The sequence below is a fragment of the Haemophilus sp. SZY H36 genome (assembly GCF_018829625.1).
Taxonomy (GTDB): domain Bacteria; phylum Pseudomonadota; class Gammaproteobacteria; order Enterobacterales; family Pasteurellaceae; genus Haemophilus; species Haemophilus haemolyticus_K.
On the sequence record NZ_JAHKKA010000001.1, the window covers coordinates 346029 to 403368 of the forward strand.

At 36.5% G+C, this 57340-nt stretch carries 59 protein-coding genes, 1 pseudogene and 1 riboswitch (1 of these 61 running past the window's edge); of the genes and pseudogenes, 20 read left to right on the plus strand and 40 right to left on the minus strand.

Going from position 1 to position 57340, the window contains the following annotated elements; genetic code table 11:
• The 3 genes in view from KP713_RS01450 to KP713_RS01460 are tightly spaced (at most 3 nt apart) and all read right to left on the minus strand, a layout consistent with a single transcriptional unit that may run on beyond the window.
• On the minus strand, positions 1–884 hold the 5' portion of the coding sequence (locus tag KP713_RS01450) for a hypothetical protein (protein WP_215769638.1). 19 nt of this gene lie to the left of the window's left edge; the window shows 884 of its 903 coding nt (coding positions 1–884); its start codon is at positions 882–884; its stop codon lies beyond the left edge, outside the window.
• Positions 881–1198, minus strand: a complete 318-nt coding sequence (gene yqfB, locus KP713_RS01455; protein WP_215769639.1) for a N(4)-acetylcytidine aminohydrolase — start codon at positions 1196–1198, stop codon at positions 881–883. Before yqfB ends, KP713_RS01450 begins: the two co-directional genes overlap by 4 nt.
• A gap of 3 nt (positions 1199–1201) precedes the next feature.
• The gene (locus KP713_RS01460; protein ID WP_215769640.1) at positions 1202–1636 is read right to left on the minus strand and encodes a DNA polymerase III subunit chi; all 435 of its coding nucleotides are present in this window, start codon (positions 1634–1636) and stop codon (positions 1202–1204) included.
• Positions 1637–1870: 234 nt separating this feature from the next.
• Here KP713_RS01460 and fumC point away from each other — a divergent pair, with 234 nt between their 5' ends.
• The gene (gene fumC, locus KP713_RS01465; protein ID WP_215769641.1) at positions 1871–3265 is read left to right on the plus strand and encodes a class II fumarate hydratase; all 1395 of its coding nucleotides are present in this window, start codon (positions 1871–1873) and stop codon (positions 3263–3265) included.
• Positions 3266–3392: 127 nt separating this feature from the next.
• The gene (locus KP713_RS01470; RefSeq protein WP_215769642.1) at positions 3393–4001 is read left to right on the plus strand and encodes a chalcone isomerase family protein; all 609 of its coding nucleotides are present in this window, start codon (positions 3393–3395) and stop codon (positions 3999–4001) included.
• Between the two features lie 48 nt (positions 4002–4049).
• On the opposite strand, the gene folE is transcribed toward KP713_RS01470, so the two are convergent.
• Positions 4050–4706 carry a GTP cyclohydrolase I FolE gene (gene folE / locus KP713_RS01475; RefSeq protein WP_215769643.1) on the minus strand — a complete coding sequence of 219 codons (657 nt, stop codon included), beginning with the start codon at positions 4704–4706 and terminating at the stop codon, positions 4050–4052.
• Positions 4707–4855: 149 nt separating this feature from the next.
• Between folE and moeA the strand changes: the two genes are divergently transcribed.
• Genes moeA through KP713_RS01490 form a run of 3 tightly spaced genes read left to right on the plus strand, consistent with a single transcriptional unit; the run spans position 4856 to position 7146 of the window.
• Positions 4856–6070 (plus strand): molybdopterin molybdotransferase MoeA, encoded by a 1215-nt coding sequence (moeA, locus tag KP713_RS01480; RefSeq protein WP_215769644.1) that lies wholly within the window; start codon positions 4856–4858, stop codon positions 6068–6070.
• A gap of 3 nt (positions 6071–6073) precedes the next feature.
• Positions 6074–6805 (plus strand): molybdopterin-synthase adenylyltransferase MoeB, encoded by a 732-nt coding sequence (gene moeB, locus KP713_RS01485; RefSeq protein ID WP_215769645.1) that lies wholly within the window; start codon positions 6074–6076, stop codon positions 6803–6805.
• A gap of 20 nt (positions 6806–6825) precedes the next feature.
• Positions 6826–7146: an HI1450 family dsDNA-mimic protein gene (locus KP713_RS01490; RefSeq protein WP_179222760.1), complete on the plus strand. Its 321-nt coding sequence runs from the start codon at positions 6826–6828 to the stop codon at positions 7144–7146.
• 68 nt (positions 7147–7214) lie between these two features.
• Here KP713_RS01490 and KP713_RS01495 read toward each other — a convergent pair whose 3' ends face one another.
• From KP713_RS01495 to rlmE, 6 genes are all read right to left on the minus strand, one after another.
• Positions 7215–7640, minus strand: coding sequence for a hypothetical protein (locus tag KP713_RS01495; protein WP_215769646.1), 426 nt, complete (start codon positions 7638–7640; stop codon positions 7215–7217).
• A gap of 235 nt (positions 7641–7875) precedes the next feature.
• Positions 7876–8355: a phosphohistidine phosphatase SixA gene (sixA, locus tag KP713_RS01500; protein WP_048952572.1), complete on the minus strand. Its 480-nt coding sequence runs from the start codon at positions 8353–8355 to the stop codon at positions 7876–7878.
• A gap of 59 nt (positions 8356–8414) precedes the next feature.
• Entirely contained in the window at positions 8415–9749 is a 1335-nt protein-coding gene (glmM, locus tag KP713_RS01505) for a phosphoglucosamine mutase (RefSeq protein WP_215769647.1), read from the minus strand.
• 37 nt (positions 9750–9786) lie between these two features.
• Positions 9787–10614, minus strand: coding sequence for a dihydropteroate synthase (gene folP, locus KP713_RS01510; RefSeq protein WP_215769648.1), 828 nt, complete (start codon positions 10612–10614; stop codon positions 9787–9789).
• A gap of 123 nt (positions 10615–10737) precedes the next feature.
• Complete coding sequence (ftsH, locus tag KP713_RS01515) at positions 10738–12630, minus strand: ATP-dependent zinc metalloprotease FtsH (protein WP_215769894.1); 1893 nt, start codon at positions 12628–12630, stop codon at positions 10738–10740.
• Between the two features lie 89 nt (positions 12631–12719).
• Positions 12720–13349 (minus strand): 23S rRNA (uridine(2552)-2'-O)-methyltransferase RlmE, encoded by a 630-nt coding sequence (gene rlmE / locus KP713_RS01520; RefSeq protein WP_005637911.1) that lies wholly within the window; start codon positions 13347–13349, stop codon positions 12720–12722.
• A 126-nt stretch (positions 13350–13475) separates the two neighbouring features.
• Between rlmE and yhbY the strand changes: the two genes are divergently transcribed.
• Positions 13476–13775 carry a ribosome assembly RNA-binding protein YhbY gene (yhbY, locus tag KP713_RS01525; RefSeq protein ID WP_005628915.1) on the plus strand — a complete coding sequence of 100 codons (300 nt, stop codon included), beginning with the start codon at positions 13476–13478 and terminating at the stop codon, positions 13773–13775.
• A gap of 39 nt (positions 13776–13814) precedes the next feature.
• Here the strand turns inward: yhbY and greA are convergent, their stop codons facing one another.
• Complete coding sequence (gene greA / locus KP713_RS01530) at positions 13815–14291, minus strand: transcription elongation factor GreA (RefSeq protein ID WP_005637913.1); 477 nt, start codon at positions 14289–14291, stop codon at positions 13815–13817.
• A 163-nt stretch (positions 14292–14454) separates the two neighbouring features.
• On the opposite strand from greA, the gene dacB reads away from it, so the two are divergent.
• On the plus strand, positions 14455–15894 hold the full coding sequence (gene dacB / locus KP713_RS01535; RefSeq protein WP_215769649.1) for a serine-type D-Ala-D-Ala carboxypeptidase: 1440 nt from the start codon (positions 14455–14457) through the stop codon (positions 15892–15894).
• A gap of 57 nt (positions 15895–15951) precedes the next feature.
• On the opposite strand, the gene truA is transcribed toward dacB, so the two are convergent.
• Complete coding sequence (gene truA, locus KP713_RS01540; RefSeq protein ID WP_215769650.1) at positions 15952–16749, minus strand: tRNA pseudouridine(38-40) synthase TruA; 798 nt, start codon at positions 16747–16749, stop codon at positions 15952–15954.
• A gap of 181 nt (positions 16750–16930) precedes the next feature.
• Between truA and KP713_RS01545 the strand changes: the two genes are divergently transcribed.
• Together KP713_RS01545 and KP713_RS01550 are read left to right on the plus strand one after the other, a co-directional pair.
• Entirely contained in the window at positions 16931–19168 is a 2238-nt protein-coding gene (locus KP713_RS01545) for a TonB-dependent siderophore receptor (protein WP_215769651.1), read from the plus strand.
• 59 nt (positions 19169–19227) lie between these two features.
• Positions 19228–20994 carry an ABC transporter ATP-binding protein/permease gene (locus tag KP713_RS01550; RefSeq protein ID WP_215769652.1) on the plus strand — a complete coding sequence of 589 codons (1767 nt, stop codon included), beginning with the start codon at positions 19228–19230 and terminating at the stop codon, positions 20992–20994.
• 69 nt (positions 20995–21063) lie between these two features.
• On the opposite strand, the gene KP713_RS01555 is transcribed toward KP713_RS01550, so the two are convergent.
• The 3 genes from KP713_RS01555 to KP713_RS01565 are packed head-to-tail and all read right to left on the minus strand — an operon-like array spanning position 21064 to position 22437.
• Complete coding sequence (locus KP713_RS01555; RefSeq protein WP_048952581.1) at positions 21064–21528, minus strand: outer membrane lipoprotein; 465 nt, start codon at positions 21526–21528, stop codon at positions 21064–21066.
• Between the two features lie 33 nt (positions 21529–21561).
• Positions 21562–21864 (minus strand): hypothetical protein, encoded by a 303-nt coding sequence (locus KP713_RS01560; RefSeq protein ID WP_048952582.1) that lies wholly within the window; start codon positions 21862–21864, stop codon positions 21562–21564.
• 3 nt (positions 21865–21867) lie between these two features.
• On the minus strand, positions 21868–22437 hold the full coding sequence (locus tag KP713_RS01565) for a VOC family protein (RefSeq protein ID WP_048952583.1): 570 nt from the start codon (positions 22435–22437) through the stop codon (positions 21868–21870).
• Positions 22438–22516: 79 nt separating this feature from the next.
• On the opposite strand from KP713_RS01565, the gene argS reads away from it, so the two are divergent.
• Positions 22517–24250 (plus strand): arginine--tRNA ligase, encoded by a 1734-nt coding sequence (argS, locus tag KP713_RS01570; RefSeq protein WP_140527629.1) that lies wholly within the window; start codon positions 22517–22519, stop codon positions 24248–24250.
• Between the two features lie 237 nt (positions 24251–24487).
• Here argS and KP713_RS01575 read toward each other — a convergent pair whose 3' ends face one another.
• The 4 genes from KP713_RS01575 to msrAB all read right to left on the minus strand — a co-directional run bounded on the left by KP713_RS01575 (position 24488) and on the right by msrAB (position 27817).
• Positions 24488–25405, minus strand: a complete 918-nt coding sequence (locus tag KP713_RS01575; protein ID WP_181154036.1) for a LysO family transporter — start codon at positions 25403–25405, stop codon at positions 24488–24490.
• A 187-nt stretch (positions 25406–25592) separates the two neighbouring features.
• Complete coding sequence (locus KP713_RS01580; RefSeq protein WP_046949857.1) at positions 25593–26063, minus strand: redoxin family protein; 471 nt, start codon at positions 26061–26063, stop codon at positions 25593–25595.
• A gap of 42 nt (positions 26064–26105) precedes the next feature.
• A complete protein-coding gene (locus tag KP713_RS01585) occupies positions 26106–26747 on the minus strand; it encodes a cytochrome c biogenesis protein CcdA (RefSeq protein WP_140527628.1) in 642 nt (213 codons plus the stop codon).
• A gap of 11 nt (positions 26748–26758) precedes the next feature.
• Positions 26759–27817, minus strand: coding sequence for a bifunctional peptide-methionine (S)-S-oxide reductase MsrA/peptide-methionine (R)-S-oxide reductase MsrB (gene msrAB, locus KP713_RS01590; RefSeq protein WP_215769653.1), 1059 nt, complete (start codon positions 27815–27817; stop codon positions 26759–26761).
• A 178-nt stretch (positions 27818–27995) separates the two neighbouring features.
• Here msrAB and KP713_RS01595 point away from each other — a divergent pair, with 178 nt between their 5' ends.
• Positions 27996–28859, plus strand: coding sequence for a DMT family transporter (locus tag KP713_RS01595; RefSeq protein WP_215769654.1), 864 nt, complete (start codon positions 27996–27998; stop codon positions 28857–28859).
• A 101-nt stretch (positions 28860–28960) separates the two neighbouring features.
• Here the strand turns inward: KP713_RS01595 and KP713_RS01600 are convergent, their stop codons facing one another.
• Complete coding sequence (locus KP713_RS01600; protein ID WP_005636028.1) at positions 28961–29134, minus strand: zf-HC2 domain-containing protein; 174 nt, start codon at positions 29132–29134, stop codon at positions 28961–28963.
• Positions 29135–29143: 9 nt separating this feature from the next.
• Entirely contained in the window at positions 29144–29689 is a 546-nt protein-coding gene (locus KP713_RS01605; protein WP_215769655.1) for a sigma-70 family RNA polymerase sigma factor, read from the minus strand.
• Positions 29690–29800: 111 nt separating this feature from the next.
• Between KP713_RS01605 and KP713_RS01610 the strand changes: the two genes are divergently transcribed.
• The gene (locus KP713_RS01610; RefSeq protein WP_215769656.1) at positions 29801–30082 is read left to right on the plus strand and encodes a hypothetical protein; all 282 of its coding nucleotides are present in this window, start codon (positions 29801–29803) and stop codon (positions 30080–30082) included.
• A gap of 66 nt (positions 30083–30148) precedes the next feature.
• On the opposite strand, the gene rng is transcribed toward KP713_RS01610, so the two are convergent.
• The gene (rng, locus tag KP713_RS01615; protein WP_215769657.1) at positions 30149–31624 is read right to left on the minus strand and encodes a ribonuclease G; all 1476 of its coding nucleotides are present in this window, start codon (positions 31622–31624) and stop codon (positions 30149–30151) included.
• A gap of 115 nt (positions 31625–31739) precedes the next feature.
• Here rng and putP point away from each other — a divergent pair, with 115 nt between their 5' ends.
• Both putP and cmoB read left to right on the plus strand, forming a co-directional pair.
• Positions 31740–33254 carry a sodium/proline symporter PutP gene (gene putP, locus KP713_RS01620; protein ID WP_140527621.1) on the plus strand — a complete coding sequence of 505 codons (1515 nt, stop codon included), beginning with the start codon at positions 31740–31742 and terminating at the stop codon, positions 33252–33254.
• Positions 33251–34216 (plus strand): tRNA 5-methoxyuridine(34)/uridine 5-oxyacetic acid(34) synthase CmoB, encoded by a 966-nt coding sequence (gene cmoB / locus KP713_RS01625; RefSeq protein ID WP_215769658.1) that lies wholly within the window; start codon positions 33251–33253, stop codon positions 34214–34216. The genes putP and cmoB overlap by 4 nt, the downstream gene beginning before the upstream one ends.
• A 50-nt stretch (positions 34217–34266) precedes the next feature.
• Here cmoB and ilvN read toward each other — a convergent pair whose 3' ends face one another.
• The 3 genes from ilvN to KP713_RS01640 all read right to left on the minus strand — a co-directional run bounded on the left by ilvN (position 34267) and on the right by KP713_RS01640 (position 38267).
• Positions 34267–34758 (minus strand): acetolactate synthase small subunit, encoded by a 492-nt coding sequence (gene ilvN, locus KP713_RS01630; RefSeq protein ID WP_048952595.1) that lies wholly within the window; start codon positions 34756–34758, stop codon positions 34267–34269.
• Positions 34758–36479, minus strand: coding sequence for an acetolactate synthase 3 large subunit (locus KP713_RS01635; RefSeq protein ID WP_215769659.1), 1722 nt, complete (start codon positions 36477–36479; stop codon positions 34758–34760). The genes ilvN and KP713_RS01635 overlap by 1 nt, the downstream gene beginning before the upstream one ends.
• 267 nt (positions 36480–36746) lie before the next feature.
• Complete coding sequence (locus tag KP713_RS01640; RefSeq protein ID WP_215769660.1) at positions 36747–38267, minus strand: Na+/H+ antiporter NhaC family protein; 1521 nt, start codon at positions 38265–38267, stop codon at positions 36747–36749.
• Positions 38268–38324: 57 nt separating this feature from the next.
• A riboswitch (Lysine riboswitch) is annotated at positions 38325–38501 on the minus strand.
• Between the two features lie 224 nt (positions 38502–38725).
• Here KP713_RS01640 and KP713_RS01645 point away from each other — a divergent pair.
• The 3 genes from KP713_RS01645 (at position 38726) to aroA (ending at position 41335) form a co-directional block, all read left to right on the plus strand.
• Complete coding sequence (locus tag KP713_RS01645) at positions 38726–39130, plus strand: H-NS family histone-like protein (protein WP_215769661.1); 405 nt, start codon at positions 38726–38728, stop codon at positions 39128–39130.
• Between the two features lie 70 nt (positions 39131–39200).
• Positions 39201–40037, plus strand: a complete 837-nt coding sequence (gene purU, locus KP713_RS01650) for a formyltetrahydrofolate deformylase (RefSeq protein WP_215769662.1) — start codon at positions 39201–39203, stop codon at positions 40035–40037.
• Positions 40037–41335: a 3-phosphoshikimate 1-carboxyvinyltransferase gene (gene aroA, locus KP713_RS01655; RefSeq protein WP_215769663.1), complete on the plus strand. Its 1299-nt coding sequence runs from the start codon at positions 40037–40039 to the stop codon at positions 41333–41335. The genes purU and aroA overlap by 1 nt, the downstream gene beginning before the upstream one ends.
• A gap of 40 nt (positions 41336–41375) precedes the next feature.
• Here aroA and KP713_RS01660 read toward each other — a convergent pair whose 3' ends face one another.
• From KP713_RS01660 to lsgA, 7 genes are read right to left on the minus strand one after another with little or no spacing between them, the layout of a single operon-like run.
• Positions 41376–42470, minus strand: a complete 1095-nt coding sequence (locus KP713_RS01660; RefSeq protein ID WP_140527615.1) for a lytic murein transglycosylase — start codon at positions 42468–42470, stop codon at positions 41376–41378.
• Between the two features lie 8 nt (positions 42471–42478).
• Positions 42479–43282, minus strand: coding sequence for a lipooligosaccharide biosynthesis galactosyltransferase LsgF (lsgF, locus tag KP713_RS01665; RefSeq protein WP_215769664.1), 804 nt, complete (start codon positions 43280–43282; stop codon positions 42479–42481).
• Between the two features lie 9 nt (positions 43283–43291).
• Positions 43292–44173 carry a lipooligosaccharide biosynthesis N-acetyl-glucosamine transferase LsgE gene (gene lsgE / locus KP713_RS01670; protein WP_215769665.1) on the minus strand — a complete coding sequence of 294 codons (882 nt, stop codon included), beginning with the start codon at positions 44171–44173 and terminating at the stop codon, positions 43292–43294.
• A gap of 11 nt (positions 44174–44184) precedes the next feature.
• Positions 44185–44958: a lipooligosaccharide biosynthesis galactosyltransferase LsgD gene (gene lsgD / locus KP713_RS01675; RefSeq protein ID WP_140527613.1), complete on the minus strand. Its 774-nt coding sequence runs from the start codon at positions 44956–44958 to the stop codon at positions 44185–44187.
• Between the two features lie 11 nt (positions 44959–44969).
• Positions 44970–46031: a lipooligosaccharide biosynthesis family 4 glycosyltransferase LsgC gene (lsgC, locus tag KP713_RS01680; protein ID WP_140527612.1), complete on the minus strand. Its 1062-nt coding sequence runs from the start codon at positions 46029–46031 to the stop codon at positions 44970–44972.
• A 1-nt stretch (position 46032) separates the two neighbouring features.
• Positions 46033–46947: a lipooligosaccharide biosynthesis sialyltransferase LsgB gene (gene lsgB / locus KP713_RS01685; RefSeq protein ID WP_215769666.1), complete on the minus strand. Its 915-nt coding sequence runs from the start codon at positions 46945–46947 to the stop codon at positions 46033–46035.
• Positions 46944–48149 (minus strand): lipooligosaccharide flippase LsgA, encoded by a 1206-nt coding sequence (lsgA, locus tag KP713_RS01690; protein WP_140527610.1) that lies wholly within the window; start codon positions 48147–48149, stop codon positions 46944–46946. The genes lsgB and lsgA overlap by 4 nt, the downstream gene beginning before the upstream one ends.
• Positions 48150–48282: 133 nt before the next feature.
• Here lsgA and KP713_RS01695 point away from each other — a divergent pair, with 133 nt between their 5' ends.
• Entirely contained in the window at positions 48283–49017 is a 735-nt protein-coding gene (locus KP713_RS01695) for a YdcF family protein (protein ID WP_140527609.1), read from the plus strand.
• A 37-nt stretch (positions 49018–49054) separates the two neighbouring features.
• On the opposite strand, the gene KP713_RS01700 is transcribed toward KP713_RS01695, so the two are convergent.
• Positions 49055–49729, minus strand: a complete 675-nt coding sequence (locus tag KP713_RS01700) for an acylneuraminate cytidylyltransferase family protein (RefSeq protein WP_140527608.1) — start codon at positions 49727–49729, stop codon at positions 49055–49057.
• 109 nt (positions 49730–49838) lie between these two features.
• Here KP713_RS01700 and KP713_RS01705 point away from each other — a divergent pair, with 109 nt between their 5' ends.
• Positions 49839–50501, plus strand: a complete 663-nt coding sequence (locus KP713_RS01705; protein WP_140527607.1) for an NAD(P)H-dependent oxidoreductase — start codon at positions 49839–49841, stop codon at positions 50499–50501.
• A gap of 55 nt (positions 50502–50556) precedes the next feature.
• Here the strand turns inward: KP713_RS01705 and rpsO are convergent, their stop codons facing one another.
• The 7 genes and pseudogenes from rpsO to hldE all read right to left on the minus strand — a co-directional run bounded on the left by rpsO (position 50557) and on the right by hldE (position 56259).
• A complete protein-coding gene (gene rpsO, locus KP713_RS01710; RefSeq protein ID WP_005628925.1) occupies positions 50557–50826 on the minus strand; it encodes a 30S ribosomal protein S15 in 270 nt (89 codons plus the stop codon).
• A 106-nt stretch (positions 50827–50932) separates the two neighbouring features.
• On the minus strand, positions 50933–51712 hold the full coding sequence (locus KP713_RS01715) for a substrate-binding domain-containing protein (protein WP_140527606.1): 780 nt from the start codon (positions 51710–51712) through the stop codon (positions 50933–50935).
• Positions 51713–51721: 9 nt separating this feature from the next.
• On the minus strand, positions 51722–52483 hold the full coding sequence (gene molC / locus KP713_RS01720; protein ID WP_215769667.1) for a molybdate ABC transporter ATP-binding protein MolC: 762 nt from the start codon (positions 52481–52483) through the stop codon (positions 51722–51724).
• Positions 52476–53489 carry a molybdate ABC transporter permease MolB gene (molB, locus tag KP713_RS01725; RefSeq protein ID WP_215769668.1) on the minus strand — a complete coding sequence of 338 codons (1014 nt, stop codon included), beginning with the start codon at positions 53487–53489 and terminating at the stop codon, positions 52476–52478. Before molB ends, molC begins: the two co-directional genes overlap by 8 nt.
• On the minus strand, positions 53476–54531 hold the full coding sequence (gene molA, locus KP713_RS01730; RefSeq protein ID WP_140527603.1) for a molybdate ABC transporter substrate-binding protein MolA: 1056 nt from the start codon (positions 54529–54531) through the stop codon (positions 53476–53478). The genes molB and molA overlap by 14 nt, the downstream gene beginning before the upstream one ends.
• A gap of 67 nt (positions 54532–54598) precedes the next feature.
• Positions 54599–54772: pseudogene (locus KP713_RS01735) on the minus strand (ModD protein); the annotation flags it as partial.
• Between the two features lie 56 nt (positions 54773–54828).
• Positions 54829–56259, minus strand: coding sequence for a bifunctional D-glycero-beta-D-manno-heptose-7-phosphate kinase/D-glycero-beta-D-manno-heptose 1-phosphate adenylyltransferase HldE (gene hldE / locus KP713_RS01740; RefSeq protein WP_215769669.1), 1431 nt, complete (start codon positions 56257–56259; stop codon positions 54829–54831).
• A gap of 96 nt (positions 56260–56355) precedes the next feature.
• On the opposite strand from hldE, the gene htrB reads away from it, so the two are divergent.
• Complete coding sequence (htrB, locus tag KP713_RS01745) at positions 56356–57291, plus strand: lipid A biosynthesis lauroyl acyltransferase HtrB (protein ID WP_048952619.1); 936 nt, start codon at positions 56356–56358, stop codon at positions 57289–57291.
• Positions 57292–57340: the final 49 nt, after the last annotated feature.

Below are 57340 nucleotides of genomic sequence, written 5' to 3' on the forward strand. Positions count from 1 at the left end.
CTCATAAAAAAATCTCTTGATTCTTCCTTTAATGGATAAAATGTCGCACCTCTAATAGCAATCAAATCGGAAGTAGAAGTTCTAAAGTAAGTATCATATTGGTAAAAAACTCCTATGATGTGGTCATCAAATTTAAATCCTTTATTTTTTCTATAAAACTCTTTTATCATATTTTGAAATAAAAATTCCAATTTACTATTAAATAGACTTTGTATAATCTTTCTAAAATTAAGATCATTTGTATAATTTCCTGAACTTTCTAATTCTTTATAATTAATTCTAAAATATTCAGAAACCTTATGTGATAATTCAAGCACATCATTTTTATTAAAAACATCAGTAAGCTCTAATGCAACAAATGCTGTTTGATCTAAATTTAATTTAACATTTCGAATCTGTTTGTTTGCTTTCTTAAGATTATCTTTAAATGAATTCTCCCCATGTATTTTTTTACACTCAACAAAAATTTTATTGTCAAATATAATGTCTGTATTAGAATTTAAGTCAACGAGTCCATCCCCCCTTCCTATGCTTTTAGTAATTCTATCTGCAATATCAATTTCAAAAAGATAGTTTTCCGATTTATCACTATCATCTAAAATAAGTTCTGAGCCAGATATTATTTCCTTTATCGTTGTTGGCTTTATATTAGAGCTATTTTTTATAATAAAATTTAACACTCCTCTATACTTATTTAGTTTAATAAGTCGCTTTATATCATCTTCAGAATTCTTGTTAAACTCATTTTCTAAGGAAGAAAGCCATTTATATACTTTTGTATTTTTAATCTTTTTTTCTAACCCTAGCTCTTCAATTTTATTTATAAGATTATTTATATCTTCCAGTATATCTTTTAAAGAGCCTTTGTTAACAATATCATTCATAAATTTAGACTAATTAAATTAAATTTTATTACATAGAAGTGATTTTCATTTGGATAAATCCCTAGAATCACATCTTTCAATTCCACCAAACTCATATTCTCCTGCTTCGCATGCTGTTCCGTCAGTTCATCAAGGGTAATCGGTGACACACTTAACACTTCAATGGTGCAGAAATATTGATTATTCTCAAACCGCCCAACACGCAAAATATCACCTGCTTTAAAATGGCTTTCGGATTTGTCCCGAATCGTAATGGTTTTACGCCCGGCGAGAATATCGGCTTCAAAGCGTTGATAAAAGGTAATGTCGTTCATTTATTAACCCACGTTTTCAGTAGAAAGATTCCAACCTTGCAGACGTAATTGTTTATAGCGTTCTCGAGCTTGTGTTTTTAAGGCATCATCTTTCGGTACAAAATCAATAACTTGGGTAAAACTATGGCTAAAATCTGGGATTTCTTGTTGCAAATTAATTAACACATCACGGCGTTGTAAATTTCGTTTCCCAAGCCATGAAATCTCAATCGGTGTGGGATATTGTGTGGCTTCACCCGATAAATTATGCGGAACAAATTCATTAGGATCTCGTTGCCACAAGCGCTCGTCAATCTCTAGCGCTTGAGTCTCACTTTCACAGCTAATCAATACTTTTTTCCCTGATCGCCATATTGAGGCAGCAAGATTACAGGCTATTTCTTCAACAGTTAACGTACAATCTTCCGTAAGAATGTAAAATTGTGCAGTTTTTGCCATTTTAGCCCCGTTATTTTCTCAATCTTGCCCTATAAAAAGGGTAAAATTCTAACGAAAAAACCCTAAAAAATAAATAATTAAATATACATTATTACAAATGCGTGAAAATCCACCGCACTTTTATGATCTATGTCACAAAACTGATTTTTAACGTTTTTGTTACGTTCCACTCATAACTCGGAAGTGTTAAAATCAATCCAGTTTTAATTTTCATTCAATTCATAGGAGTACAGAATGGCATTTCGTATTGAAAAAGACACAATGGGTGAAGTTCAAGTTCCAGCAGATAAATACTGGGCTGCACAAACTGAACGTTCACGCAATAACTTTAAAATTGGTCCTGCCGCCTCAATGCCACATGAAATTATCGAAGCTTTTGGCTATTTGAAAAAAGCAGCCGCATTTGCTAATCATGATTTAGGTGTATTACCTCTTGAAAAACGTGATTTAATTGCACAGGCTTGTGATGAAATTTTAGCAAATAAATTAGATGATCAATTCCCACTCGTTATTTGGCAAACCGGCTCTGGTACACAATCCAATATGAATGTGAACGAAGTAGTTGCAAATCGTGCACATGTGTTAAACGGTGGTAAATTAGGTGAAAAATCTATTATTCACCCAAATGATGATGTGAACAAATCACAATCTTCAAACGATACTTTCCCAACGGCAATGCACATTGCGGCATATAAAAAAGTAGTTGACCACACCATTCCTTGTGTTGAATGTTTACAAAAAACTTTTGCAGCAAAATCTGAAGCCTTCAAAAACGTGGTAAAAATTGGCCGCACTCACTTAATGGATGCAACGCCACTCACATTAGGTCAAGAATTTTCGGCTTATGCGGCTCAATTAGATTTCGGCTTAAAAGCATTAAAAAATACTCTTCCGCATTTAAGTCAATTAGCATTAGGTGGTACAGCTGTTGGCACAGGTTTGAACACGCCGAAAGGCTATGATGTGAAAGTGGCAGATTACATAGCAAAATTCACCGCACTTCCGTTTGTCACCGCAGATAATAAATTTGAAGCATTAGCCGCTCATGATGCGATTGTTGAAACTCACGGTGCATTACGTCAATTAGCAATGAGTTTATTTAAAATTGCGAACGATATTCGTCTATTAGCATCAGGCCCTCGTTCAGGGATTGGCGAAATTTTAATTCCTGAAAATGAACCGGGTTCTTCAATCATGCCAGGTAAAGTCAACCCTACTCAATGCGAAGCGATGACAATGGTCTGCGCACAAGTATTTGGTAACGACACCACTATCGCATTTGTGGGTTCACAAGGTCACTTCCAATTAAATGTGTTTAACCCTGTGATGATTGCAAACTTCTTACAATCTGCTCAATTATTGGGTGATGCTTGCGTATCTTTCGATGAACACTGTGCAGTGGGTATTGAACCAAACTATCCTCGAATTAAACAACAACTTGAAAATTCATTGATGTTGGTGACCGCACTTAATACGTATATTGGCTATGAAAACGCAGCTAAAATTGCAAAAACTGCACACAAAAATGGTACAACATTGCGTGAAGAAGCGATTAATTTAGGCTTAGTTTCTGCTGAAGATTTTGATAAATGGGTTCGCCCAGAAGATATGGTGGGTAGCCTAAAATAATTCACCGTACAAATTAACATCAGTAATATTAAAGGCGAGTAAAATTACTCGCCTTTTTACTCGTTTATCATTTGTTTTTTGATGCGGTTTGTTATAATCAACACAATTTTACTCACGGCAATTTATTATGAAAATGAAATCCCTATTTGTGGCAATAATCACGTTTTTTTCTGCCGCACCTTTTGCTCATTGGCAACCCATTGGAAATGCCGAATACACGTGGGGGCCGTTCCATGTTTATACCATTGGTTTATTTTCTGAAACGGGTACTTATCAAGAAAATGAACGCCCATTAATGCTCTCGTTCAAATATGAAAAACCCATTGAAGGGAAAAATTTTGCGATTACGCTTATTAAAGAAATCGAAACCTTAAAACTTAATGATGGCGATACTCAAAGCTGGCTTAAAGAAATGCAATCCACATTTCCAGATTTCTCACCAAACGATATCTTGAACTACATTGCCTTACCCGATAAAGGTTACTTCGTATTAAATGACACTGTTTTGGAACATGATTTTGATGCTAAATTTAATCAGGCATTTATCGGCATCTGGCTTGCACCGAATAGTACTTTTGTAAAACTTCAGCCACAATTATTAGGCAAAATGAAAAGCAATCATGAAGCGACAGAGTTTTATCTCAAACCTGAAATTGAATCCTTTGATGAACAAGATTCTACGCCTGAACTACCGCCAAACTATCTATTAAATCAAGAGAGAAAATCTTTTGGATAAATAAAAACGCCGCCTTTTGTCAAAAAGTGCGGCGATTTTCTTTCCATTTTACTTTTGAATAGTAGCAAGAAATTCTTTACGCGTATCACGATCTTTTAAAAATACGCCTCCATAAGCAGAGGTAATAGTATAACTATTTGTATCTTTAATTCCCCGCGCTTTCACACAAAAGTGTGTTGCCTTAATATAAACGGCGACATCATCTGTTTCTAAAATAGTTTGAAAAGCTGTGAGAAGTTGTTCTGTTAGCCTTTCTTGTACCTGTGGACGCTGTGCGAAAAACGACACAATACGATTAATCTTCGAAAGACCAATAACCCAATCTTTTGGATAGTATGCCACACAAACTTTACCATCAATCGTCACAAAGTGATGCTCACAAGTACTCGTCAATGTAATATCATTAACCTGCACCATTTCACTCACTTTCATTTGGTTTTTAATTTTTGTCATTTTAGGGAAATTTGCATAATCCATTCCACTAAAAATCTCATCAATAAACATTTTTGCCAAACGATTAGGTGTTTCTTCAAGACTATCATCTCGCAAATCCAATCCAATTAATTTCATCACTTCATGCATATGTTTTGCAATACCTAAGCGACGCACTTCTTTACATTGGTTTAGATCTATCATCGGCGTTTCAATGCCCTTAGCAATTAAAGCATTGCGCACACTTATTGCATCTTGTGAAATATCGGTCATAACAGTCTTTCCTAAAAAAATAATGCGTTATTCTAACAAAGGATAAAGCGAACGCAAAATGAGAAAAATCACTAAGTAAAATGAAATCTTTAGTTTTAAGATTTTTCAGACTACAATACTTTAAATTTTACTTTAATTAAGGAATCTCTATGCTCACGTTGGATCAAGCCCGTAATAATATGCTAGAACAGCTCTCCTTTCCCACACAAGTTGAAACACTTAATTTACAACAAGCCGCTAATAGAATTTGTGCAGAAGATGTTATTTCCCCTATTAATGTTCCTTCTTTCGATAATTCTGCGATGGATGGCTATGCTGTACGTTTAGCTGATTTAGAAAAATCACTGACCCTTTCTATTGCAGGTAAATCCTTTGCAGGAATACCATTTCAAGGCTCATGGCCTGCTCAGAGTACAATAAGAATCATGACAGGGGCAATGATTCCTGAAGGCGCTGATGCTGTCGTAATGCAAGAACAAGTCAACATAAATGAAGACGGAACAATCACCTTCTCTGAATTACCTAAAATCAATCAAAATATTCGTCGTATTGGAGAGGATGTTAAAAAAGGGGATATAGTATTAACACAAGGTGATGAATTAAATGCCGTTTCTTTACCATTATTAGCTTCTTTAGGTATCTCAGACGTAAAATGTTATCATCGATTAAAAGTAGCCATACTTTCCACTGGGGATGAACTTGTCGAGGTAGGTAAACCGTTACAAATTGGACAGATTTACGATACAAACCGATTCACCGTAAAATTACTGCTAGAAAAACTTCATTGTGAAGTTATTGATTTAGGATTATTACCAGACAATAAGGCTGAATTTGAAAAAGCCTTTATATCTGCACAAAAGCAGGCTGATTTAGTGATTACCAGTGGTGGAGTATCTGTTGGAGAAGCCGATTTCACTAAAACAGTATTAGAAAAAGTAGGTGAAATTAATTTCTGGAAACTTGCCATTAAACCTGGTAAACCTTTCGCTTTTGGTAAACTAGAAAATGCATGGTTTTGTGGCTTACCTGGTAACCCTGTCTCTGCACTTGTGACTTTTTATCAACTCGTTCAGCCCCTTATTGCAAAATTGCAAGGTCAAAAACAATGGAAAAATCCAGCACGTTTTTCAGCAATTGCTTCAACAAACTTAAAAAAAGCTCCTGGTCGCTTAGATTTCCAACGAGGTTTTTATCACATCAACTCACAAGGACAAATTGAGGTTAAGCCTGTTGGGTTTCAAGGATCTCACTTATTTAGTGCATTCATAAAAAGTAATTGTTTTATTGTATTAGAACAAGAGCGTGGCAATGTATCAGCAGGTGAACGTGTAACCATAGAACTCTTCAATCATTTATTGGGGTAACCTATGACTGAATTAAGTTACGAAGAAGAGTTACGATATAACCGGCAAATTATTCTTAAATCGATTGATTTTGAAGGACAAGAAAAACTAAAAGAGAGCAAAATGCTCATTATAGGTTTAGGTGGATTAGGCTGTGCGGCTAGTCAATATTTAGCCGCTTCAGGTATAGGACACCTAACCCTATTAGATTTTGATCATGTTTCACTTTCCAATCTACAACGTCAAGTGCTTCATTGTGATGCTAGACTGAATATGCCAAAAGTTGAATCTGCTAAAATAGCCCTAGAACAGCTTAACCCACATATTGAGATTCAAACAATAAATGAAAAACTAACCGAAGAAAAACTGGCCAAATTAATACCGCACTTTGATCTTGTCTTAGATTGCACTGATAACGTCGATATTCGCAATCAACTTGATCGCCAATGCGAGAAAGCGCATATTCCCTTAATCTCTGGTGCGGCAATCCGAATGGAAGGACAGATTTCAGTCTTTACCTATGAATCAAATACACCAACCTATCGTGAACTAAGTAAATTATTTGGGCAGAATATATTAAGTTGTGTAGAAGCAGGAGTAATAGCCCCAATTGTTGGGATTGTTGGTTCTATTCAAGCATTAGAAGCAATTAAAGTGCGTTTAAAAATTGGCAAAAATTTATGTGGTAGATTACTCATTATTGATGGCTTTTCAATGAACATTCGAGAAATAAAATTACCAATAAATACCCCTTAGTTTTATGAGAATATTTTATGATGACTGAAATTAAAAAACTTGATCCTGATACAGCAATTGATATTGCGTACGATATTTTTCTAGAAATGGCAAGTGAAAATCTTGATCCAGCCGATATCCTTCTCTTCAACCTACAATTTGAAGAACGAGGAGGTGTTGAGTTTGTAGAAACTGCCGATAACTGGGAAGACGAAATTGGCGTACTCATCGATCCGAATGAATATGCCGAGATTTGGGTTGGATTAGTAAACAATCAAGATGAAATGGACGATATATTTGCAAAATTTTTAATTTCTCACCGAGAAGAAAATCGTGAATTTCATGTTATCTGGAAAAAATAATATCAAATACTAAAACTAAAAAATCCCTATTGAATTCACAATAGGGATTTTTCTATTTAATCACAAAATTATTTAGTAGCTTCTTTCACCGCATCAATTGTTTGATTCGCTTTTTCACCTATAGATTGTTTCATTTCTTCCATTTTTGAAGACGCTGCATTTTTGGCTCGTTCAACTTTTTCCATTGCCACATTCTTCGCATCTTCAACTTTAGCCATAGCTGCATCTTTAGTTTCAGCCATTTTTTCTGCTGCAGCTGATTTTGCAGAATCTACAGCGTTGCTCGCCATATCCTTCACATCAGATACAGCTTGTTGTGCAGTAGTTTTTACATCTGCTGCAGCATTAGTTGCAGCTTCTTTCACATCCGTAACAGCTGAAGTTGCCGCTTGTTTTGCCTCTACAACTTTTTGTGCTGCCTCATCTTTATCAAAACAACCGGTTAAAGCGACCGTTGAACCCAACACTAATGCAGCTAATGCTAATTTTTTCATGATAAATCTCCATCTAGTATTCATTTTGCAAAGCCCTATTGCTTTGTGTGGCGTAGTTTACGCATATTTCTTAAAAAGGAAATAGGTAAAATAAAAATTTACATTTCTTTAAAAATCTTTACAAATAAAAATACAACTAACCAATTGATAAATAAAGCATATTTATAAAGTTCCATGGAAAATATTTATTTTTTGTAAAGATAAATAACCATTAATTTGATTATTAATAACACAATTAGATCAATGCATCTGCATTTTTATACATGAGAATTTTTGCATATTGTCCAGACCAATTTAAATATGCAATAGTCGCTGGGTAAAAACTGATTGGATTTCGCTTTCCATAGAGCTCCGCTACAATTTCACCGACTAAAGGTAAATGAGAAATAATAAATATAGATTTTATACCTTCATTACGCAATACAGAAAAATAATCCGTCACCATTTCTGCATGGCCATAAGGTGTAACACCGTCCCAAATTTCTATTTTTGATGATAGTTCACCATTAAAAGCCTGATTTACCTGCTCGAAAGTTTCTTGTGCTCGCACATAAGGACTAATAATAATACGATCTGGCGTGGCTAACTCTAACTGTTTTCTTAACCATTGCCCCTGAGTAAAGGCTTGTTTAATACCATAGGCAGTTAAGCGACGAGCTTTATCACTATTAGCCATTACTTCAGCCTCGCCATGACGCATAATAAAAATATTCATTTTGCTTTCCTAAGCATTTGATAAAAATAAACCGTACTAAATAAAGTGCGGTTAAAAAATTAATGAGATTTAACTACTTCTGCAATTTCTTCTGCACATTGTTGTGCAAGTTCAGCATCTTGACATTCCACCATAACGCGAATAAGTGGTTCCGTACCCGATTTACGCAATAAAATACGACCTTTGCCTTCTAAACGTTTTTCAACGTTTGCGGCAACAGATTTCACGGCATCACTTTCAAGTGGATTATCCCCGCCTGCAAAACGTACATTGATTAACACTTGTGGGAATAATTTAACCGCACTCGCTAATTCATTTAATGATAATTTATGCTGTGCCATTGCCGCCAATACAGCTAATGACGCAACAATGCCATCGCCAGTTGTATTTTTATCCGCAATGATAATATGTCCTGAATTCTCACCACCAAGCGTCCAATCGTTTTCAACCATTTTTTCCAATACGTAACGGTCACCTACATTTGCACGTAAGAAAGGAACACCAAGCATTTTCAACGCAATCTCTAAGCTCATATTACTCATTAATGTGCCAACGACACCGCCTTTTAATTGACCTGAGCGCAACGCTTCACGCGCAATAATAAAGAGAATTTGGTCACCATCAACTTTATTTCCTAAATGATCGACCATCATAATGCGGTCACCATCGCCATCATAAGCTAGACCAACATCAGCTTTAGTTTCAACAACTTTAGCTTGCAATGCTGTTACATCCGTTGCGCCACATTTTTCATTAATGTTCAAACCATTTGGATCCGTACCAATTTCAATAACTTCCGCTCCAAGCTCTCTCAACACGTTAGGCGCAATATGATAGGTTGCACCATTTGCACAATCGACCACGATCTTATAACCTTCCAAGCCTAAATGAGCGGGGAATGTGCCTTTACAAAACTCAATATAGCGTCCTGCTGCATCATTAATACGACTTGCTTTACCTAATTCAGCAGATTCCACACAATCCATCGGTTGCTCTAACATCGCTTCAATGGCTTCTTCAATTTCATCAGGTAATTTAGTCCCTTTTGCTGAAAAGAATTTAATGCCATTATCATAATAAGGATTATGAGAGGCTGAGATCACAATACCCGCTTCAGCACGGAAAGTTCTAGTTAGATAAGCAATAGCAGGTGTAGGCATAGGGCCGGTAAATGCCGCAGATAAGCCCGCTGCAGCTAAACCTGCTTCAAGGGCTGATTCCAACATGTATCCAGAAATTCGGGTATCTTTACCGATTAAAACCATTTTAGAACCTTGAGAAGCTAATACTTTTCCTGCAGCCCAGCCTAATTTTAATGCGAAATCTGGTGTAATTGGATAACTACCTACTTTTCCACGTACACCATCTGTTCCAAAATATTTACGATTTGCCATAATACAATTCCTTTAATTTTTTATCGTTATAAAACCATCAGGCATTTTCTGTTGCCTGCCAAACTTTGAGCATATCTGATGTTGCAGCAACATCATGTACGCGTAAAATTTTTGCGCCTTTTTGCGCTGCAATAAGCGCACCTGCCACACTACCTATCACTCGCTGATCGACTGGCTTATCAAGCACTGCGCCAATCATTGATTTGCGAGATAGCCCTGCTAATACAGGATAGCTATTCTGACAAAATTCATTCAGATTTTGTAATAATTGATAATTATGCTGTACAGATTTGCCAAAGCAAAATCCCATATCCCAAATTAAGTTTTCTTTTTTAATGCCAGCAGAAAGGCATTCATTAGTACGTTTCTGTAAAAAAGCTAATACATCTTGTACGACATTTTCATAATGAGGATTTACCTGCATCGTTCTAGGTTGCCCTTGCATATGCATAATACAAACAGGCAAAGCTAGTTTTACCGCTGTTTCTAACGCATTTGGCTCTTGCAAAGCACGAATATCATTAATCAAATCCATTCCAACACTTGCCGATTCACGCATCACAACTGCTTTTGAAGAATCGACAGAAATCCAGCAATCAAAATGGCTTCGCACCGCTTCCACTACTGGCACAACACGATGCAATTCTTCTTGTTCAGAGACTTCATCCGCATTAGGGCGTGTAGATTCACCACCAATATCAATAATTGTCGCACCTTCTTCTAACATTTTTTCAACTTGAAAAAGCGCTTTATCCAAACTAAAGAATTGTCCGCTATCAGAAAAAGAATCAGGCGTAAAATTAAGGATTCCCATAATCTTAGGAACGCTTAAATCAAGACATTTATTGTTCGCGTAAAGTTTCATAAAGTGCGGTGGATTTTTAGATTGATTTTAATCGGGCGATTATAGCGGAATACGCTGAAGAAAAAAATCATTAGGGAAAAATAAAGCCTTTCCGAAGAAAGGCCTTGTTGATTAGAGAGTTGATTAGGAATTAGAATCTACCGAATTTTCACCCGCACTTTGAGCATTATTACTATTTGCATAAGTTGCTTGCCCTGTGTGCTCTTCCCATCCAGATGGAGGTGTCACAGGTTCTCGATTCATCAATTGTTTGATTTGTTCTTCTTCAATAGTTTCATATTTGACTAATGCATCTTTCATCGCATGAAGAATATCCATATTATCAGTCAAAATCTGTCTTGCTCTCGCATAGTTACGATTTACAATTGCACGAACTTCTTCATCAATTGCATGAGCCGTTTCATCTGACATATGTTTTGCCTTCGCCATTGAACGACCTAAGAAAACCTCGCCCTCATCTTCCGTATAAAGAATCGGCCCTAATTTGTCAGAGAATCCCCATTGCGTCACCATATTACGCGCGATATTAGTCGCTACTTTAATATCATTTGATGCACCCGTTGAGATATTTTCTTCACCATAAATCAAATCTTCTGCTAAACGCCCTGCATACAAGGTAGAAAGCTTACTTTCTAATTGTTTTTGGCTAATACTAATTTGATCACCTTCAGGTAAAAAGAATGTCACACCCAACGCACGACCACGAGGAATAATAGTCACTTTGTGTACAGGATCATGCTCAGGAACTAAATAACCCACAATCGCATGCCCTGCTTCATGATAAGCAGTCGACTCTTTTTGCTTATCTGTCATAATCATGGTACGACGCTCTGGCCCCATATTGATTTTATCTTTCGCTTTTTCAAACTCAAGCATGGTTACCATGCGTTTATTCACTCGAGCAGCAAACAAGGCGGCCTCATTCACTAAGTTTGCTAAATCTGCACCGGAATAACCCGGCGTACCACGCGCTAATGTCATTGCATCAACATCTTGCGCTACAGGCACTTTGCGCATATGTACTTTTAAGATTTGCTCACGACCTTTTACATCAGGCAGACCAACAACAACTTGTCGGTCAAAACGGCCTGGACGAGTTAAGGCTGGATCAAGTACATCTGGACGGTTAGTCGCTGCAATAACAATTACACCATCATTACCGCTAAATCCATCCATTTCAACGAGCATTTGGTTTAAGGTTTGTTCACGCTCATCATGTCCACCGCCTAAACCTGCACCGCGTTGACGCCCCACAGCATCAATTTCATCAATAAAGATTAAGCAAGGTGCATTTTTCTTAGCCTGTTCAAACATATCACGTACACGAGATGCCCCAACACCCACAAACATTTCTACGAAATCAGAACCAGAAATAGTGAAGAATGGAACTTTTGCTTCCCCTGCAATAGCACGAGCCAATAAGGTTTTACCAGTACCAGGAGGACCAACCATCAGAATACCTTTTGGAATTTTACCGCCCAAGTTTTGGAATTTATTCGGATCACGCAAGAAATCAACGATTTCGCCCACTTCTTCTTTTGCTTCATCGCAACCAGCGACATCTGCAAAAGTAACCTTAATCTGATCTTGATTCAGCATTTTGGCACGGCTTTTACCAAAGCTCATTGCTTTGCCGCCACCACCTTGCATTTGACGCATAAAGAATACCCATACGCCAACAAGGAATAACATTGGGAACCAAGAAATTAAAATTTGGGATAAGAAACCACGTTTTTCAAATGGCGTACCTTCCACTTTCACTTTTTTGCTTAATAAATCATCAAGCAATTTTTTATCTTCAAGTGGTGGCATCACGGTTGAATATTTAGAACCATCCGTTTTCGTTACCGTAATTTCATTGGCATCAAAACGCGCTTCTGTCACTTGTCCATTGCTTACATCGTAAACAAAGGTTGTATAATCAGTAGAATTATCTACCGAAGAGGAATTAAAACTCTGGTATGCTGTCATCATAATGACCGCTACTACCACCCAAAGCACCAGATTTTTGACCATATCGTTCAAAGTCTAACCCACCTTTCCTAAGTTAAAAAATTTTTTACAAGATACTACACATCATTAGCGATGAAAAGCTATCAAAGCAATTAGCCTTTATAGCCTGTCGCCACAATATATACTTCACGAGAGCGTCCGCGTGATGCTTCAGGCTTACGCACTTTCACCACATTAAATAAAGAACGAATTTCTCTTAAATATTCATCAAAGCCTTCACCTTGGAAAACTTTAACAACAAAGCTTCCTTTGGTTGCCAAGACCTGTTTACACATATCTAAAGCGAGCTCGACCAAATACATTGCGCGTGGAATATCCACTGATGGCATTCCACTAAAATTGGGTGCCATATCAGACATCACAACATCAACTTTATCTTCGCCTACGCGCGCTAATAAAGCATTCAAAACATTTTCATCACGGAAATCGCCTTGTAGAAAATCAACGCCTACAATGGGATCCATTTCTAAAATATCACAAGCAATTACTCGACCTTTGCCACCAATTTGCCCCACCACATATTGCGACCAACCGCCAGGTGCAGCGCCAAGATCGACCACCGTCATTCCTTGTTTAAATAATTTATCCGTTTGCTGAATTTCATCAATCTTAAAATAAGCGCGTGAACGCAACTTTTGCTTATGCGCTTTTTGCACAAATTGATCACTAAAATGTTCATTTAGCCAGCGAGAAGAGCTCGCTGAACGTTTTTTCTTTCCCATAATCTTCTATTTTTGGTAGTAGTTTTGCTTATATTTGGTTACAATCTGCCGAATTCAAGCCGAGGCTGATTGAAATCAGTGAAAAACATTGAGAAAATCAACCGCTCTTTTTAATTAGGAATCCTTATGACAACCTTATCAACCAAACAAAAACAATTTTTAAAAGGTCTTGCGCACCATCTTAACCCAGTCGTTATGCTTGGTGGAAATGGCTTAACCGAAGGCGTACTTGCTGAAATTGAAAATGCACTTAATCATCACGAACTCATTAAAGTAAAAGTTGCTGGTGCAGATCGCGAAACAAAACAACTTATTATCGATGCGATTGTGCGTGAAACTAAAGCAGCACAAGTACAAACTATCGGGCATATTTTGGTGCTTTATCGCCCAAGCGAAGAAGCAAAAATTCAGCTTCCACGCAAATAACAACAAAAGTGCGGTCATTTTTAACCGCACTTTTTTTATTTAAATATAATTCACTTCAATGATATCAAACTCAACGACACCGCCAGGCGTTGTAATATTAACGGTATCATCTAATTCTTTACCAATTAAACCTCGCGCAATGGGAGAATTAACCGAAATCAAACCAGATTTAATATCCGCTTCATCATCGCCTACAATGCGATAAGTGACTTCTTCGTCTGTATCAGTATTTACAAGCACAACCGTTGCACCAAAAATGACTTTACCGTTATTTGGCATTTTTGTTACATCAATAATTTGAGCATTACCAAGTTTACCTTCAATCTCTTGAATACGACCTTCACAAAAACCTTGTTGCTCACGAGCTGCATGATATTCTGCATTTTCTTTTAAATCACCGTGCTCGCGTGCTTCTGCTATCGCTTTAATAATTTCAGGACGACGTACATTTTTTAAGAAATCCAATTCTTCACGTAATTGTTCTGCGCCACGCACAGTCATTGGAATTTGTTGCATTGTTTTTCCTTTTACTAAATAAAACAAAAACCACGGCAAAACCCTAAAATCTTGCCGCAGTATTATTAAAAATAAACTTGAAATGAGAAAATGATTTACTCAATTTCATTCGGGGCTTATTATTGTTCGTCTAAGAAAAAATAGCAACCATAACAAACCTAATATGAAAAAATTATCTTCAATTTCCACCGCACTTGGCTCCTTTTTACTTTCCATAAGCTTTAGCCTTCCAACCTTCGCAAATATTAATGTTTCAGACTTGACACAACAATTGCCTGAAGGCTCTAGCGTAGGTTTTATCGCAAAAAATATAAATCAAAACCAAATTATCTCGGATTATAATGGCTCAACCTTTATGCTTCCTGCGAGTACACAAAAAGTTTTTACTGCCGTTGCCGCTAAACTCGCATTAGGCGATCAATTCCAATTTGAGACCGCTCTTTTGAGTAATGGGAAAATTCAAAATGGGAATTTAGATGGTCACCTAATCGTGCGTTTCACAGGTGATCCAGATCTCACAAGTGGTCAACTTTATACCTTACTTGCAGAATTAAAAAAACAAGGCGTCAAAAAAATTAATGGCGATTTAGTATTAGATACCTCTGTTTTTTCGAGTCATGACCGAGGATTAGGTTGGATTTGGAACGATCTGACCATGTGTTTCAACTCTCCCCCATCCGCTGCGAATATTGATAACAACTGTTTTTATGCGGAACTCGATGCCAATCAAAATCCCGGTGAAACAGTAAAAATCAATGTGCCTGCACAATTTCCAATTCAAGTGTTCGGACAAGTCTATGTAGCGGATAGCAATGAGGCGCCTTATTGTCAGCTCGATGTTGTTGTACACGACAATAATCGCTATCAAGTAAAAGGATGTTTAGCCCGTCAATCTAAACCTTTTGGCTTAAGCTTTGCTGTGCAAGATACGGATGCTTATGCAGCCGCGATTATTCAACGACAATTAAGACAATTAGGTATTGAGTTTAATGGCAAAGTCATGTTGCCACAGAAACCACAACAAGGTCAGCTATTAGCGAAACATTTATCCAAACCATTACCCGATTTATTAAAAAAAATGATGAAAAAATCGGATAACCAGATTGCCGATTCATTATTCCGAGCAGTGGCATTCAATTACTATAAACGCCCAGCATCCTTTCAATTAGGCACATTAGCGATTAAGTCCATATTACAAAAACAAGGAATTCGTTTTGGAAACAGTATTTTAGCCGATGGTTCAGGTCTGTCTCGCCATAATCTTGTAGCACCTAAAACGATGCTATCCGTTTTAGAATACATCGCCAAAAACGAAGATAAATTACATTTAATGGAAACTTTCCCCATCGCAGGTGTAGATGGCACGATCAGTGGGCGAGGTGGATTAATTAGCCCGCCATTAGTAAAAAATGTTATTGCTAAAACCGGCTCTTTGAAAGGGGTTTATAACTTAGCCGGCTTTATGACAAATGCTCGAGGAGAAAAAGTGGCCTTTGTTCAATTTATTAATGGCTACTCAACTGGTGATTTAGAAAGCAAAACAAAACGAGCACCATTAGTACAATTTGAGAGTGGCTTGTACAACGAAATCTATAAATATTAATAAAACCTTCTAAAAAAAACACCGCACTTAAAATGACAAAGTGCGGTGTTTTTTTAATTATTTAACATACTCATTACCTAAAAATAATGGTCCTAAATGGCTTTTAGGGATGCCAAATTTTTCAGGATAAATTACATCTACTAAATATAGTCCATCAGGTTTTGCAGTTGGTGCCGCAAGCTGACGATTTTTTTGCTCTAGTAGCCATTTCATCCATTCAATTGATTCTTTACCTGCACCAACTTCAATCAAACTCCCAACAATATTACGGACCATATGATGCACAAAAGCATTGGCTTGAATATCCACAATAACATATTGCCCAATCCGAGTAACTGATAAGTGATGAACATTACGCCACGGCGTGTTTGATTGACATTGTGCGGCACGAAAAGAGGAAAAATCATGCTCGCCTAGTAAATACTGACCAGCTTGATGCATTTTTTCTGCATCAAGATCTAAATAACAGTGAGTAATTCCTCCGTGTAAAATAGCAGACCGTAATTTATTACAATAAAGAATATAGCGATATCGACGAGCCATTGCTGAAAAACGCGCATGAAATTCATCATCAACTTTTTTTGCCCAAGTAACCGCAATATCATCAGGTAAATTCGCATTTGTCCCGAATGTCCATGCTTTATCAGGGCGTACTGCACTGGTTTCAAAATGTACGACCTGCCCTGTTCCGCTCACCCCTGAGTCAGTTCTCCCAGCACAAAAAATTTCAATTTTTTCATTGGCTATAATGGAAAGCGCGTTTTCAAGTTGTTCTTGTATGCTACGCACATTTTCTTGGCGTTGCCAGCCGTAATAATTTGTGCCTTGATATTCAATACCTAATGCGATTTTCATCTTATGCCTTATTTTTGATAGAGTGAAATTATGGTAACGCAACTTTATAGGGTAAGCAAATTTCATTATGTAAGAATAAACATATTTTTTAATAAATGATAATAATTACCATTGATATAAATTAACCTTTTAGATATACTCGCGCCTCTTTTTACCCATATCTAATCTACGGAAGCATTTTATGAAATTTAAATTAAGCCTAATTTACACCACACTTTTTGCTGGAGTTTCGGTTTCTGTGTTAGCGGAAACACAACATAAAGCTAGTACTGAAACGATTGAACAAATTAATGTTCAAGATACAGGTATTAAACAAAATGGCTATCAAACGACAGGAACATCCGTCGTATCAAAAGCTGAAGTACCAGTATTCGACACGCCAAACACAGTAAATATTCTTTCAACCAAACTACTAGAAGATCGCAAATCTGAATCACTTATTGATGCGCTTTATAACATCAGTGGTGTGAGTCAAGCGAATACTCTAGGAGGTATGTTTGATGCCATCCAAAAACGTGGTTTTGGTGGAAACCGCGATAACTCAATTATGCGTAACGGTTTACAAGCCGGCCCAGCTAAAAACTTTAGCGCGACAACTGAAACCGTTGAAGTTTTAAAAGGTCCTGCATCTGTACTTTATGGCATTCAAGATCCAGGTGGTGTGGTTAATATCATTACTAAAAAACCACAAGAAACGCCACGTTATGTCGTTGGTGGAACCTTAGGTAATCATAGCCTCTGGGGAACACAATTAGATTTCACTGGTGGTTTAGGAAATGGTTTTGCTTACCGCTTTATCTATGACAAACAAGAAAAGGACTACTGGCGTAATTTTGGCAAAGTGAAAAATACGACTTACGCACCATCACTTTCTTGGGAAAATGATAAAACTAAAGTGCTTCTTTCTTATGAACACAAAGATATTCTTGAGCCATTTGATCGTGGTACAAATCTTTTAACCGCAACTAATGCATTACCAGATATTCCTGTATCGCGTCGTTTAGATGAACCAAATAATGAAACAACCGCAAAAACCGATAACATTGATTTTAAAATTGAACACAAATTAAGTGATGGTTGGAAATTAAATGCGGGTTATAGCTATGCTCGTTACAAATATTTCTACAATCAAGCTCGTATTACAAATATTAACGTCACAGATGTTACTATCCCTGCAGTTAAAAATAAAAAGGGTGAGATTACCTCTCCTGAATTAAGCGCGCATTATGTACGCCGAGCCATTGAACAGCAACAAGGTGATCAACGTGTTCATAGCGGTACATTAAATATCGTTGGTGAATTTGGTATTGGTGATATTGCTAACCGCTTTGTAGCTGGTATTGATGCAATGCGTAATATTCGTGATCTTGGTCCAATTTATAACCAAGGTATCATGAATTCTGATATCAATATTGATAATCCAAACTATACTAGCCCTGTTGCGGCACATAAAAATGGTAACGGCAACGCCTACCAATATAACTATCTCAAAACCGTTGGTGTTTATATTCAAGATACCGCTTACTTTACAGATAACTTTATCATGACAGGTGGTTTGCGTTATGAGTACTTTGATCAATTTGCAGGACGTCATTGCTTAAATGCGGCAAACTGTAAAAAAGGTCAAAATCTAACAAAAACCGGAAATACCGATCAGCACGATGGCAAGTTATTGTATCAATTAGGTGCCGTATATAAATTTACGCCACATATTGCGACCTTTGCAAACTACTCTGAGTCTTTCCGTCCACAAATGAGTGTGGCAACACCTGTTAGCGGAGATTTAAAACCAGAACAAGGTAAATCTTTTGAAATTGGTGCAAAATACGAAAACTCTGGCTTCAATGCAACACTTGCATTATTCAATATCAGTAAACGTAATGTGGCTGAAACCGTTGGTTCTGGTTCAAATGCACAATTGAATATCGTCGGCAAACAACGTTCTCGTGGTGTGGAATTCGATCTTAATGGTCAAATTACGGATAGTCTAAGCGTAGCGGCTAACTATACATACACCAAAGTCAAATCACTTGAAAATGAGCTTTATCCTGATGCGGTAAATCAACAACTTTCTGGTGTACCAAAACATCAAGCTTCCCTATTCCTAGCTTATAACATAGGTGAATTTGATTTTGGTAACATCCGTGTTGGTGGAGGGGCTCGTTATTTAGGTTCCTGGTATGCCTACAACAATACTTATACGAAAGCATATAAACTACCTCATGCCGTGGTATATGATGCCTTTATTGCTTACGACACCAAAATCTCTGGCAAGAAAGTGTCTTTCCAACTTAACGGCAAAAACTTAACAGATAAAACTTACTATCCATCTACCTCAGGTAATGCAACAAACACGTTAATCCCTGTTGCATTAGGTTATGGACGTGAATTTATCTTCAACACTAAAATTGAGTTTTAATTGAGCGCACAATAAGGGCGAATACTTCGTCCTTATTGTTTTTACTTTATGGGTAATAAATGAACTGGCAAACCGAACTTAATAATAGTTTAAACTGGATTTTAACCGCACTTTTTTGGGTGATATTATGCTTTAGCGCAACAATCTTAGCCTTAAAACAAACTACTTTCGGTAAAAAATTCTGGTGTATCGTGTCACCATCGATTAATAAAAAAACCAGCATTAAACTTATTTTAATGTTGTTAGTGCTCTTTATAATGATATTGCTAGAAGTAAGATTTAGCGTGCTTAATTCATTTTTCTATAATGGATTATATAGCTCAATGCAAGAAATGAATATAGAAAAATTCTGGTTCTTTGCTAAACTCAATGCTCTTCTTGTACTTGTTCAAGTCATTCACTCAATTACTGATTACTTCTTCCGTCAAGTATTTGAAATTCGCTGGCTTGAAAGTTTAAACTCATCACTGATTCAACGTTGGTTAAACAATAAAAAATACTATCGTTTAAAATACGAACAAGATTTACCCGATAATATTGATCAACGTATTGAACAAGATGCTCGTGAATTTATTACTAGTACCGTACAAATTGTGCGAGGAATGATTAATTCTATTCTTACAACGATAGAATTTACTATTATCCTATGGTCACTATCTGGTGTATTAAGTCTATTTAGTTTAAATATTGAGAAAGGTGTCGTATTCTTTATTTATTTCTTTATTATCTTTGCAACTTTAATGTCAGTCTGGATAGGTAAACCGCTAATTAAACTAAATTTTAATAAAGAAAAACTCAATGGGGATTATCGTTACTCTTTAATCCGTGTACGTGATAATGCGGAAAGCATTGCTTTTTATCATGGTGAAAAAAAAGAACAACTATTCTTACAACACAAATTTACTCAAATAATTCATAACCGTTGGGCTATTGTATTAAAAATGCTTGGATTGGATGGATTTAATTCTGGAGTTACTCGAGTAGCAAAACTCTTACCATTAATGTTACAAGCACCACGTTTCTTTGCTGGACAAATTAAACTTGGTGATATGCATCAAACTGTACAGGCTTTTAACCGGTTAATGACTGCCCTTTCATTTTTTAGATTATTTTATGAGCAATTTACACTCTATCAGGCTCGTTTAAACCGTTTATATGGTTTTATGAAAAAAATGGATGATTTAGATAATCAAGAGTTTTATCAACCATTTCTATGTTCTCATCGTGTCACATTAAAAGACTTCGGTATTAAAGATGAAAAAGGTCGTGTATTACTTAATAATTTAAATATTAATTTAGTTAATGGTGATGCACTATTAATTCAGGGTGCATCAGGCACAGGGAAAACTTCATTATTAAAAGCAATTGCGGGAATTTATCCTTTTGAAACGATTGGTATTGCAGAACATCCTTGCTCTGGAAGTTTATTCTTACCACAACGTCCTTACATGCCACAAGGCACTTTACGGGAAGCAATTTGTTATCCTAATATCAATCTCAACCATCCAGATCTAATTCAAACAATGGAAGATTGTGCCTTAGGTAAATATATCCATGCCCTTGATCATATAAATGACTGGCAAGTTATTTTATCCCCTGGAGAATTACAACGTGTTGCCTTTATTCGTATTTTACTCACTAAACCCGATGTCGTATTTTTAGATGAAACAACATCTGCATTAGATGAAACAACTGAGTATTTGCTCTATCGAAAAATTCGATATCATTTACCTGAAATGATTATTTTAAGTATAGGTCATAGAAGTACGCTTCAACAATTCCACAATAAACAATTGAAATTAGATATATGTTTATTATGTGAATAATCGTTTGTTTTAACATATTTTAGATAATAAAAAAGCGAACCAAACGTTCGCTTTTTATATAAATTTAATTTATAGCACTGAAACGTTAAGATCAGAACCGCCACCGACAATTCTAACCCGTTTTCCAGCAACAAAACTCGAATCAGCCTTTTGAACAACGACAATCTCTTGACCATCGTCTTTCTTAATCACTAATTCAGCACCATTTACTTGGCTCATTTTTTCTTCAATTTTACTGCCACCTACAGCACCTGCTAACGCTCCAATTACTGTTGCAATAGCCTGTCCACGGCCTCCACCAATTGCATTACCTGCTATACCACCTAAAGCACCTCCACCGATACCACCAACAATACCTTGGTTTTCGGCCTGGATTTTAACTGGTCTGACAGAAACAATTGTTCCATAAGTAATTGAACGCGCTTCTTTTGCTTGAGATGCTGTATAAACATCACCACTGAAAACATCTGTATTAGCACAGCCAGTCACAGAGAAAGCAACTAAAAGTGCTAATGTTGCTGTCATTTTTTTCATATGCTATATACCTTATTAAAGGGTTAAAAGAAATTAAAGTGGGTTTCTAGGTGATAATGTTGAAACATTTGTTGCTTTTTCATCACCAGAAACAATAACACATGCACCAACAACTAAAGAAGAATCATACTTACGAGTAATAACTACCTGTTCACCTTCTTGTTGATTACCTGAACAATCATTTTTACGAATAGTTAACTGTAAGTTTTCACCTTGTGGTTGACTAAATACAATATTACCTTTATAGGCATTTTCACCAACTGGCGCAGTTTGAGATGAACACGCAGATAAACCTAAACCAGCTAATACAACTAATGCTAAAGAGAATTTTTTCATTTGCTAAACCTCGAGTATTTTCTTAATAGAATAAGGATGAACCTTAATACAAGTATGATTTGATGTCTTATCAACAAAACTTACTGCAATAGATGGATTAGGCAATCTCTCGCCATCCACTTTAGGCTCGCTCACTTTAATGGTTAATTGAGTTAATTCGCTCCATAAAAAACGCATATTAATACGCTGTACCCATTCATTTATCGATTCATTCGGTAAAAATGGCATTACGACCTCAATATGCTCCCAACCTTCTACAGGATACTGCTTATTTTTAGGGAACGGTAGTTCAATAACATCAACGAACTGATTAGCGAACTTCACTGCTTTTTCTAACTGAATTAGATAAATCTTACGTCCGTTGACAATGTTATCAGATAAAATTCTACCGTATTTCAATAAAAGTGTCAGCCAGTTTTTTGCATTTTGTTCATTATTTACACGCACGGCAAGGTGATCGATTTCATAATTTGAAAAATCGATTGACATCATTTGAGCTAATTGTTGAATTTTTTTTTCAAATTCCGTCAAATCAGAAAAAAGTGCGGGTGATTTTTCCTGTAAATTTGTCATTTTGTCCCTTTAAGAAACTCGTAAAGAACGGTATCATATCTGATTATTTTCATTATTCAATTTGAACATAGGAAAAAACGTGAATATTCAATCTATTTTATCCGACAAAATCAAACAAGCTATGATTCTTGCTGGAGCAGATCAATCTTGCGATGCGCTTGTTCGTCAATCAGGAAAACCACAATTTGGCGATTATCAAGCCAATGGCATTATGGCTGCGGCAAAAAAATTAGGTTTAAATCCACGAGAGTTTGCTCAAAAAGTTTTAGATAATGCTCAACTATCTGATATTGCAGAAAAATTAGAAATCGCAGGACCGGGCTTTATTAATATTTTCTTAAATCCAACTTGGCTTACAACTGAAGTTTCAACTGCGCTGTCCCAAAAAAATTTAGGCATTCAAGCTACGGATAAGCAAACTGTTGTGATTGATTATTCATCTCCAAATGTAGCAAAAGAAATGCACGTAGGTCACTTACGCTCTACGATCATCGGTGATGCAGTTGTGAGAACTCTAGAATTTTTAGGTCACCATGTCATTCGTGCAAACCATGTTGGTGACTGGGGAACGCAATTCGGAATGCTTATTGCGTATCTTGAAAAAATGCAAAACGAGCATGCGAGTGAAATGGAATTACAAGATCTTGAGGCCTTTTATCGCGAAGCCAAAAAACACTACGATGAAGATGAAGTTTTCGCTGAAAAAGCGCGTAATTATGTTGTGAAATTACAAGGCGGTGATGAATATTGCCGAGCGATGTGGAAACGTTTAGTTGACATCACGATGCAACAAAATCAGCACAACTATGATCGCTTGAATGTGACTTTAACCGAAAAAGATGTGATGGGTGAAAGTCTTTATAATCCTATGTTACCAAGCATCGTAGAAGATCTTAAAAAACAAGGCTTAGCTGTAGAAGATGATGGTGCATTGGTTGTTTATTTGGATGAATTCAAAAATAAAGAAGGCGACCCAATGGGCGTAATCGTTCAGAAAAAAGACGGTGGTTTCCTTTACACTACAACCGATATTGCTGCAGCAAAATATCGTTATGAAACATTAAAAGCTGATCGCGCACTTGTTTTTTCAGATACTCGCCAAAGCCAACATATGCAACAAGCTTGGTTAATTACTCGTAAAGCAGGTTATGTGCCAGACAGCTTCTCTTTAGAGCATAAAAACTTTGGGATGATGCTTGGTAAAGATGGTAAACCATTTAAAACCCGTACCGGTGGCACGGTGAAATTAGCCGATCTATTAGATGAGGCGATTGAACGCGCTACTGTATTAATTAATGAAAAAAATACAAATTTATCTAATGATGAAAAAGAAGCCGTGATTGAGGCTGTCGGTATTGGTGCGGTTAAATATGCGGATCTCTCCAAAAACCGCACTACTGATTACGTTTTTGATTGGGATAACATGTTAAGCTTTGAAGGTAACACTGCACCTTATATGCAATATGCTTATACCCGAATTCGTTCGATCTTTAATAAAACAGATATAAATTCGACCGCACTTTTAGCAGCACCTTTAACGCTTGAAAATGATAAAGAAAGAGCGCTTGCAATTAAACTTCTACAATTTGAAGAAGCAGTGCAAACTGTCGGAAAAGAAGGCACACCACACGTGCTTTGTGCTTATTTATACGAACTAGCAGGCATATTCTCGTCATTCTATGAATATTGCCCAATTTTAAATGCTGAAGATGAGTCCGTAAAATTAAGCCGTTTGAAATTGGCATTATTAACGGAAAAAACCTTAAAACAAGGTTTAGAGTTACTCGGTATTAAAACCGTAGAAAAAATGTAATTTAGATAATTTTAAAATCCCTTTCTTACGAAAGGGATTTTTTATGCTTATTTATAGAATAAAAAAAGTGCCCCAATGGGGCACTACTCGGAAAGCAAAATAGATGTCGGCTATTTAAGATAGCACTTGTTTTTAGTGGTTTCAGAATAAAGAAATCCGATCAGTTATGCAAATACATATTTTCAGATTTGTGAAGTTGGTCACGGTTTTTTTATCAAAATCAAGTTTTTTAAGCTTTTAAATAGGAAAACTCGAGAAAAAGACTAATAACAACGGTGGTAATAAATTTGTCACCATACCAAAAGAAATTGCGATAGGCGTTACTTCAATTCCGCCTGATTTTTGAATAATGGGTAATGTACAATCTAATGCCGTTGCGCCTGTAATTCCAATAGCTGTAGAGCGATAATGTTGCATAAACAATGGAATCAAAAATAAACTCAATATTTCACGCGATAAATCATTGAAAAAAGCAATACTGCCCTGCATCGGCCCCCAAGCATTTGTCAGCACGACGCTTGATAAAGAATACCAACCAAATCCAGATGAAAAGGCTAAACCTTGAGTAATCGGCATACTTAGAAAAAATGACGAAATAACACCACCAATTAAAGAACTTAGGGTAAAAATTGCGCCCATCATTAAACCTTGCTTATTTAGAAGGACTTCTTTCAAGGAAATACCATTATTGCGAAGCTGAATCCCAACAAAAAAGATCAACGCAATAAGCACGTAAAGATTAGAACCATTTGGGAAATGCAACCAATCATTGCACAACCAACCTAAAACGATGCCAATAATTACCGCACTTAATAATTTAATTGAGTCGATTAACGAATGCCAACGAGATGGCAATTCTCCCTGTAAATAATTAACAGGCTTAGGCAACGTGCGATCATAAATAGCCAAGCCTACGATATTACAAGTCAAAATAATAGCCGATAGCCCTAAAGCAGTCATACCAATAATTGGCAATTTTTGTTCTAAATGCTCTAACTGCCCAAGCATAAACCCCATCATGAATAAAATGATGTAAAGCAATAACATCACAATTTTATTAATGAATGCCAACGCATTTTGATTTTGTATTTTGACTAAATAACCCAGCACCATCGGCACAAGCACAATGAGTAGCCCGTTAATTATTTCTTCCATTGTTTCCTTCACAAATACTGCTTTTATCTGCTCTTTAAAAGCAAATTTAACAACTATTCAAACGATATAAATGCTATTTATAATATATAATTTTCATCAATCTACCAAATACCCAATGAAAGAAGACTAAATTCTGATCAAAATAAAAAAGTGGCTGGTTAAATTTAATTCCCAGCCACTTTTTGCTTTATTTCTCAATAAACTTGCTTATTTGCTCTGCGCCTAAATGCCCTGGCACAGTTTTCTTCACATTTAAATCAGCATCTAAAAATAGATTAAACGGATAACCTCGAACATGAACACGATCAATAATATCACCATTTTCATCTAGCAAGACTTTAATATTTTTATATTCTAGCCCTTTGTACCACTCAATAAAATCAGCAGTGCCTTTTTCGCCTTTGTGATCGGGCGAAACAATGGTAATCACTTCAAAATTGCGATCTTTTTCCGCACTTAAATCATCAATTTCAGCTAATCCTGCCAAGCAAATTGGGCACCAAGATGCCCACATTTTTACATACACCGGTTTGCCTTTATATTGGCTTAAAGTAACTGGCTGATTGTTTAAATCTTTAAGTTGCACATCCGCCAAATTAGTTTGTGCGAAAGCGTTTAGGCTGAATGCCATTAGAAATATTGATAGTAGTTTTTTCATTGCTTTTTTCCTTTCATAGATTTCTTTTGTTGAGGTTATGTTTTACGAAAAATTATTCGTAATCAATAAAATGCCCATCACGATAATTAAAATTCCGCCACCGATTTTAAATTTGTCTAAGTGTTTATTTAACCCTTTGGCACGTTTGAGCAAGCTGTCTGAGAAGAACGAAAACAATACAAAAGGCGTTGCTAAACCAAGAACATAAACAACCATCATTGATGCACCGTAAAGTGCAGAGCCTTCATCGCCTGATAACGCTAATACGGAAGCCAGAATCGGGCCAATACAAGGTGTCCAACCAAGACTAAACGTTAAACCAAGCACAAATGCCTCAAGGGCGGTCGATTTTCCTGATGTTTTGATTTCCACCAATTTCGTACGTTCCAACAAACCAATTTTGAAAATGCCAAGTTGATGAATACCCAAAATAATCACGATAATGCCTGCGATAATGCGAGTGGTGTTACTAAATAAAATATTCCCTAAAAAGCCAAAACTAAAGCCTAAACTTACAAATGTAAGGGAAAGCCCTAAAATAAATAAAAAAGTATTCAGAACTTTTTTGCCACCTTTACTCAAAATACCAAAATAAATTGGGATAATGGGGAAAATACAAGGCGAAAGAAAAGAAGCAAGCCCAGCTAAAAATACAGTTCCAATAAGGAGTTGTTGATCTAACATCCTGCATCTCCTTATTTTTTAATTGATTGAATCAAATATCCGTATCCTGCCTTTTCCATTTCGGCTAACGGAATAAATTTAATTGATGCGCTGTTAATGCAATAACGCAAACCGCCTTTATCTTTCGGGCCGTCATCAAATACGTGACCCAAATGGGCATTGCCCGCACGACTTAACACTTCGGTACGTTGCATATTAAAACTATTATCCGTTTGATAATGCACCACCTCTTTCGCTATTGGTTTCGTAAAACTTGGCCAGCCACAACCTGATTCAAATTTATCATTTGAAGAGAATACAGGCTCTCCTGTGGTGACATCAACATAAATACCAGGTTGGAAGTTATCCCAATATTCGTTACTGAAAGAGCGTTCAGTATGTTTATTTTGAGTAACGGAATATTGCAACGGTGTCAATTTCGCTTTGAGTTCTGCATCACTCGGTTTCGGATAATCTTTCTCGTCAATCACGGGTTCATCAGCTTTGGTAATATCAATATGACAATAGCCATTTGGATTTTTCTTCAAATAATCCTGATGATATTCTTCCGCTACGATATAATTTTTAAGCGGTTGAACCTCAATTTGTACTGGTTTTTTATATTTGGTTTGAAGCTGAGCGAGCGCTTGTTCGATCACCGCTTTATCTGCCCCATCTTGATAATAAATCCCTGTGCGATATTGTCTGCCACGATCGTTGCCTTGTTTATTTACGCTGGTTGGATCAATCACTTTAAAATAATATTGTAATAATTTATCGAGTGAAATTTTATTTGCATCGTAAGTGACTTTTACCGTTTCTGCATGATCGGTTACGCCAATCATCTGATAACTAGTTTTCTCCGTATTACCATTGGCATAGCCAGAAATCGCATCTTTCACACCGTGAATACGCTCCATATATGCTTCCATACCCCAGAAACAGCCACCAGCAAGATAAATTTCTCGAATGTTTTGTGTATTTTCCATTGCCATTTTTTGTTCTCCAGATGATGTTGAACTTTGTATCGCTAAAGTTGGTGTTGCACAGCAAAGTGCGGTAATAAATAGAAATGTTTTTGATAGTTTCATTGTTTTTCCTTATGATGTGAAAATTAACGTTACATAAGGTTAGACGGCGGACAATCTGATTTCTTACAGATTTTTGTAAAATTTTTTAAGAAATTTATGAAAATCCATTGTTATAACCAATAATAAAGAGCTAAAAAACACTGTTTCGCCCTCTTTTCTAAGGTAAAAAAGGATCTATATGCAATCATATTCCACTCCTTCGCTTTATCACAAAGCGATTAGTTTTATGGTATCAGCGTACTTTTCCATTACCTTGATGAATGTATTTGTCAAAACCGCTTCTCAAACAATCCCTGCAAGTGAAACCTTATTTTCACGCTTTTTAATCGGCTTGCTTTTCTTACTACCTTTTGTAATTAAAGATCGCGACTTTAAAGTAGATACCCGTCAATGGAAATTTTTAATCCTGCGGAATGCCGCGGGTGTATCGAGCATGTTGATTAACTTTTATGTCGTGAAGTTCTTACCGCTTTCCATCGCTGTCTTATTGATGAATACCTCTGCCCTATTTATCCCGATTTTATTGCTCTTTTTCCATCAAAAAACACCGCTTAATGTGCTTTTGTGTAGCTTAATCGGTTTTCTTGGCGTTTCCATTATTTTACTCACCAATCACAATGGCGATGTTGATCCTATTTATGTACTGATTGGATTATCTGGTGCTGTATTGGCAGGAATGGCATTTATTGGCTTACAAGAATTAAACAAATACAACACACCAAAAAATATCGTATTTTATTTTCATCTGATTGGCACACTCATGCTACCAATCTTCTTTATCCATCAATGGAAAATCCCTAATTTATACGAGCTTGGTTTATTGCTATTGGTGGGCGGATTTGGATTGATTTTCCAATTATTGCTCACGCGCGCTTTCAGATATGCGCCAGCCAACGTTATTACCCCTTTTGCTTTCACTGGTGTCATTTTCTCTAGCGTATTCGACTGGCTCTTTTGGCATCATACGCCTAACCTCTATTTTTGGTTCGGCGCAGTTGTAATTGTGGGAGCGGTAAGTTTATTGGCTAAAATGAAGAAATAAACACTTTATTTATAAGAATATTAAATTTAGTACGATTAGCTTATAACTGGCTCAATAAAGTGCGGTGAAAAGTAACGGTGTTTTTCACTCTGTCAAAATTCCTAATGTGAATCTTTAAATTTCTTCATCATCATACTTAAGGTTTTGCAATTTCGTTGAAAACGACGGCAATGAGGGCAAGTTAACAAATGCATTTTTAAACCCATTTTTTCTTGCAGTTCTAATGGTCGCTCATGAGAATCAGAAATTATTCGAGTAGCTTGAATACAACGCATAATTTTCTCCTAAAGTTTTTTTGATAGACAATTTTGCAACTGCAAACGAGCCCGATAAAGTGTAGTATGCAAGTTGGAGGTGGTAAGCTGAGTTTCTTGACAAATTTCATCCGATGACAATTCTAAAAACTCTCTCATCATAAAAATTTTGGCATGTTTAGCGGGTAAACAAGTCAGGCAAGTTTCGAAAATCAACCAAAACTCATCAGAATACACCGTTTCCTCTTCACCCTGTAATTCGCTCGGATAATATTCTATTTTCCAATGGCCTGTATCATCAAAAAATGTATTAGTTGACTGTTCATCTTCAATTTCACTTTCTAATACAAAGCGTCCTTTCTGGCGAAGGTAATCAATAATTTTATTTTTTAGAATAGCAAAAACCCAAGTTTTAAAAGCCGCTTGATGTTTAAAATTCGCGAGATTGTTAAATGCACTTAAAAATGCTTCTTGTACTAAATCCTCAGCAAGATCGGCGTGATGCAACTGTAACGTTGCAAATTTCAGCATCTGCGTACGAATTTGTTGGAGCTCCATATCAGAAATAGCATTCATTTTAATTCCTTTAAAATTTTTTGTAAGAAATGGAAGAGTTTTTCGTCTAATAGCATGAAAGAAACTATTTCTTTCAATACTATTTTTACCACTTAAACAAGGAAATTTAAAATGAAAAATATTACATTCAAAAGTGCAATCTTAGGTATGGCTATGTTATTTGGTGTAACAACCGTTTATGCAGAAGAAATGAAACCTGATGCCATGCCAATGAAATCAGAACCGATGATGAATACCCCAATGAAAAAAATGATGGAATCAGATGATATGAAAATGCACTCTGACCACATGATGAAATCTGACAATATGATGAAGTCTGATGAAATGGGCATGAAATCTGATAAAAAGATGAAATCAAATAAAAAAATGAAAATGACAAAAGAAAAAATGTAAAAAGATACTTTTAAAAGTGCGGTGAAAATCTCAAAAATTTTTCACCGTACTTTGTTGAAACGGAGTTTACATCACCACCACATCAAACTGTTCTTGGTTATAAAACTGTTCTGTTTTTACTTTTACTCGTTTGCCAATAAACATTTCCACTTCTGGCAGCAAACCGTGAGATTCTTCGTTAATAAGATATTCGGAAACCGCTGGCGAGGCATAAACAACAAATTGTTCACTACTGAATAAATGATACACCCGAATAATTTCACGCATAATTTCGTAACAAACTGTCTCAACGGTTTTCACACGACCTCGGCCATGGCAAGTTGGGCATTCATCGCATAACACATGCTCAAGGCTTTCACGAGTTCTCTTACGAGTCATTTCTACAAGACCTAATTGCGTAAAGCCATTCACATTGGTTTTCACACGATCTTTCGAAAGCGCATCACATAAAGATTCTAGTACTCGATTGCGATGTTCATCTGTTTGCATATCAATAAAATCAATAATGATTATGCCACCAAGATTACGTAGTTGTAATTGCTGCGCGATAGCTTTTGTTGCTTCAATATTAGTATTGAAGATGGTTTCTTCTAGATTACGATGCCCCACAAATGCGCCTGTATTAATATCAATGGTGGTCATGGCTTCTGTTTGCTCGATAATTAAATAGCCACCCGATTTGAGATTAACACGTTTATCTAAGGCTGTTTGGATCGCACTTTCAACCCCATACACATCAAAGATAGGTTGATTGCCAGAATAAAGAACAAGTTTATCGCTTAATTCAGGCATAAATTCATCGGTAAACTCTTTCACTTCGCCAAAGCAAAGTTTAGAGTCGATACGAATTTTTTCTAAGTTCGTGCCGATAAAATCACGCAAAATACGTTGTGGAAGCGCTGGCTCGCCGTAAATTTTTGATTTGGTTGGATATTTAGATTTACGCTCTAAGACTTTACGCCATAAGCGTTTTAAAAATTCAGCATCTTGACGTAATTCTTCTTCGCTTGCCCCTTCTGTTGCGGTGCGAATAATGAAACCGCCGAGTTCATCACAAAAAGGTTCAACTAATGCTTTTAAACGGGCACGTTCCTCTTCGCTTTCAATGCGTTGTGAAACGCCTACGTGGCTATTTTCTGGCATAAAAACAAGATGACGCGATGGCAATGTGATGTCTGTTGTTAAACGTGCGCCTTTTGTACCTAGCGGATCTTTTACCACTTGTACAACAATATCCTGCCCTTCGCGTACTAATTCCGAAATGCTCTTAACTTTAAATTGCTTTTGTTCGCTTTCATCTACGCATTCAGTATGAGATACAATATCGGCAGCGTGCAAAAAAGCTGCTTTTTCCAAACCAATGTCAACAAACGCAGACTGCATTCCAGGCAACACTCGAGTCACACGACCTTTATAAATATTTCCGACAATTCCTCGTTTGGCTTGGCGTTCAATATGCACTTCGCGCAACATTCCTGTTTCTACTAGCGCAATGCGTGTTTCGTTAGGAGTTACGTTCATCAATAACTCTACAGCATCCATTTTATATTCCTAATTTCTTAAATTTCATCAAATATTCAGTCTAAATAGAATAATAGCCCGAAATAAGGTAAAATGCACCCTTTCTGAAATTTTTAACCCATTTTGGACTTATTAAATGTTTGGATTCGACCCAACTCTTGTTACTTTTACTATTTATATTTTCGGGATGTTGCTGATTGGCGTACTCGCCTATTATTATACGAATAATTTATCAGATTACATTCTCGGTGGACGTCGTTTAGGCAGCTTTGTCACCGCAATGTCAGCTGGTGCTTCAGATATGTCTGGTTGGCTTTTAATGGGCTTGCCTGGTGCGGTATATTTATCAGGCTTAGTTGAAGGCTGGATTGCTATTGGTTTAACTATCGGGGCTTATTTTAACTGGCTTTTAGTGGCTGGTCGTTTGCGTGTTTATACAGAATTAAATAATAATGCGCTCACTCTCCCAGAATATTTTCACAATCGTTTTGGTTCATCACACAAATTATTAAAACTTGTTTCTGCCACCATTATTTTAGTATTTTTTACTATTTATTGTGCTTCGGGTGTAGTTGCAGGTGCAAAATTATTCCAAAATTTATTTTCAGTCGAATATTCCACCGCACTTTGGTATGGCGCATTAGCTACCATTCTTTATACTTTTATCGGTGGTTTTTTAGCGGTAAGTTGGACGGATACCATTCAAGCAACCCTTATGATTTTTGCACTACTTTTAACGCCTATTTTTGTGTTATTAAGTATTGGTGATACTGCTCAATTTTCCGCAGTATTAGCGCAAGCTGAAGCAGCTGCCAATAAAGATTTTACAGATTTATTTACTGCCACTACGCCACTTGGTCTATTAAGCCTTGCTGCTTGGGGATTGGGGTATTTTGGGCAGCCACATATTTTAGCGCGTTTTATGGCAGCTTATTCTGTCAAATCACTTATCAAAGCTCGCCGCATTAGTATGACATGGATGGTGCTTTGCTTAGGTGGTGCAATTGGTATTGGTTTCTTCGCGATTCCTTATTTCTTTGCCAATCCAAACATTGCAGGCACAGTCAATAATGAACCGGAACAAGTGTTTATTGAACTCGCTAAACTTTTGTTTAATCCTTGGATCGCGGGTATATTACTTTCAGCTATTTTAGCTGCAGTAATGAGTACATTAAGTGCGCAATTGTTAATTTCTTCTAGCTCAATCACAGAAGATTTCTACAAAGGTTTCATTCGCCCTAACGCATCTGAAAAAGAGCTCGTATGGCTTGGAAGAATTATGGTGTTAGTTATTGCCGCACTTGCTATCTGGATCGCACAAGATGAAAACAGCAAAGTATTAAAACTTGTCGAATTCGCTTGGGCTGGTTTTGGTAGTGCATTTGGCCCCGTTGTACTTTTCTCTCTTTTCTGGAAACGAATGACATCATCGGGCGCGATGGCAGGTATGCTTGTAGGCGCGGTGACAGTATTTGCTTGGAAAGAAGTTGTGCCAGCTGATACCGATTGGTTTAAAGTATATGAAATGATCCCTGGTTTTGCTTTCGGTAGCCTTGCAATTATTGTTGTCTCCTTGCTGTCTAGCAAACCGGAACAAAATGTTCTAGATACCTTTGACAAAGCAGAAAAGGCCTATAAGGAAGCAAAATGATCGACTTTCGCCCTTTTTATCAACAAATTGCGACTACAAATTTATCAGACTGGTTAGAGACCTTACCGCGCCAATTGAAAGAATGGGAAACTCAAACTCATGGCGATTATGCGAAATGGAGCAAAATTGTTGATTTCCTACCTGATTTATATGCTGATGAAATCGATCTCAAAAGTGCGGTGAAATCTGACCGCACTTCTCCCCTTTCAGAAGGTGAAAAACAACGAATTATCCATCATTTAAAACAATTAATGCCGTGGCGAAAGGGGCCTTATCATCTTTTCGGCATTCATGTAGATTGTGAATGGCGTTCAGATTTTAAATGGGATCGTGTTCTTCCTCATTTAGCTCCACTGCAAGGCCGCACTATTTTAGATGTGGGCTGTGGCAGCGGTTACCATATGTGGAGAATGGTAGGAGAAGGCGCAAAAATGGTCGTCGGGATTGATCCTACCGAACTTTTCCTTTGCCAATTTGAAGCTGTACGCAAGCTGCTTAATAATGATCGTCGAGCAAATCTTATCCCGCTTGGTATTGAGCAAATGCAACCATTAGCGGCATTTGATACTGTATTTTCAATGGGCGTACTCTATCATCGTAAATCCCCATTAGATCATTTAAGCCTGTTGAAAAATCAATTAGTAAAAGGTGGTGAATTGGTATTAGAAACGTTAGTGGTGGATGGCGATGTATATACTGTGCTCGTACCAGCAGATCGCTATGCGAAAATGAAAAATGTTTATTTTATCCCCTCTGTCGCCGCACTAATTAACTGGCTAGAAAAAGTTGGCTTTACCAACGTACGTTGTGTGGATGTAGCGACAACTACATTAGAAGAACAGCGTAAAACTGATTGGTTGGAAAATGAAAGCCTGATTGATTTCTTAGATCCAAATGATCACAGTAAAACCATTGAAGGTTATCAAGCACCGAAAAGAGCGGTCATTTTAGCGAACAAATAAGCTTTCAATCAAAAAAGGGGGATATTATCCCCCCTTATTTTTACCTACTACTATAAGATATTCTTTTCACCACGAGATAAACTAATTAATCCTGAACGAACTATTTCAAGCAATGTTGCTTCCTCTTTTAATGCATTAATAAAAGCATCAATTTTATCTTTTGTACCGCTAAGTTGAACGGTATAAGATTTTGGCGTCACATCTACAATCTGCCCACGGAAAATATCCGCTAAACGTTTGATCTCATCACGAGATGAACCGACCGCTCTTACTTTAACCAAAACTATTTCACGTTCTACATGCTCTTGCTCACTCAAATTAATCACTTTAAATACATCAACTAATTTATGAAGTTGCTTTTCGATTTGCTCTAAAACCTGCTCATCTCCCACAGCTTCTATCGTCATACGAGACAATGTAGGATCGTCCGTTGGTGCAACTGTCAAACTTTCTATATTAAAGGCACGTTGGGAGAATAAACCAACAACACGAGATAAAGCACCAGACTCATTTTCGAGTAAAACAGATAAAATTCTACGCATTAGTTTGTCTCCTCTTGAGGTTTACTTAAAATCATTTCATTCATTGCGCCACCACGAATTTGCATTGGATACACATGCTCAGATTCATCTACATTAATATCTACAAATACTAATTTATTTTTAATACTGAATGCTTCTTGCAATTTACTTTCAAGTTCATCTGGTGTCGCAATTTTTATACCGACATGACCATAGGATTCAGCCAATTTCACAAAATCAGGCAAGGAATTCATATAGGTTTGCGAGTGGCGGCCAGAATAAATCAAATCTTGCCATTGTTTTACCATTCCTAAGAAATGATTGTTCAAACAAATAATAACAACAGGGATGCCATACTGAGTTGCAGTAGAAAGCTCTTGAATATTCATTTGAATACTTCCATCGCCAGTAACGCAAACAATCGTTGCTTCCGGATGAGCCAATTTCACGCCTAATGCAGCGGGTAAACCAAATCCCATGGTGCCCGCGCCACCTGAGTTAATCCAATGACGAGGCTCATCAAATGGATAATGTAACGCTGCAAACATTTGATGTTGCCCTACATCAGAAGCCACATATGCCCGTCCTTTAGTAAGATGATATACCGCTTCCATGACTTGTTGCGGTTTAATCACGCCAGAAGTGCGGTCAAATTCCAAACATTTTTTTGCTTTCCATTGGTTGATTTCTTGCCACCAACTTTCAAGATCCGTTTGAGATTTCAATCCCTCTTCATTCAATAAACTCAAAAATTCTTCCAATACATTTTTCGCATTTCCGACAATTGGAATTGCTGCTGGGACATTTTTAGAAATCGAGGTTGGATCAATATCAATATGAATCACTTTAGCATTTGGGCAATATTTTTCTAAGTTATTTGTTGTACGATCATCAAAACGTACACCAACCCCCAAAATAAGATCACTTTCGTGCATTGCCGTATTAGCTTCGAAAGTACCATGCATCCCTAACATGCCTAGGAATTGTTTATCTGTGCTTGGATACGCGCCTAATCCCATTAGAGAGGCTGTTACAGGTAAATTTAAACGATGTGCTAAAATTGTTAATTCTTCACTACACTCCGCTGAAATTGCCCCTCCACCCACGAAAAGCACAGGTTTTTTCGCCACTAAAAGTGCTTTTAATGCTTTTTTAATTTGGCCTTTATGTCCATTTACTGTGGGATTATAAGAGCGTAACTCGACAGATTTTGGATATTCATACGGATATTTAAAATTAGGATTTACTGTATCCTTTGGAATATCTACAACAACAGGGCCTGGGCGACCGGTTGACGCGATATAAAAAGCTTTTTTTAGTATCGCTGGAATATCTTCTGCTTTTTTCACAATAAAACTATGTTTTACAACTGGGCGAGAAATCCCCACCATATCACATTCTTGGAATGCATCTCTACCAATTAAATTACTCATTACCTGACCAGAAATAATGACCATAGGCACAGAATCGGTATAAGCCGTTAAAATACCAGTGATTGCATTTGTAGCTCCAGGGCCAGATGTTACTAACACACATCCCACCTTACCTGTTGAACGTGCATAGCCATCCGCCATGTGAACAGCCGCTTGTTCATGGCGAACTAAAATATGTTCAATACCACCTAGTGTATGGATTGCATCATAAATATCTAATACCGCTCCACCAGGATAACCAAATAAATACTCTACGCCTTCATCGCGTAAAGATTGAACGACCATCTCTGCGCCAGATAACTTCTTCATCTTTTACTCCTAAAACGAACTGCACTTTTCAAAAGTGCTCATGCTTTGTATCAATTATTTACATCATACTAAGCAAAAAGTTTTTGTCTAGTGTACATAACAGCTAAAAACAGCATTTAAACAGAATAAAAAATTAAATAATCACTAAATTTCAGATTATTATAAAAAAATAATAATTTTAAATAAAAAAAATGCGACTATATGTCGCATTTTATAAATTAAGCAAAATTTAATTTTTTATTCAGTTTTTTGAACTAGATCACATTTTTAACGTTTTTTCACTGCAAATACGATTAAAAATAATGAAACCGCTGTCGCAACAAAACCAGCTAAGCCTGAATAAGTAAAACCGACCACGATATAACCGATAGCCGTGGCAATTGCAACTGTCGCGGCATAAGGAAGCTGGGTAGTCACATGATCCATATGGTTACATTTTGCACCGGTTGAAGACAAAATCGTTGTATCCGATACTGGCGAACAGTGGTCACCACATACCGCTCCCGCCATTACCGCTGATAAACAAGGGAGTAATAATTCTGGCGCGGCATTTGCAGCCATAGCCGCTGCAATTGGTAACATAATACCAAATGTCCCCCAGCTCGTACCAGTTGAGAATGCCATTGCAGAACCAAGAATAAATAAAATTACAGGTAAGAATTGCATTGGGATATTACCAGAAACAAGAGAAGATAAATATTTACCAGTTTGCATATCCCCAACGACTTTATTAATTGTCCACGCAAAGAATAAAATCGCAATGGCACCAGCCATTGATTTAATACCTGCAATCCAAGAGCATGCATATTCTGGAACACTTACTTGACGATCAATAATAATTAATAAAGTAGAAACTAGAATTGAGCAAGTACCACCCACAACTAAAGAAGTTCCAACAACAGTATTTTCAAATGCACCTAAAATGCTAAATTCTTTACCATCCGCTGCTAATGCTGATGCACCAGTGTAAATCATCATTGTAACCGTTGAAAAAATTAAAACTAAGATAGGTAATACGAGATTACGTACGTGACCTTTTGCACCCGTTTCTTCTTCTAATTCATCTTCAGAATTTTCCAAAGCTAATTTTTCATGGCGTGCCATTGAAGCAATATCGAAAGAAAAATATGCTACAAAGAACACCATAATAATTGAGAAAATTGCATAGAAGTTCATTGAACTCATTGCCACGAATGCGCCAATTGGTGTGTACTCCGTGATCGAATAAGTCGCTAATAAACCGCCTACTAAAGTAATAATGTATGCGCCCCAACTTGAAACAGGCATCATTACACACATAGGTGCTGCCGTTGAATCCAAAATATAAGCAAGCTTAGCACGAGAAACTTTAAAACGATCTGTCACCGGACGAGCAATTGCGCCTACAGCAAGACTGTGGAAATAATCGTCAATAAAAGTAACAAAAACTAATGATGCAGCTAATAATTTAGCACCACGACGACCTTTAATACGGCTTTGTGCCCATTCAGCAAACGCACGATTACTACCTGATACAGTTAAAAGTGCGGTTAAAACACCAAGCAATAATAAGAACAAGACAATGTTCATATTAGAGTTAATTGCACCATCAGCATAAACAAGTGAAATCACGTTGCTTGATAGATAACTGAAAGAGGGGCCAATATTCCAGCCACCTAACATTAACGCACCAACAATAATCCCTGCACTGAGAGACACTAATACACGACGAGTTGCAATCGCCAAGACAATCGCCAGTAAAGCTGGGATGATTGACCAAACTGAGGATGAAAAATCGATAAGTTCCATTAAGAGATACCTACAATTAATGGAGAGAACGGAAAGCAAAGGACAGAATAAGACCAGAACAACCGTAGCGCTCCATAGTTAATCAAAAAAACTATGACAGTGACGCCCCTTTCAAGTACGCCACCAACTAGCTGAAATGACTTTCAACTAATTTCGGCAATCATTCCTTTCTTTTTTCTTCATCGTTATCCACTCAGAAAAAATACTTATAATAATTGCACCTCTACTTTTGTAGTGTCTAACAAGATTACCTTAAAAATCTTGCATTGCCAACAAAAATAATATTATTTTTATAATAAATTTAGATAAATACACCTTAATTTTAAAACAAAATATTAACATAATTTAATTTTAATATATTTATATAAATTCAGTATTTACAAATTTTTTAACTTTCTCTATTATTAATAGTGCCAATTTTAAATTAACAAACATTGATTTTTACTATGAGGTTTATAATGAATGAATTAACAAAAGGATTAATGAATCTACGCAGTTTGCGTGTTGCTGTACGTGAACTCACTTTAGAACAAGCAGAAAGCGCGCTTGAAAAGCTACAAACTGTAATTGAAGAAAAACGTATTGCTGAAGAGGAATTGATTAAGTCTGAAGCAGAACGCAAAGAGCGTATTACAAAATATAAAGAATTAATGGAACAAGATGGTATAACGGCTGAAGAATTCCAAGCTATTTTTAATGTGTCATCTGTTGCTCCTAGAGTTAAACGTGCACCCCGCCCTGCAAAATATGCCTTTATTGATGAAAATGGCGAGCGTAAAACATGGACTGGCCAAGGCCGAACACCTCGCCCAATTCAAAATGCATTAAATTCAGGTAAATCATTATCTGATTTCGAAATTTAATTTTTCTATTTGAAACTAGAACCCATTTTTATGGGTTCTATTTTTTTATCTAAACGTAGCACACAACATTATGATCGAAAAAAAAATATTACTCACCGATTGTCCCGATGATAAAGGCCTAATAGCTAAAATAACTAACATTTGTTACAAATATCAACTAAATATTCTGCATAATAATGAATTTGTAGATTTTGAAACCAAACATTTCTTTATGCGCACAGAATTGGAAGGTATTTTTAACGAAGCTACTTTATTAGAAGATCTAAAATATAGCTTACCCGAAGGAACACATTGTCGATTAATTGGTGCAAAACGTAAACGAATTGTTATTTTAGTCACAAAGGAAGCTCACTGTCTCGGCGATATTTTAATGAAAAATTATTATGGTGCGCTTGATGTAGAAATTGCAGCCGTAATCGGCAACCATGATAATTTACGCGAGCTCGTTGAGCGCTTCAATATTCCATTTCATTTAGTTAGTCATGAAGGCTTAACTCGTATTGAGCACGACAAATTATTAGCTGAAAAAATTGATGAATATACGCCAGATTATATTGTTCTCGCTAAATATATGCGTGTACTAAATCCCGAATTTGTTGCTCGTTATCCAAATCGAGTGATTAATATCCACCATTCATTTTTACCTGCTTTCATTGGCGCAAAACCTTATCAACAAGCCTATGAACGAGGTGTAAAAATTATCGGTGCAACAGCACATTTCATTAATAATGAATTGGATCAAGGCCCAATCATTATGCAAAATGTCATTAATGTGGATCATACTTATAGCGCAGAAGCGATGATGCGTGCTGGTCGTGATGTAGAAAAAACCGTGTTAAGTCGCGCACTTGATCTTGCTTTACACGATAAAATTTTTGTTTATAAAAATAAAACGGTGGTGCTGTAATGGAAAAAATCACCCTTTCTCCAATAACTGCGGTTGAAGGAACAATTAATTTACCAGGTTCTAAAAGTTTATCAAACCGAGCATTACTTTTGGCTGTCTTAGCTAAAGGCACAACAAAAGTAGCCAATTTATTAGATAGCGATGATATTCGCCATATGCTTAATGCATTCAGCTCCTTGGGCGTGAAATATCAACTTTCTGATGATAAAACAATTTGCGAAATTGAAGGCTTAGGAGGTTCATTTAATATTCAAAATGGACTTTCTCTTTTCCTTGGCAATGCAGGAACCGCAATGCGTCCCTTAACAGCCGCGCTTTGTTTAAAGGGGCAAAAAACGGGGGAAATCATCTTAACAGGTGAACCTCGTATGAAAGAACGGCCAATTCTACATTTAGTAGATGCATTACACCAAGCAGGTGCAGAGATTCGCTACTTAGAAAATGAAGGTTATCCTCCGCTCGCAATTCGTAACAGTGGGATAAAAGGGGGAAAACTCAAAATTGATGGTTCTATTTCATCCCAATTTCTGACCGCACTTTTAATGTCTGCTCCACTTGCAGAAAATGATACAGAAATTGAAATTATCGGTGAATTAGTCTCTAAACCTTATATTGACATCACCCTTTCAATGATGAAAGATTTTGGTGTTCATGTTGAAAATCATGATTATCAAAAGTTCCACGTAAAATGCAATCAGTCCTATATTTCACCTGGTAAATATTTAGTAGAGGGTGATGCCTCATCAGCCTCTTACTTTCTCGCAGCTGGCGCCATTAAAGGAAAAGTAAAAGTAACGGGAATTGGCAAAAACTCAATTCAAGGCGATCGTTTATTTGCTGATGTATTAGAAAAAATGGGGGCCAAAATCACTTGGGGAGAGGACTTTATTCAAGCCGAACATAATGAATTACACGGTATTGATATGGATATGAACCATATTCCTGATGCTGCAATGACGATCGCAACCACTGCTCTTTTTGCCAACAGCGAAACCGTCATTAGAAATATTTATAACTGGCGCGTAAAAGAAACTGATCGATTAACAGCAATGGCAACTGAGCTACGTAAAATTGGTGCAGAAGTCGAAGAAGGTGAAGATTTTATTCGTATTCAACCGCTTGCATTCAATCAGTTTAAACATGCTGATATTGAGACTTATAACGATCACCGCATGGCAATGTGCTTTTCGTTAATTGCACTTTCAAATACATCAGTCTCAATACTTGATCCTAAGTGTACAAGCAAAACATTTCCGAAATTCTTCTATGAATTTGAGAAAATTTGTATAAGAAACTAACTTAAAGTGCGGTCAAAAATATGACCGCACTTTTCGTACATTATAATCCTACATTATCTTTAATCCTTTCAGCAAACATGCCAATGCTCAACGCAAAATAATTAGATTTATTCCAATCCAAAATAGTACGGAAATTATTTGAAACTAAAAACGCTCGGCCCGCTTCGCGATCAGGGCGAACTAACCAAAGCTGAGCATTTTCAAGCGTACTTAATTTTGCTTGTTCCTGTGGATTGGCGCTTTTTAAAATTACCCCCATCGCTTGCCAATCTTTTAAAGAACGAGCTTTATTGCTTTCTGTACCCGAATAACTCAAATCAATAGGTTGCGTAAGCATCACCTCTACGCCCCAAGGCAAAGTATTATCCCAGCCTACTGTATGCAAATAATTTGCAATAGAAGCGAAAGTATCAAATTGGTTTTTCCAAATATCTTTTACGTCATCATTATTTCCATCAGCCGCATAACGTAAGAAAGTGCTTGGCATAAACTGAGTTTGTCCCATCGCTCCCGCCCACGAGCCTAACATACGTTCACGTTGAATATGATCTTTTTCAAGCATTTTCATGGCTGAGATAAATTCTTTCGTAAATAATTTTTCTCTACGACCTTCAAAAGCCAAGGTTGCTACTGCAGAAAGTACATCATATTTGCCTTGATAATGCCCGAAGCTACTTTCCATTCCCCATAACGCAAGCAAATACTCCTGCTGAACACCATATTTTTGGCTTGCTTTTTGCAATGGCGCTTGCACTTCCCAATAACGCTCACCCGCGACATTCACTTTATTTTGAGTTAGCACTCTATTGAGATAATTACTCGTGCCGTTAGGATTAGCCACTGGAGGTGAATTAGGATCTCTTTTACGAATTTTACCCGCTTGTTCACGATCTAAATCTACTGCCTTTTGCATATAGAGAATATTATTTTGAGCATTTAATACCGATAATGACACGCCTTCAGCGGCGGCTTTACCTTTTAAAAATTGAACATAATCATTAAAATTTTCTGGCGTTCTTTGCTTAGTATAACTGGTACTATTGACCACAGGCTTAATATCAGACGAACTAGAACAACCAACTAAAAAAAGTGCGGTGGATAATGTAGAAATTTTAAATAACATATTCAATTTCATCGTATTTCCTATTTACGTAAAAAAGTTTGGTAAAGATTTTTTAATAACGAGGTTGGCAATAAACGAGAACCAAAACGCAATGCAAAAGTAAATAATCCAGATAACAATCCTTGAATTCCCAAACGATATTTTAATTTGAACAAACGCCATTCTGCTTTGGCTTGATTGACACCACGACGGCGACTCACCATGCCATTTCCTACTCGCGCATAAACTAAAATATCTGGCAAATTCGCGACATGCAAACCTTGTGCGACAAGTTTTATCCACAAATAATAATCTTCTTGAAGATCTTCATATCCACCACAATTAATGACCGCACTTTTTTGATATGCCACCGTCATGTGATTAAACGGACAACGTTTTTGCGTGAATTTGATAATTTCTTGAGCCGACGTTGGCACATTACGATATGCCACAATATCATTTACATTTTCACCAAATTCGGCAATTTGTCCGCCAAAGATAATGGTCTCAGGATGTTGTTCAATAAACGCCACCTGTTTTTCAAAACGATCAGGCACGCAAATATCATCGGTATCCATACGGAAAACCCAGTCATAATCACAATGCAATAAACCTTCGTTCAAGGCTTTCCCTAAACCTCGATTTTGCGGCAATTTAACTAATTTTAGTGGCAGTTTTGTTTCAAACTCTGTCACAACAGATTCTAATTCTGGTGTTACTGCTCCATCAAAAACCAATACAATTTCATCTGCTTGACGAGTTTGTGCCACAAGGCTGTCAAAACACTCCCGCAAGAATTGAGGATTTTCCTTAATATATAAGGACATTAGGACTGAAAATTTCATTTTATTTTCCTACATAAACCGTTTTAAATTAATGGCTAATTTTGGCGAAATTAAAATAACCAACGTAATAATGAATTGTTTAATGCTTTTTGTTTTCTTAAAAATATCAAAATAATATTTTGCCGCTTTACGCGATAAATTCATAATATGGGGATAAGCCAAAATATAGCTCGCGTTAATATCAAAATTATGAGCTTGCTCTACCGTTTTCACATAATGCTCGCGAATATAGTCAATCGCTTTTTGCGTATTAGTAGTATCCGTAGACACACTTGAACGTTTAGTATGGAAAGTACAATAAGTCAGTGGCTCATTAATTTTATAAGGGGTAAAACTCGGCTCTTGTAGCAGTTTTAACAAGAAATCATAGTCTTCCAAAGAACGAAGTGCGGTGGATAATCCACCTATTTTTAAAAACATCTCTTTTTTAATCGCAACCATTGGCATACCACCAATCTTATTGGCTAATAAAATACGTTCTGTCAAGATTTCTTGGGGTTCAATCGGTTGAGTCACATAAGTAAACCCTTCATTGACCATTTCACACTTAGCTGGATGATAAATAAAATTAATATTCGGATTTTGCTCAATCACTTGTAGTACTTTTTCACATTTTTCCGGCATAAATCGATCATCATCATCGAGAAAAAGCAACCAATCTCCCTTTGATGCACGTGCACCAATATTACGACTTTCCGCTGCACCTTGATTCGTTTCATTACGAATCACTGTAACTGGGAAAGAATAGCGTTGCTCAACGACGACTTTTTCTTTTGAGCAATCATCCACAATAATCACTTCAAAATGAGTCGATGTTTGTTGAGCTAAACTTTCTAATAAAGCTGGCACTTCTGCTTTTCGATTATAAGAAGGCACAATAATGCTTAACATAATTCCTTCCTTTAATTAGCCAAATTTTTCTTAATCGCAAAAATTTTTTTCAATGGATATTTCATTAATTTTTTAAACAAATTATTGGATAAAGATCCACGAATACTTTCTAAATTGCTTATCAATACAGGATTTTCAATGACCATGAGAGGGCGAACCACTTTATTTCTTATATTAAAATCCTGTTCAAAGAGTAAAAAATCATCCGCCAACCAAAATGGTTTATTTTGAGAAATTTGCCGGATAAATCTTCTTGCAGCAGATTTTTTAATAAGATAACCCACCGTGCCGGCAAAATAACTTTTATAAGGGAAAGCGTAATTTACATTGCCTGTTTTTTTGCATAGAAAAGAAAAAGTTGTCGGATAATTAATTTCTAAATCAAAATCATTGAAATCATTAATTTTGGACTGTCCAACCAATATAATTTCAGACTCAAGTTTTTCTGATAAAAGCGCGGTTAAATTTTGCTGAAAATCTGAGTGGAATAAAGCGTCATCTTCACAGACTAACGCATAGCTATCTTCAGCAATGCCATTGTCTTCAACAATTTTTTGGTACACGGAAAGATGACTTAATGTACAGCCGATTTCGCCCTTAGTGACATTACGGCCATAATGTGCTTTAAATTGTTCAATATTAAAAATAGAGGCTAATTCATCCCAATCTTTTTGCATGGTATTAATAGCAGAAAACACTTGGAAATCCTCAGTATTTTTTTGAGAAAAGAATAATTCCCGACGTTGAATATCTTTATCTAAAGAGATCAAATATTTTTTTAACATAAAATGATGCCTTATAAAATCGCTTTCCATTCTTCAATAATTTTCTCAATGCCATAATTTTCACTTATTAAACGAGATTTGTCTGACATCTGTTGATAAAGTTCAGGATTATTCATTAATAAATCCAAACTATTAACCATTTCTTCAATATTATTTTTTTCACAAAGAAAACCATTTTCTTTATGCTCCACTAATTGCTTTACACCCGGAGAACAATTAAAGGCAACAATAGGCAAACCAAATGCCATCGATTCAATAACAACTAAAGGCAAGCCTTCTGTTTGTGAAGGTAAACAATAAATTGAACTGCTTTCATAATAAAAAGCGACATCATTGGTACGAGGAATAAAATTAACTGAATCTTCAATATCCAATGCTTTAGCAAGATTTTTTAAATTCTCTTCTTCCTCACCCGATCCCACTATTTTTAAATTCCAATCTGGGTGATTTTTTGCTAAAACTTGCCAGGCTTTTAATAAATAATCAAAACCTTTATAAGAAAATAAATGCCCTACAGATAAAATAGTTTTATTTTCCCATTTTGCTAATTTATTTTTAGGCAAAAGCGTATTTGGATTAGCTATACTGATTATATTGTTCGTTTTAAATTTTTCTTGCCACAGCGTTTTTTCTGACTCGGTTAATGTGACGACTTTATCACATCTTGTTGAAGCTAAATATTTACCGAGAGTGCGAACTAGGCGATTGCCAGTAAAGTTAAAAGAATAATGCTCCCATAAAATATGCTTTACATGTAAATTGACTAACGCTAAAGCAGAAAAGAGCATAATCGCACCATCAACCACAATTAAGGTATCTAGCTGCAATTCTTTAACCAATACTCTTAATTTTTTTGTAATAGAAAAATAATCTTTTTTCAATGAATAGGGCAATTTATTCATTGCGTAAATATTAATTTTTTCATCGACTTGGAAAAAAGGCTTATTACCGCCAATGCTAATAAAAGAAACATCATATCCTTGTTTAGCAAGAGCGTTAGCAATATTAATGGAAACGCGCTCCGTTCCACCCGAACTTTCGATATTCATAATAAAGAAACCAATTTTTTTCATCTTAAATTTCCTTATAAATCGTTAATCCAAGTTCTGGGAATGAATCGTAACAGAATTGCCATCTTGGAATACTCGTTCTAATAAAACGAATTTCTACATTAGGATGACTTAATAAATTAAACGCAACAGAACTGAAGAACGTGTAAATAATCACTTTTTTATCCGATAAATTCTTAAATACGTAATCTTCAAAAATGAGTTCTGATTCAACATAATTTACCCCATCTACTCGGTAATCTTCTGCAGGATGAGGGAAATAATAGTCAAAAGGAATCTGATCTTTTAAATTTTTTATTAATGAGATATTTTCCTCTTTTGTATTTAACAAGGGTTGCCCAATAAAAAATGAAACTTCGCCATCTATATCACAATTAACTTTATTATCCCATAAGGAAATGGGTTCAATATTGGAAACAATATTTTTGTAATTAGGATAAACCGTATAATGTTTTTTTATTTCTTTAAATAATTTATGCACATTATATTTATCACCAATAAAGATCTTAATCAGTTTATATTTAAATGTGTCAGGTTCTCTCAATAAATTGGGGTGTGGAAAAATATTATCTGAGCCATCATCAAAAGTATAAAGCTCTTTAAATGAAACATGACTAAGATAAGTTTGTAGCCATAATGAATTAAGATTGGCGAAAAAAACTTTATCAAAACTTTTATGCGTAATTTTATTCTTAAGCTGGCGCATTAACTTGAGAGAATCGAAACCTTTTAGATCTTTTCCCGTATCAATGTTCATCGAATCATTACAAACTTCCGCTAATTTACTCGCATACAAGGTTCTTTTTTTATCCCATACACCGCCAAACATGACGCCAAAGAATTGTTCGTTAGGATGTAATTCAATGATTTTTCTCGCAATTAATACTTGTAATGGTGTGCAACAAAGAATGAGATTCATAGGGTTTTACTCACTTTAGATGTCATAAAATAAAGAATAGGAATAATGGAAAGCGAACCAATAATTCCAGCATAAGGGATATATTTAATTTCTGTAAAAGTTAAAGCTACAAGGCTCGCTACATAAATGATTGTAGATAAAACCGAACATTGGGAAATAAGTTTATTTTTTCCATAATAGAAAAGATAATTAACTAAAATCAAATAAGGAATACTTAATGTGGTCGAAATTAAAAATAAAATAAAATAATATTTGGTTCCCACAAATTGGCTACCTAAAATCCAAACTAGCACATCTTCAGGAATAATCCATATAATTAAAGCAGGAATAGGTATCAGCAAAAAGGAAAATAACGCCCATTTATGTAACTGTTGAATCACTAATTTTTTTTGTTTTAAGGCTTCATAAAAATAGGGAATGATCGCTTTATTAAGTGCTTGAATCGCAATAGAAACCACTAAAGCAAGTTGAGCACCCATGGCATAAAGCCCTAAATCTGTTTCACTGAATTTATGATAAATAAAAATACGGTCTAACTGCCCTTTTAAGAAAAAGCTCGCATGATGCAAAATGAGCGGTAATCCAAATCCTAAAATATAAAATAATGCAGATTGATAATGTTTAAATTGATATTTTTTAGATGTTGCACTCTTTCTGTAAATAAAATAAGAAAAAAACCAAACGACTAAATTGCTCAATAAAATGGCCAAAATTCTTTTTTCAACAAGATCATTTTGATAATACTCAAGCAATGCGACGGTAAATACCGCACCAGTAACAGTGAGTGAAAATTGAATAAAAGCATAAGACCAAGCTTTTTTCTGGCATTGTCTTACACTTAGCTGAACATTTAAGAAAGATTGAAAAATTGAGGAAAGTGCAGCATAAAATAATATTTCAGACTGAGCAATCCAACAAACCATTAAAATAATACTGCCAATTATCGTGGTATAAGCATAGCCAGTATTCACTACTAAATTTAATGAACGTTTTCCGTAAAAATAAAAATAACGGGAAATTGCGCCCTCTTGAGTTAAAGAAACCACAATTAAAAATAAACTTAAAAAAGTTTGATAATAAGAAAGTGAGCCATACCCTTCTACGCCCAATTTACGCGATAAATAAGGCAAAAGTAAAAAAGGAACTAACTTTGACGATAATTCCCCAACAAGGTAAATGACACTGTCTTTAAAAACTTTCATAAATATAACCGCACTTTTGATGAATTCGAGCGTTTGTTTATCAAAAAATAAGGGGCTTATTTTAACAAAATCAACATGGACAAGCTATGACTAATCATTATAATGAAGCCGCTCTATATCAAGGATCTTATCTATGTTAGAACTAGGAAAACTTCTTACCGCACTTATCGCGCCACCTCTCAATACCTTTGTATTACTGATTATTGCAGCAATTCTTTATCGTGTTCATTTCAAAAAATTAGCCAAATTTATTGTGTTTATCAGTTTCACTTGGCTTTATGTCATGAGTGCGCCTTTTACTGGTTTATTGCTAACAGATAATGATGATACGCCAGCCCTTACCTTAGATGACTATAAACAAGCTCAAGCTATCGTCATATTAGGCGGTGGATCTTACCCTACCAAAGAACTTTATGCAGAAACGGCTTCTGGCGCACCGCAACTAGAACGTTTACGTTATGCGGCATTTTTACAAAAAGAAACGGGCTTGCCTGTTTTAACCACAGGCTACTCTTTGATAGGCATTTCTGAAGGCGACTTAATGGCAAAAGAACTTAACCAATTCTTTAATGTGACAACGAAATGGATCGAAAATAAAGCCCGTAATACAGAAGAAAATGCCAGTTTCACTAAAAATATTTTAGTGAAAGATCATATTCAAAAAATCATTTTAGTAACAAATCAATGGCATATGAAACGAGCCAAATATCTTTTTGAAAAACAAGGATTTGATGTACTTCCTGCTGCAGCGGCAAGCTATGGCAACAAAGGAAATCTATCTGCAAAATCTTTTGTTCCTGACTTAGGTGCATTAAATAGCAATATGGTTTTATTAAAAGAATGGATTGGTTATTGGAAAGTTCATTAATCTAATATAAAAGAGGTCGCAAAATGCGACCAATCTTCTAAAATTCTTTTGAGATTAAACTTTCAGCTAATTGTAAATCCAGAGTTGAATCAATATCAATCGAGCGATAAGTAGGCATTAAATAAAAACGCATAGGCTCAATAAAAAAACGTTTTTCTACAAATAAACGCTCAATATCATTAATATAAATAGCTCCATTTGCACGGTAAGATTTAGGTAATTTTTGACGCGGTGCTTCAAAATCACTTATCTCGTGAATAGGTTTTACATCTTCATTTTCTAAAGTAAATGATTTATAAGGATGATGCTCGCATTCACAAGCTGATATCACCGACTTATATTTTCCTCCTAGGAAAATTTCCATCGCATTACGAATATCTAAAGCATTGCGTAATGGACTTGTTGGCTGTAACAAAACAGCTACTCCCTCAGAAATATTTAGGCTTTCTAAGCAATGTAAAATAGCATCAATTGTGCGAGTATCACTTTGTGCTAAACTCTCAGGGCGAGCTACCGAAATTGCACCATATTTTTCTGCTTCTTTCAGAATCTTCTCCCCATCAGAGGTTACAACAACTTGATCAAACATTCTTGATTCTTGTGCAGCTAAAATGGCACGACCAACTAAAGACACACCTCCAACAAGCTGTAAATTTTTATCTTTAATTCCTTTTGAACCAGCCCTAGCAGGTATAATTGCAATTCTTTTCATTTTTTAGCTCCACATCACAAAGTGTCTTTCATTTTAGAATGTTTCCCTTGTTTTAGCAAAAATTAATCTTTAACATATCCTCATCTATTTGCTAATAAAAGGAAAACAAATGATTCAACTTACTCGCGAACAACTTATAGAACTATTCAATAGACGTAGCTCTACACGCTATTACGATCCAAACAAAAAAATTAGCAACGAAGATTTTCAAACTATTTTAGAATGCGCAAGATTATCACCAAGTTCTGTTGGTTCCGAGCCTTGGAAATTTTTAGTCATCCAAAATAAAACCTTACGCGGAAAAATGAAACCATTCAGCTGGGGAATGGGCAATCAATTAGATAACTGTAGCCATCTAGTCATCATCCTTGCAAAGAAAAATGCATGTTATGATAGTGAGTTTTTTACCGATGTGATGACACGTAAAGGTCTAAATATAGAACAACAACATGCGGCACTAGAAAAATATAAGAGCTTTCAAGAAGAAGACATGAAATTACTTAAAAATGAACGCGCTTTATTTGATTGGTGTAGCAAACAAACCTATATTGCCCTTGCCAATATGTTAACTGGGGCAACCGCACTTGGTATTGATTCCTGCCCTATTGAAGGATTCAATTATGATAAAATGAACGAATGCTTAGCTCAAGAAGGTCTATTGGATCCTAATGAATACGGCGTTTCTGTTGCAGCAACCTTTGGTTATCGTTCACGTGATATTACTAAAAAATCTCGAAAGGAATTTGATGAAATCATACAGTGGGTAGAATAATCCTGTATAAAGTAAAAAGCTCCCAAGTTGGGAGCTTTATTTTTAGCATACAAAATTAGCGACGTAAACCTAAACGAGCGATAGTGCTTTGGTATAAAGCAAGATCAGTACGTTTTAAGTAGTCTAAAAGTTTACGACGACGAGAAACCATACGTAATAAACCACGACGACCATGGTGGTCTTTTTTGTGCTCTGCAAAGTGAGCTTGTAAGTGGTTGATTTGTGCAGTTAATAATGCGATTTGAACTTCAGAAGAACCTGTATCTTTCGCATCACGACCAAATTCAGCAACGATTGCTGCTTTTTTTTCAGTACTTAGAGACATTTTTTACTCCTAAAAGGTAGTGTTGTTAATACATCATTCGCCGATCTCTAACTCAGCGATGACAAGGAGCTTCCATTCTAGCGATGAATAAGCTCAAATGCAAGGTTTATTCTAGTAAAAAGCCATGATTCTTAATGATGTCTTTAGCTTTATTAGAGCATAAAAATTCAAAAAATTTAACCGCACTTTCAACATTGTTTAATAAAGCCACGACATATTCAGCTTTTACCTCAAATTCAATAGGGAACATATGAGTCAAAAATGCTTGATTATTCAGACCAATACTAGAATTTGTATTTATAAATGCATCGTACATACTTGGCTTAACTTCAGATCTTAATTGATAATGCGCATAACCGATCATCATATCAGCATAACCATTCAGCAATAAATAATGAGATGCAATTTTCCCTTTTGGAACTATATTTAAAGAATTTCCGCCTACTAATTTCAACGCTCGTCGTTTCAATGCCTCCCCTTCACCAGGAAAACATTGCTCAATTTTATCAAATAACAGCCAAGTATAATCTCCACAAGGATCACAAGATGGCGTTGATGTTGCAAGGCGTAAAGAGCGATCAAATAGCAATTCAAAAATGGATTTATGACGGAAGTGTTCTAAATTTAACGTAGTTAATGCTAATTGATTAAAGGCTATCGTTAATTTTTGATAAATTTTTTTAGAATCAGCTAATTGAAGCACATTTTCAGGATTTGCACTAATAAAAATATCACATCTCTTCCCTTGCTCAATTTGTTGACGCAAGATTCCGGCTGGACCACAAAATGCTTTAATCTCTATATGATGAATTTGTCGAAAAATATCAGATAATTCTTGCAGAGCATAACGAAAACTACCTGCACTAAAAACAGTAATTGATTCCACAAGTTTTCCTTACTTTAATAACGTTTTATACAAGGGAACAAAATGCATAAAAAAAGATTCTTTATATTGAGCTTGTTGTTCAAACATCGGTAAATGAAAAAGTGCGGTCAAATTTTCTGAGGTTAAAATATTCCTTGTTTCGCCAAATTTAAAATTTTGTTTATTTAACAATAAAGTTTTATTGGCTATCGCTATAGCTTGATTAGGTTGATGTGTTGTGAATACGACCGCCATTTTCTGTGATTGTGCTAAATCCATCAGTAAAGACAATACGATATCTTGATTTGCAAGATCTAATGCTGAAGTCGGCTCATCCAACAGCATTAATTTGCATTCGGAAGCAATGGCTCTAGCAATTAAAATCAGTTGTCGCTGCCCACCCGAAAGCGAAGCAAATTCGCGATTTGCCAAATGGGTTAAATTCAAATAATCCAATGCCAGCATGGCGATTTGATAATCATGTGGTTTCGGTTTGGCAAAAGTATTAATATGGGTTGAGCGCCCCATCAACACGATATCCAATACGGAATAAGCAAAAGGCGAAGAAAAGAATTGCGGCACAAAACCGATAGATTGATACACCTGAATCTTGCCCTGAATCGGGCGGTGAATACCAAGCAGCAAATCCAACAAGGTGCTTTTCCCACAACCGTTTTGCCCTAAAATCGCCAGAATATCTCCTTTATTCAAATCAAAATTCAGTTGCTGAAACAGGAAGTTTTCTGCTTGGTAATAAAAACCTAGATTTTCCACGGAGAGCGCTTTATTCATTCATGCCTCCGCGTTTTAGTTTATATACCAATACACCAAACAACGGCGCTCCGATAAGTGCGGTCAAAATACTGATTGGAATTTCAGCATCGGACAGGGAACGTGCAACGTTGTCCACGAGCAACATATAAGTCGCCCCAACAAGCATGATGCAAGGCAATAAACGTTGATGATTGGCGCCTACCAGCATACGGCTAAGATGAGGAATAATCAGCCCAACCCAGCCAATACTGCCGCTAATTGCCACCTGACACGCCACTAACGAACCGCTTAAAAAGATCACTAACCAACGTAATTGCGCCACTTTCACGCCCAAGTCCTTGGCTTCTTTCTCATCTAAAGACAGTAAATTCAAGCGCCAACTTAAACCGAGCAAAATCGAGCTACACAGCAAAAACGGGACAAAGAAAAAGAGGAATTTTTCCCAGTTAGAGGTAGCAAAACTCCCCATCAACCAAAACACAATGCTTGGTAATTTTTCTTCTGTATCAGAAATGTATTGCAATAGACTAACGAGGGCAGAAAAAAGCCCGCTTAAAATCATGCCGATAAGAATAAGCATCAACAGGCTACGCTGATTAAATTTAAAGCTAAATAGAAAAACTAAGGCAAGCGTGCCGAAGCCAAATAAGATCGTACTGGTGAATAAGCCATATAAACTGGCCCCAAAGAAAATCGCCAAGGTGCCCCCGAAGGCTGAACCGGAGGTCACACCGATAATATGTGGATCTACCAATGGATTACGAAAAATGCCTTGTAATACCACACCGCTCAACGCCAAACCTGCACCCACGCAAAGTGCGGTTAAAATTCGAGGTAAACGCACTTGAAAAATCACTTGTTGCTGCACCGGGTCGCTCTCAAGTGCGGTCGCTTTTGCCCACAGAATTTGTCCAATTTGCACTACAGACAAGGAATACCGCCCGATTCCCAAAGAAATCACGGCGGTAATCACAAGCAACAGCGTTAAGCCAAAGAGAATTTTAGGGTAACTATTCGGCTGCATTGTCGGCTTTGTAAGACGTGCGGTAGAATTTTTGGTAATAATCGTTCACCATTTTATCCAAATCCACATCTTGGAAACGTTGTGGATAAAGAGTTTTCGCCAACCATACTTCACCCAACGCTAAGGCTTCCGGCATTGGGTATCCCCAGGCTTTGGCATATTCCGGCATCAACAAAACTTTTTTATCTTTCACTGCCTGAATATTCTTCCAACCTTGATCATTCAAAATTTGCGGTACCACATCAGGGTAACGATCTTGAACCAAAATTACTGCCGGATTCCATTCCAACACATTTTCTAGAGAAACCTGTTTGAAACCTTTAATGGTTGCCGCTGCGACGTTATAAGCGCCCGCATGTTCCATCATAAGCCCTGTATATTTACCAGAACCATAAGTGCCTAAATCAGGATTTGCCATATAAGTACGGATACGTTTGTCTACTGGAATATTTCCTAAACGATCAGCCAATAATTTTCTATTAGCAAAAGCCGCTTTGATCAATTCATTACCCTGCTGTTTTTTATCAAACACCTCAGCAATCAATTCAATCCCCTGTTTTAAGCCGTCATTATAAGCTTTATCTTCATCAGTTAATGTTGGATTAAGTTTACCTTTTTCGCCCGCTTCACCGGTACGCAAGGAAATGGCCACCACTGGAATATTCACATCACTGATTTGCTTGATCATTTCAGGCGGTGCGTAGTTAGTCACAAACACCACATCCGGTTTTAACGCCAACAGACTTTCAATATTAACAGAATTCAAATCGCCCGGCATTGCCATGTTTTCCAGCTCTGGTGCAAGGCGAACATAGTTTTTGCCTAATTGTTTCTTCCAGTTAGAAAGCACACCAACAATCTGTTTTGTGGCATCCAATTGCACAGCAATATTCAGAGTCTGATGCTGTAACACCACAGCACGGTGAATGTGATCGGGAATGGTTACTTTGCGATCAAGTTGGTCTGTAATAATCCGATCAGCTAATGCTGAAAAAGAAAGGGAACCGAGCAAGCCGGCAATAAACAATGATTTAAGTTTCATAGAATATCCTTATATAAGTAACAAGGAATTAATTATACACTCAATTATATAACGATAAACAACTAAATTATATCTTTTCAATCACTACCTTTATATCCTCTGGCTGTGCATAATAAGGTACAGAAGTGATAAATAAACGAATACCCAATTTGACATAATCTGATACATTATCTTTATTTACCTCTCCAGCGACAGAAAGCAAAATATCTTTCTGTTTTAATTGAAGTAGCGCTAAAGCCTTTAATTTCATATGAATATTAAAGCAACAAAAAAGGTTGGGACTCCCCAACCTTTCACTTAATTTTTCAATAATTTAATTTTTTCAATCACGTTTGTTGTTGAACAACCATTTTCAAAGTTTAGCACTTTAACATCGCCTCCATTTGCCCAAACTTCTTTTGCGCCAGCAATCTCTTCAGGTTTGTAATCTCCGCCTTTGACCAAAAGATCTGGTAGAATTTCACCGATTAAACGTTGTGGTGTATCTTCAGTGAATGGCACCAACCAGTCCACGGATGCCAAACCAGCAAGCACAGCCATTCGAGTTTCAAGATTGTTAATTGGGCGACTATCACCTTTTAAGCGTTTAACGGAATCGTCGCTGTTTACCGCAACAATTAAACGATCGCCCAATTTACGTGCATTTTCTAAATAAGAAACATGCCCTGGATGCAAAATATCGAAACAGCCATTAGTCATCACAATTTTTTCACCGCGCGCTTTAGCTTGTGCGACAGCATCTTTTAATTCAGCTTCACTCATAATGCCAAATCCAGTGTCAGGGCGAGCATGAATAGCATTTTCAAGTTCCACAGTCGAAACAGTTGAAGTCCCTAATTTACCCACCACAATTCCAGCGGCTACATTGGCTAGGTAACAAGATTCTTCGAAAGAACGCCCATCTGCTAATGCCGTTGCTAATACGCTAATAACAGTGTCACCGGCGCCCGTCACATCAAACACTTCTTTTGCAACAGTTGGCAAATGATAAGGTTCTTGATTTGGGCGTAATAATGTCATGCCTTTTTCAGAACGCGTCACCAAAAGTGCGGTTAATTCAATATCAGAAATTAATTTTAAACCTTTCTCAATGATCTCTTCTTCTGTATTGCATTTGCCCACAACGGCTTCAAATTCAGACATATTTGGTGTTAATAATGTCGCACCACGATAACGTTCAAAATCAGTTCCCTTTGGATCGATTAGCACAGGAACATTCGCTTTACGTGCAATTTGAATCATTTTCTGAACATCTTTAAGCGTGCCTTTACCATAATCAGAAAGAATTAAAGCACCGTAATTTTTCACCGCACTTTCTAACTTCGCTAATAAATCCTTGCAATCTACATTATTGAAATCTTCTTCAAAATCAAGGCGAAGTAACTGTTGGTGACGGGATAAAATACGTAATTTAGTAATAGTTGGATGGGTTTCTAATGCAACAAAATTACAATCGATTTTTTGTTTTTCTAATAAGTGGGAAAGCGCAGAACCAGTTTCATCTTGTCCAATCAATCCCATTAATTGAACTGGTACGTTGAGTGAAGCAATATTCATCGCTACATTGGCAGCACCACCCGCGCGCTCTTCATTTTCCTGTACACGAACCACTGGCACTGGTGCTTCTGGTGAAATACGGTTGGTTGCGCCAAACCAATAACGGTCAAGCATCACGTCGCCTAATACAAGTACTTTTGTTTGCTTAAATTCTGCTGAATATTGAGCCATTTTAAAATCTCTCTATTTGAATAACCAAAATTGTGGCGATTTTACCACAACTCAAATTTACGATAAACTACGCCCCTAACTTACGTGGAAAGAACAATGAAAAACGAAAAACTCCCTCAATTTCAACCGCACTTTTTAGCCCCAAAATACTGGCTGTTTTGGTTAGGCGTGGCAATTTGGCGAAGTATTTTATGTCTTCCCTATCCTATTTTGCGCCATATTGGTCATGGGCTAGGTTGGCTGTTTTCACATTTAAAAGTAGGCAAACGTCGAGCTGCCATTGCACGCCGTAATCTTGAACTTTGTTTCCCTCATATGCCTGAAAACGAGCGTGAGGCGATTTTGCACGAAAATCTTCGTTCAGTAGGCATGGCAATTATCGAAACAGGTATGGCTTGGTTTTGGTCGGATTCACGTATCAAAAAATGGTCGAAAGTTGAAGGCTTACATTATCTAAAAGAAAATCAAAAAGATGGAATTATTCTCGTCGGTGTTCATTTCTTAACGCTAGAACTTGGCGCACGCATCATTGGTTTACATCATCCTGGTATTGGGGTTTACCGCCCAAATGACGATCCAGCATTTGATTGGCTCCAAACACAAGGCCGTTTATGCTCTAATAAAGATATGCTTGATCGTAAAGATTTACGCGGAATGATCAAAGCCCTACGCAATGAAGAAACCATTTGGTATGCACCTGATCATGATTACGGCAGAAAAAATGCCGTTTTTGTACCATTTTTTGGGGTGCCCGATGCTTGCACAACCACTGGTAGTTATTATTTATTGAAATCCTCACAAAACAGCAAAGTGATTCCATTTGCGCCATTACGCAATAAAGATGGTTCAGGCTATACCGTGAGTATTTCAGCGCCTGTTGATTTTACAGATTTACAAGATGAAACGGCGATTGCTGCGCGAATGAATCAAATCGTTGAAAAGGAAATCATGAAGGGCATATCACAATATATGTGGCTACATCGCCGTTTTAAAACGCGCCCAGATGAAAATACGCCTAGTTTATACAATTAAAAGTGCGGTCGAATATCACCGCACTTTTTGATAGAATTTTCTCAAATTT

Bases quoted from the DNA above. Each gene is read 5' to 3' on its own strand.
- KP713_RS01460 (WP_215769640.1), bottom strand. From the start codon at position 1,636: ATGGCAAAAACTGCACAATTTTACATTCTTACGGAAGATTGTACGTTA.
- KP713_RS01575 (WP_181154036.1), bottom strand. From the start codon at position 25,405: ATGGAAGAAATAATTAACGGGCTACTCATTGTGCTTGTGCCGATGGTG.
- ftsH (WP_215769894.1), bottom strand. From the start codon at position 12,630: ATGGTCAAAAATCTGGTGCTTTGGGTGGTAGTAGCGGTCATTATGATG.
- aroA (WP_215769663.1), top strand. From the start codon at position 40,037: ATGGAAAAAATCACCCTTTCTCCAATAACTGCGGTTGAAGGAACAATT.
- molC (WP_215769667.1), bottom strand. From the start codon at position 52,483: ATGAATAAAGCGCTCTCCGTGGAAAATCTAGGTTTTTATTACCAAGCA.
- KP713_RS01635 (WP_215769659.1), bottom strand. From the start codon at position 36,479: ATGAAGAAGTTATCTGGCGCAGAGATGGTCGTTCAATCTTTACGCGAT.
- lsgF (WP_215769664.1), bottom strand. From the start codon at position 43,282: ATGAAATTTTCAGTCCTAATGTCCTTATATATTAAGGAAAATCCTCAA.
- folP (WP_215769648.1), bottom strand. From the start codon at position 10,614: ATGAAACTTTACGCGAACAATAAATGTCTTGATTTAAGCGTTCCTAAG.
- purU (WP_215769662.1), top strand. From the start codon at position 39,201: ATGATCGAAAAAAAAATATTACTCACCGATTGTCCCGATGATAAAGGC.
- msrAB (WP_215769653.1), bottom strand. From the start codon at position 27,817: ATGAAACTATCAAAAACATTTCTATTTATTACCGCACTTTGCTGTGCA.
- KP713_RS01705 (WP_140527607.1), top strand. From the start codon at position 49,839: ATGATTCAACTTACTCGCGAACAACTTATAGAACTATTCAATAGACGT.
- KP713_RS01545 (WP_215769651.1), top strand. From the start codon at position 16,931: ATGAAATTTAAATTAAGCCTAATTTACACCACACTTTTTGCTGGAGTT.
- folE (WP_215769643.1), bottom strand. From the start codon at position 4,706: ATGACCGATATTTCACAAGATGCAATAAGTGTGCGCAATGCTTTAATT.
- lsgA (WP_140527610.1), bottom strand. From the start codon at position 48,149: ATGAAAGTTTTTAAAGACAGTGTCATTTACCTTGTTGGGGAATTATCG.
- KP713_RS01555 (WP_048952581.1), bottom strand. From the start codon at position 21,528: ATGAAAAAAATGACAGCAACATTAGCACTTTTAGTTGCTTTCTCTGTG.
- greA (WP_005637913.1), bottom strand. From the start codon at position 14,291: ATGCAACAAATTCCAATGACTGTGCGTGGCGCAGAACAATTACGTGAA.
- KP713_RS01605 (WP_215769655.1), bottom strand. From the start codon at position 29,689: ATGAATGCTATTTCTGATATGGAGCTCCAACAAATTCGTACGCAGATG.
- lsgC (WP_140527612.1), bottom strand. From the start codon at position 46,031: ATGAAAAAAATTGGTTTCTTTATTATGAATATCGAAAGTTCGGGTGGA.
- ilvN (WP_048952595.1), bottom strand. From the start codon at position 34,758: ATGCGTAGAATTTTATCTGTTTTACTCGAAAATGAGTCTGGTGCTTTA.
- KP713_RS01695 (WP_140527609.1), top strand. From the start codon at position 48,283: ATGTTAGAACTAGGAAAACTTCTTACCGCACTTATCGCGCCACCTCTC.
- KP713_RS01700 (WP_140527608.1), bottom strand. From the start codon at position 49,729: ATGAAAAGAATTGCAATTATACCTGCTAGGGCTGGTTCAAAAGGAATT.
- moeB (WP_215769645.1), top strand. From the start codon at position 6,074: ATGACTGAATTAAGTTACGAAGAAGAGTTACGATATAACCGGCAAATT.
- lsgE (WP_215769665.1), bottom strand. From the start codon at position 44,173: ATGTTAAGCATTATTGTGCCTTCTTATAATCGAAAAGCAGAAGTGCCA.
- KP713_RS01595 (WP_215769654.1), top strand. From the start codon at position 27,996: ATGCAATCATATTCCACTCCTTCGCTTTATCACAAAGCGATTAGTTTT.
- KP713_RS01490 (WP_179222760.1), top strand. From the start codon at position 6,826: ATGACTGAAATTAAAAAACTTGATCCTGATACAGCAATTGATATTGCG.
- yqfB (WP_215769639.1), bottom strand. From the start codon at position 1,198: ATGAACGACATTACCTTTTATCAACGCTTTGAAGCCGATATTCTCGCC.
- KP713_RS01640 (WP_215769660.1), bottom strand. From the start codon at position 38,267: ATGGAACTTATCGATTTTTCATCCTCAGTTTGGTCAATCATCCCAGCT.
- molA (WP_140527603.1), bottom strand. From the start codon at position 54,531: ATGAAACTTAAATCATTGTTTATTGCCGGCTTGCTCGGTTCCCTTTCT.
- moeA (WP_215769644.1), top strand. From the start codon at position 4,856: ATGCTCACGTTGGATCAAGCCCGTAATAATATGCTAGAACAGCTCTCC.
- rlmE (WP_005637911.1), bottom strand. From the start codon at position 13,349: ATGGGAAAGAAAAAACGTTCAGCGAGCTCTTCTCGCTGGCTAAATGAA.
- KP713_RS01585 (WP_140527628.1), bottom strand. From the start codon at position 26,747: ATGTTAGATCAACAACTCCTTATTGGAACTGTATTTTTAGCTGGGCTT.
- KP713_RS01660 (WP_140527615.1), bottom strand. From the start codon at position 42,470: ATGAAATTGAATATGTTATTTAAAATTTCTACATTATCCACCGCACTT.
- KP713_RS01645 (WP_215769661.1), top strand. From the start codon at position 38,726: ATGAATGAATTAACAAAAGGATTAATGAATCTACGCAGTTTGCGTGTT.
- KP713_RS01470 (WP_215769642.1), top strand. From the start codon at position 3,393: ATGAAAATGAAATCCCTATTTGTGGCAATAATCACGTTTTTTTCTGCC.
- lsgD (WP_140527613.1), bottom strand. From the start codon at position 44,958: ATGTTAAAAAAATATTTGATCTCTTTAGATAAAGATATTCAACGTCGG.
- dacB (WP_215769649.1), top strand. From the start codon at position 14,455: ATGAAAAAATTATCTTCAATTTCCACCGCACTTGGCTCCTTTTTACTT.
- hldE (WP_215769669.1), bottom strand. From the start codon at position 56,259: ATGGCTCAATATTCAGCAGAATTTAAGCAAACAAAAGTACTTGTATTA.
- fumC (WP_215769641.1), top strand. From the start codon at position 1,871: ATGGCATTTCGTATTGAAAAAGACACAATGGGTGAAGTTCAAGTTCCA.
- KP713_RS01550 (WP_215769652.1), top strand. From the start codon at position 19,228: ATGAACTGGCAAACCGAACTTAATAATAGTTTAAACTGGATTTTAACC.
- molB (WP_215769668.1), bottom strand. From the start codon at position 53,489: ATGCAGCCGAATAGTTACCCTAAAATTCTCTTTGGCTTAACGCTGTTG.
- glmM (WP_215769647.1), bottom strand. From the start codon at position 9,749: ATGGCAAATCGTAAATATTTTGGAACAGATGGTGTACGTGGAAAAGTA.
- KP713_RS01560 (WP_048952582.1), bottom strand. From the start codon at position 21,864: ATGAAAAAATTCTCTTTAGCATTAGTTGTATTAGCTGGTTTAGGTTTA.
- rng (WP_215769657.1), bottom strand. From the start codon at position 31,624: ATGGATGCTGTAGAGTTATTGATGAACGTAACTCCTAACGAAACACGC.
- putP (WP_140527621.1), top strand. From the start codon at position 31,740: ATGTTTGGATTCGACCCAACTCTTGTTACTTTTACTATTTATATTTTC.
- truA (WP_215769650.1), bottom strand. From the start codon at position 16,749: ATGAAAATCGCATTAGGTATTGAATATCAAGGCACAAATTATTACGGC.
- yhbY (WP_005628915.1), top strand. From the start codon at position 13,476: ATGACAACCTTATCAACCAAACAAAAACAATTTTTAAAAGGTCTTGCG.
- htrB (WP_048952619.1), top strand. From the start codon at position 56,356: ATGAAAAACGAAAAACTCCCTCAATTTCAACCGCACTTTTTAGCCCCA.
- lsgB (WP_215769666.1), bottom strand. From the start codon at position 46,947: ATGAATCTCATTCTTTGTTGCACACCATTACAAGTATTAATTGCGAGA.
- sixA (WP_048952572.1), bottom strand. From the start codon at position 8,355: ATGAATATTTTTATTATGCGTCATGGCGAGGCTGAAGTAATGGCTAAT.
- KP713_RS01580 (WP_046949857.1), bottom strand. From the start codon at position 26,063: ATGAAAAAACTACTATCAATATTTCTAATGGCATTCAGCCTAAACGCT.
- KP713_RS01495 (WP_215769646.1), bottom strand. From the start codon at position 7,640: ATGAAAAAATTAGCATTAGCTGCATTAGTGTTGGGTTCAACGGTCGCT.
- KP713_RS01610 (WP_215769656.1), top strand. From the start codon at position 29,801: ATGAAAAATATTACATTCAAAAGTGCAATCTTAGGTATGGCTATGTTA.
- KP713_RS01565 (WP_048952583.1), bottom strand. From the start codon at position 22,437: ATGACAAATTTACAGGAAAAATCACCCGCACTTTTTTCTGATTTGACG.
- KP713_RS01600 (WP_005636028.1), bottom strand. From the start codon at position 29,134: ATGCGTTGTATTCAAGCTACTCGAATAATTTCTGATTCTCATGAGCGA.
- cmoB (WP_215769658.1), top strand. From the start codon at position 33,251: ATGATCGACTTTCGCCCTTTTTATCAACAAATTGCGACTACAAATTTA.
- rpsO (WP_005628925.1), bottom strand. From the start codon at position 50,826: ATGTCTCTAAGTACTGAAAAAAAAGCAGCAATCGTTGCTGAATTTGGT.